At 34.7% G+C, this 57,671-nt stretch carries 52 protein-coding genes (2 of these 52 cut by a window edge); 21 read left to right on the plus strand and 31 right to left on the minus strand.

The window, feature by feature from the left end; genetic code table 11:
• Both FNJ88_RS01920 and FNJ88_RS01925 read left to right on the plus strand, forming a co-directional pair.
• Positions 1–123: the end of a DsbA family protein gene (locus FNJ88_RS01920; protein WP_143851479.1), read on the plus strand. The gene continues 582 nt to the left of window position 1, outside the view; only the last 123 of its 705 coding nucleotides appear in the window; its start codon lies beyond the left edge, outside the window; the stop codon is at positions 121–123.
• 119 nt (positions 124–242) lie between these two features.
• Positions 243–743, plus strand: coding sequence for a GreA/GreB family elongation factor (locus FNJ88_RS01925; RefSeq protein WP_143851480.1), 501 nt, complete (start codon positions 243–245; stop codon positions 741–743).
• A 133-nt stretch (positions 744–876) separates the two neighbouring features.
• Here the strand turns inward: FNJ88_RS01925 and FNJ88_RS01930 are convergent, their stop codons facing one another.
• Together FNJ88_RS01930 and FNJ88_RS01935 are read right to left on the minus strand one after the other, a co-directional pair.
• Positions 877–2,040, minus strand: a complete 1,164-nt coding sequence (locus FNJ88_RS01930; RefSeq protein WP_143851481.1) for an MFS transporter — start codon at positions 2,038–2,040, stop codon at positions 877–879.
• 134 nt (positions 2,041–2,174) lie between these two features.
• The gene (locus FNJ88_RS01935) at positions 2,175–2,942 is read right to left on the minus strand and encodes a DUF4846 domain-containing protein (RefSeq protein ID WP_228414550.1); all 768 of its coding nucleotides are present in this window, start codon (positions 2,940–2,942) and stop codon (positions 2,175–2,177) included.
• Positions 2,943–3,125: 183 nt separating this feature from the next.
• Between FNJ88_RS01935 and FNJ88_RS01940 the strand changes: the two genes are divergently transcribed.
• On the plus strand, positions 3,126–5,945 hold the full coding sequence (locus FNJ88_RS01940) for a M1 family metallopeptidase (protein ID WP_143851483.1): 2,820 nt from the start codon (positions 3,126–3,128) through the stop codon (positions 5,943–5,945).
• Positions 5,946–6,095: 150 nt separating this feature from the next.
• On the opposite strand, the gene FNJ88_RS01945 is transcribed toward FNJ88_RS01940, so the two are convergent.
• Both FNJ88_RS01945 and FNJ88_RS01950 read right to left on the minus strand, forming a co-directional pair.
• Positions 6,096–6,935 carry a T9SS type A sorting domain-containing protein gene (locus tag FNJ88_RS01945; protein WP_143851484.1) on the minus strand — a complete coding sequence of 280 codons (840 nt, stop codon included), beginning with the start codon at positions 6,933–6,935 and terminating at the stop codon, positions 6,096–6,098.
• A 149-nt stretch (positions 6,936–7,084) separates the two neighbouring features.
• Positions 7,085–7,837, minus strand: coding sequence for a T9SS type A sorting domain-containing protein (locus FNJ88_RS01950; RefSeq protein WP_143851485.1), 753 nt, complete (start codon positions 7,835–7,837; stop codon positions 7,085–7,087).
• Positions 7,838–8,015: 178 nt separating this feature from the next.
• Here FNJ88_RS01950 and FNJ88_RS01955 point away from each other — a divergent pair, with 178 nt between their 5' ends.
• Entirely contained in the window at positions 8,016–11,219 is a 3,204-nt protein-coding gene (locus FNJ88_RS01955) for a hypothetical protein (protein ID WP_228414551.1), read from the plus strand.
• A gap of 103 nt (positions 11,220–11,322) precedes the next feature.
• Here FNJ88_RS01955 and FNJ88_RS01960 read toward each other — a convergent pair whose 3' ends face one another.
• Positions 11,323–12,519, minus strand: a complete 1,197-nt coding sequence (locus FNJ88_RS01960) for an exo-beta-N-acetylmuramidase NamZ domain-containing protein (protein WP_143851486.1) — start codon at positions 12,517–12,519, stop codon at positions 11,323–11,325.
• 3 nt (positions 12,520–12,522) lie between these two features.
• On the opposite strand from FNJ88_RS01960, the gene FNJ88_RS01965 reads away from it, so the two are divergent.
• Positions 12,523–13,752, plus strand: a complete 1,230-nt coding sequence (locus tag FNJ88_RS01965) for an ABC transporter permease (protein WP_143851487.1) — start codon at positions 12,523–12,525, stop codon at positions 13,750–13,752.
• A gap of 74 nt (positions 13,753–13,826) precedes the next feature.
• A complete protein-coding gene (locus FNJ88_RS01970; protein ID WP_143851488.1) occupies positions 13,827–14,807 on the plus strand; it encodes a PLP-dependent cysteine synthase family protein in 981 nt (326 codons plus the stop codon).
• A gap of 168 nt (positions 14,808–14,975) precedes the next feature.
• Here FNJ88_RS01970 and FNJ88_RS01975 read toward each other — a convergent pair whose 3' ends face one another.
• The 4 genes from FNJ88_RS01975 to FNJ88_RS01990 form a co-directional block, all read right to left on the minus strand.
• Positions 14,976–16,262 (minus strand): glycosyltransferase family 4 protein, encoded by a 1,287-nt coding sequence (locus FNJ88_RS01975; RefSeq protein ID WP_143851489.1) that lies wholly within the window; start codon positions 16,260–16,262, stop codon positions 14,976–14,978.
• A gap of 227 nt (positions 16,263–16,489) precedes the next feature.
• Positions 16,490–19,051 (minus strand): YfhO family protein, encoded by a 2,562-nt coding sequence (locus FNJ88_RS01980; RefSeq protein WP_143851490.1) that lies wholly within the window; start codon positions 19,049–19,051, stop codon positions 16,490–16,492.
• Between the two features lie 42 nt (positions 19,052–19,093).
• The gene (locus FNJ88_RS01985) at positions 19,094–19,315 is read right to left on the minus strand and encodes a hypothetical protein (protein ID WP_143851491.1); all 222 of its coding nucleotides are present in this window, start codon (positions 19,313–19,315) and stop codon (positions 19,094–19,096) included.
• Between the two features lie 78 nt (positions 19,316–19,393).
• On the minus strand, positions 19,394–20,458 hold the full coding sequence (locus FNJ88_RS01990; RefSeq protein WP_143851492.1) for a DUF6263 family protein: 1,065 nt from the start codon (positions 20,456–20,458) through the stop codon (positions 19,394–19,396).
• 460 nt (positions 20,459–20,918) lie between these two features.
• On the opposite strand from FNJ88_RS01990, the gene FNJ88_RS01995 reads away from it, so the two are divergent.
• Together FNJ88_RS01995 and FNJ88_RS02000 are read left to right on the plus strand one after the other, a co-directional pair.
• On the plus strand, positions 20,919–22,934 hold the full coding sequence (locus FNJ88_RS01995; protein ID WP_143851493.1) for a M3 family metallopeptidase: 2,016 nt from the start codon (positions 20,919–20,921) through the stop codon (positions 22,932–22,934).
• 1 nt (position 22,935) lies between these two features.
• Positions 22,936–23,313, plus strand: a complete 378-nt coding sequence (locus FNJ88_RS02000) for a hypothetical protein (protein WP_143851494.1) — start codon at positions 22,936–22,938, stop codon at positions 23,311–23,313.
• Positions 23,314–23,384: 71 nt separating this feature from the next.
• Here FNJ88_RS02000 and FNJ88_RS02005 read toward each other — a convergent pair whose 3' ends face one another.
• The gene (locus FNJ88_RS02005) at positions 23,385–24,428 is read right to left on the minus strand and encodes a lysylphosphatidylglycerol synthase transmembrane domain-containing protein (RefSeq protein WP_143851495.1); all 1,044 of its coding nucleotides are present in this window, start codon (positions 24,426–24,428) and stop codon (positions 23,385–23,387) included.
• Positions 24,429–24,444: 16 nt separating this feature from the next.
• Positions 24,445–24,795 carry an aspartate 1-decarboxylase gene (gene panD / locus FNJ88_RS02010; protein ID WP_143851496.1) on the minus strand — a complete coding sequence of 117 codons (351 nt, stop codon included), beginning with the start codon at positions 24,793–24,795 and terminating at the stop codon, positions 24,445–24,447.
• A gap of 396 nt (positions 24,796–25,191) precedes the next feature.
• Here panD and FNJ88_RS02015 point away from each other — a divergent pair, with 396 nt between their 5' ends.
• Positions 25,192–25,491, plus strand: a complete 300-nt coding sequence (locus tag FNJ88_RS02015) for an HU family DNA-binding protein (RefSeq protein ID WP_143851497.1) — start codon at positions 25,192–25,194, stop codon at positions 25,489–25,491.
• A gap of 47 nt (positions 25,492–25,538) precedes the next feature.
• Here the strand turns inward: FNJ88_RS02015 and pdxH are convergent, their stop codons facing one another.
• On the minus strand, positions 25,539–26,183 hold the full coding sequence (gene pdxH, locus FNJ88_RS02020; RefSeq protein ID WP_143851498.1) for a pyridoxamine 5'-phosphate oxidase: 645 nt from the start codon (positions 26,181–26,183) through the stop codon (positions 25,539–25,541).
• A 53-nt stretch (positions 26,184–26,236) separates the two neighbouring features.
• Here pdxH and FNJ88_RS02025 point away from each other — a divergent pair, with 53 nt between their 5' ends.
• Together FNJ88_RS02025 and FNJ88_RS02030 are read left to right on the plus strand one after the other, a co-directional pair.
• Positions 26,237–26,785 carry a YqgE/AlgH family protein gene (locus FNJ88_RS02025; RefSeq protein ID WP_143851499.1) on the plus strand — a complete coding sequence of 183 codons (549 nt, stop codon included), beginning with the start codon at positions 26,237–26,239 and terminating at the stop codon, positions 26,783–26,785.
• A gap of 197 nt (positions 26,786–26,982) precedes the next feature.
• Positions 26,983–27,555, plus strand: coding sequence for an N-acetylmuramoyl-L-alanine amidase (locus FNJ88_RS02030; RefSeq protein ID WP_228414552.1), 573 nt, complete (start codon positions 26,983–26,985; stop codon positions 27,553–27,555).
• Between the two features lie 68 nt (positions 27,556–27,623).
• Here the strand turns inward: FNJ88_RS02030 and FNJ88_RS02035 are convergent, their stop codons facing one another.
• The 10 genes from FNJ88_RS02035 to FNJ88_RS02080 form a co-directional block, all read right to left on the minus strand.
• Positions 27,624–28,427, minus strand: coding sequence for an aminotransferase class IV (locus tag FNJ88_RS02035; protein WP_143853855.1), 804 nt, complete (start codon positions 28,425–28,427; stop codon positions 27,624–27,626).
• A 71-nt stretch (positions 28,428–28,498) separates the two neighbouring features.
• Positions 28,499–28,885 carry an START-like domain-containing protein gene (locus FNJ88_RS02040; protein WP_143851500.1) on the minus strand — a complete coding sequence of 129 codons (387 nt, stop codon included), beginning with the start codon at positions 28,883–28,885 and terminating at the stop codon, positions 28,499–28,501.
• Between the two features lie 353 nt (positions 28,886–29,238).
• On the minus strand, positions 29,239–30,414 hold the full coding sequence (locus FNJ88_RS02045; protein ID WP_143851501.1) for an aspartate aminotransferase family protein: 1,176 nt from the start codon (positions 30,412–30,414) through the stop codon (positions 29,239–29,241).
• 6 nt (positions 30,415–30,420) lie between these two features.
• Positions 30,421–30,963 (minus strand): DinB family protein, encoded by a 543-nt coding sequence (locus tag FNJ88_RS02050; RefSeq protein WP_143851502.1) that lies wholly within the window; start codon positions 30,961–30,963, stop codon positions 30,421–30,423.
• A gap of 43 nt (positions 30,964–31,006) precedes the next feature.
• Complete coding sequence (locus tag FNJ88_RS02055; RefSeq protein WP_143851503.1) at positions 31,007–32,743, minus strand: OstA-like protein; 1,737 nt, start codon at positions 32,741–32,743, stop codon at positions 31,007–31,009.
• On the minus strand, positions 32,743–33,216 hold the full coding sequence (locus FNJ88_RS02060; protein ID WP_143851504.1) for a Fur family transcriptional regulator: 474 nt from the start codon (positions 33,214–33,216) through the stop codon (positions 32,743–32,745). Before FNJ88_RS02060 ends, FNJ88_RS02055 begins: the two co-directional genes overlap by 1 nt.
• Positions 33,217–33,291: 75 nt before the next feature.
• On the minus strand, positions 33,292–35,277 hold the full coding sequence (locus tag FNJ88_RS02065; RefSeq protein ID WP_143851505.1) for a KUP/HAK/KT family potassium transporter: 1,986 nt from the start codon (positions 35,275–35,277) through the stop codon (positions 33,292–33,294).
• 95 nt (positions 35,278–35,372) lie between these two features.
• A complete protein-coding gene (locus tag FNJ88_RS02070) occupies positions 35,373–36,356 on the minus strand; it encodes a pyruvate dehydrogenase complex E1 component subunit beta (protein WP_143851506.1) in 984 nt (327 codons plus the stop codon).
• Positions 36,357–36,471: 115 nt separating this feature from the next.
• Positions 36,472–36,891, minus strand: coding sequence for a DUF2147 domain-containing protein (locus tag FNJ88_RS02075; RefSeq protein ID WP_143851507.1), 420 nt, complete (start codon positions 36,889–36,891; stop codon positions 36,472–36,474).
• 132 nt (positions 36,892–37,023) lie between these two features.
• On the minus strand, positions 37,024–38,949 hold the full coding sequence (locus FNJ88_RS02080) for an LTA synthase family protein (RefSeq protein ID WP_143851508.1): 1,926 nt from the start codon (positions 38,947–38,949) through the stop codon (positions 37,024–37,026).
• Between the two features lie 191 nt (positions 38,950–39,140).
• Between FNJ88_RS02080 and FNJ88_RS02085 the strand changes: the two genes are divergently transcribed.
• The 4 genes from FNJ88_RS02085 to FNJ88_RS02100 all read left to right on the plus strand — a co-directional run bounded on the left by FNJ88_RS02085 (position 39,141) and on the right by FNJ88_RS02100 (position 41,842).
• Positions 39,141–39,857, plus strand: a complete 717-nt coding sequence (locus FNJ88_RS02085) for a CDP-alcohol phosphatidyltransferase family protein (protein ID WP_143851509.1) — start codon at positions 39,141–39,143, stop codon at positions 39,855–39,857.
• 46 nt (positions 39,858–39,903) lie between these two features.
• Positions 39,904–40,668, plus strand: coding sequence for a 3'-5' exonuclease (locus tag FNJ88_RS02090; RefSeq protein ID WP_143851510.1), 765 nt, complete (start codon positions 39,904–39,906; stop codon positions 40,666–40,668).
• A 72-nt stretch (positions 40,669–40,740) separates the two neighbouring features.
• Positions 40,741–41,349, plus strand: a complete 609-nt coding sequence (locus tag FNJ88_RS02095) for a fumarylacetoacetate hydrolase family protein (protein WP_143851511.1) — start codon at positions 40,741–40,743, stop codon at positions 41,347–41,349.
• Between the two features lie 58 nt (positions 41,350–41,407).
• On the plus strand, positions 41,408–41,842 hold the full coding sequence (locus FNJ88_RS02100; protein ID WP_143851512.1) for a universal stress protein: 435 nt from the start codon (positions 41,408–41,410) through the stop codon (positions 41,840–41,842).
• A gap of 78 nt (positions 41,843–41,920) precedes the next feature.
• Here the strand turns inward: FNJ88_RS02100 and FNJ88_RS02105 are convergent, their stop codons facing one another.
• Entirely contained in the window at positions 41,921–42,154 is a 234-nt protein-coding gene (locus tag FNJ88_RS02105; RefSeq protein ID WP_143851513.1) for a hypothetical protein, read from the minus strand.
• A gap of 42 nt (positions 42,155–42,196) precedes the next feature.
• Between FNJ88_RS02105 and FNJ88_RS02110 the strand changes: the two genes are divergently transcribed.
• From FNJ88_RS02110 to FNJ88_RS02120, 3 genes are read left to right on the plus strand one after another with little or no spacing between them, the layout of a single operon-like run.
• Positions 42,197–43,102 (plus strand): DUF6427 family protein, encoded by a 906-nt coding sequence (locus FNJ88_RS02110; RefSeq protein WP_143851514.1) that lies wholly within the window; start codon positions 42,197–42,199, stop codon positions 43,100–43,102.
• A gap of 5 nt (positions 43,103–43,107) precedes the next feature.
• Positions 43,108–43,692, plus strand: coding sequence for a DUF3109 family protein (locus FNJ88_RS02115; RefSeq protein WP_143851515.1), 585 nt, complete (start codon positions 43,108–43,110; stop codon positions 43,690–43,692).
• Positions 43,693–43,716: 24 nt separating this feature from the next.
• Positions 43,717–44,361 carry an MgtC/SapB family protein gene (locus FNJ88_RS02120; RefSeq protein ID WP_143851516.1) on the plus strand — a complete coding sequence of 215 codons (645 nt, stop codon included), beginning with the start codon at positions 43,717–43,719 and terminating at the stop codon, positions 44,359–44,361.
• 72 nt (positions 44,362–44,433) lie between these two features.
• Here the strand turns inward: FNJ88_RS02120 and FNJ88_RS02125 are convergent, their stop codons facing one another.
• From FNJ88_RS02125 to FNJ88_RS02140, 4 genes are all read right to left on the minus strand, one after another.
• Positions 44,434–45,768 (minus strand): trigger factor, encoded by a 1,335-nt coding sequence (locus FNJ88_RS02125; RefSeq protein ID WP_143851517.1) that lies wholly within the window; start codon positions 45,766–45,768, stop codon positions 44,434–44,436.
• A gap of 106 nt (positions 45,769–45,874) precedes the next feature.
• Entirely contained in the window at positions 45,875–46,432 is a 558-nt protein-coding gene (locus FNJ88_RS02130; protein ID WP_143851518.1) for a hypothetical protein, read from the minus strand.
• 12 nt (positions 46,433–46,444) lie between these two features.
• A complete protein-coding gene (locus tag FNJ88_RS02135) occupies positions 46,445–48,829 on the minus strand; it encodes a TonB-dependent receptor (RefSeq protein ID WP_143851519.1) in 2,385 nt (794 codons plus the stop codon).
• 93 nt (positions 48,830–48,922) lie between these two features.
• Entirely contained in the window at positions 48,923–49,249 is a 327-nt protein-coding gene (locus FNJ88_RS02140; protein WP_143851520.1) for a hypothetical protein, read from the minus strand.
• Positions 49,250–49,436: 187 nt separating this feature from the next.
• On the opposite strand from FNJ88_RS02140, the gene pfkA reads away from it, so the two are divergent.
• From pfkA to FNJ88_RS02155, 3 genes are all read left to right on the plus strand, one after another.
• Entirely contained in the window at positions 49,437–50,423 is a 987-nt protein-coding gene (pfkA, locus tag FNJ88_RS02145) for a 6-phosphofructokinase (RefSeq protein ID WP_143851521.1), read from the plus strand.
• 33 nt (positions 50,424–50,456) lie between these two features.
• Positions 50,457–51,461, plus strand: a complete 1,005-nt coding sequence (gene gap, locus FNJ88_RS02150; protein WP_143851522.1) for a type I glyceraldehyde-3-phosphate dehydrogenase — start codon at positions 50,457–50,459, stop codon at positions 51,459–51,461.
• Positions 51,462–52,271: 810 nt separating this feature from the next.
• The gene (locus FNJ88_RS02155; protein ID WP_410495257.1) at positions 52,272–53,081 is read left to right on the plus strand and encodes an oxygenase MpaB family protein; all 810 of its coding nucleotides are present in this window, start codon (positions 52,272–52,274) and stop codon (positions 53,079–53,081) included.
• A 33-nt stretch (positions 53,082–53,114) separates the two neighbouring features.
• Here FNJ88_RS02155 and FNJ88_RS02160 read toward each other — a convergent pair whose 3' ends face one another.
• The 4 genes from FNJ88_RS02160 to tnpA form a co-directional block, all read right to left on the minus strand.
• Positions 53,115–53,837: a DUF4230 domain-containing protein gene (locus FNJ88_RS02160; protein ID WP_143851524.1), complete on the minus strand. Its 723-nt coding sequence runs from the start codon at positions 53,835–53,837 to the stop codon at positions 53,115–53,117.
• A gap of 114 nt (positions 53,838–53,951) precedes the next feature.
• Positions 53,952–54,482 (minus strand): hypothetical protein, encoded by a 531-nt coding sequence (locus FNJ88_RS02165; protein ID WP_143851525.1) that lies wholly within the window; start codon positions 54,480–54,482, stop codon positions 53,952–53,954.
• Positions 54,483–54,494: 12 nt separating this feature from the next.
• A complete protein-coding gene (locus tag FNJ88_RS02170) occupies positions 54,495–55,538 on the minus strand; it encodes an acyl transferase (protein ID WP_143851526.1) in 1,044 nt (347 codons plus the stop codon).
• A gap of 2,066 nt (positions 55,539–57,604) precedes the next feature.
• Positions 57,605–57,671 carry the end of an IS200/IS605 family transposase gene (gene tnpA, locus FNJ88_RS02175; RefSeq protein WP_143851527.1) on the minus strand. Its footprint extends 413 nt past the window's final position, so 67 of the gene's 480 nt are visible here — the last part of the coding sequence; the start codon falls outside the window, past its right edge; it ends in the stop codon at positions 57,605–57,607.

Here is a 57,671-nt window from a genome sequence, read left to right on the forward strand (position 1 = left end):
CAACCTCCAGCAGCATTTACAGATGTTCTGGAAAGTTCCTGGAAAGAATTTTCTGCGGGTGATAAAGGGTTACAGATTATCTATGGCGGCGAAAGTTGCGATCTGGATGGTAACTGTGATTAAGAATTTACACTATAATGATACCAACTTCCGAAGTCTCTGATTCCGGAAGTTTTTTTTCATAATCACTAAAATTAATCAAGGTCTGAAAATTGTATTAAATCCTGTTTAAAATTTAAATCATGAGCAGAGGTTTTGTAAAAGAAGATGATCAGGAAGAAATCCCTTTACTTCCACCGAGAGCAGATCTACCCGTTGGAAAAGAAAATTTCGTAACTGAAAATGGGTTCAATTATTTATTGGAAGAAAGAGATAGTCTTTTGCAAAAGCAGGAAACATTGGATTCTTCGCAAGAGAAGGAATACCGAATCTCATTTAATCATATTAACGCGAAAGTTCGATTATTAAATGAAAGAATCGCTACTGCGAAAATTGTAGATTCTAAAAAATTACCTCAACAGGAAATTCATTTCGGAGCAAAAGTTACCTTTAAAAATGTAGAAAATAATTCAGAACAGACTTTTCAATTGGTTGGCGTCGATGAGGCGAATATATCCGAAGGTAAAATTTCATTTATAACTCCACTGGCTAAAGCATTAATGAATAAAAAGGTTGGTGAGCAAGCGGTTCTCAATCTGGGTGAGAAGAAAAATGTTTTTGAGATTTTAAAAATTGAATATTAATTTTAATAATCTGGAAGATAGCGGAGATTAAATAAAGTAGTATTCTTTGAAAAGAGTCTGAAACTAAAAGAAAAATTAGTAATTGGTCAAATATTCTTTGGGATATTTAGGATAAGATGAGCTAAATTACTAATCAAATTGTTCTTTTATTCGTCACTAATTGAAGGATTAAAATAATCCCAGAAAAAATCAATCCAACAATCGAAACACCTGTCCATCCGAAATAATTCCAAGCAAGCGAACCGAAACTTGTTCCTGCTGCTCCTCCGATGAAAAATCCAACCATATAAATCGTATTTACTCTATTTCTAGCTTCTGTGTTTTTAGAAAAGACGATGTTTTGATTGGTAATATGCACCCCTTGAACGCCGAGATCGATTAATATAACACCTATAATTAAACCGATTATAGAATGAGGAGAAACCAGAAACATCAACCATGAAACGATTATTAAGATCGCTCCAAAAATAATTAATTTACTTTTTTTAACGCGATTATTTAATTTTCCAACTACCGTTGCACCGAGTGCTCCAGCGATCCCAAATAATCCAAATCCACCCGCAATGGCACTTCCGTAACCAAAAGAATCTTCCATTAAAAAAACAAAAGTCGTCCAAAAAGCACTTAAACTGCCAAAAGCTAACGCACCACGCAAAGTTGCTAATCTCAATGTTGGTTCTGTCTTTAAATAAAACCAGAGAGATTTCATCAATTTCACATAACTTTCTCCAAACTTTGGTTGAATGACGGGCAGTTTTACATTTAACAAAAAGAAAAGTAGCGTCATTAATCCAGCAGCGCCATAAAAAACAGTTCGCCAGCCGAAATATTCACCGACCAAACCACTTAAGACCCGACTTCCCAAAATACCAATCAACAGCCCACTCATCACAATTCCGATAGATCTGCCACGAGTATCATCACTGCTTAAATGCGCTACCATTGGAACAAATAACTGGGGAAGAGTCGAGGTAAAGCCAATAAAAAAACTGGAGATGATTAACAATATCAAAGACTTGGAAAGTGCTGCACCCAATAGTGCCAGAACCAAAATTAGAAAATCAACCCTTATGATTTTCATATTGCTGATCTTATCGCCTAAAGGAATAATAAACAACAGCCCGAGCGCATAACCAATTTGCGTAGAAAGAGCTACATTACTCACCTCAGAATCACTTGCATTAAGACTCAATGCAATATCATGAAGCAGTGGTTGGTTATAATACAAATTCGCAACAACCAAACCTGCAGAAACACTCAGCAGGTAAAGTAAGGAATTTGATAAATTATTTTTCATTTAATTTATTAAGCCGTTGCAAAACTAAACCTTCTAACCAAATAACCATTCAAGGTCTTTATCGTATTGATAAATGAAGAAATATGAGTAAGTCTATTAAGGAAAAATTACAACTACTAAAAACAAAACATAATTTATCTTAATGCGTGAAATCTTTTTATTGAGGTTGGTTTGAATATATATTTCGCTGTCACTGTCTGCGGAGAATTGACATCTAACTGATACCAAGGTGAAATCGCAGGATTTTTATGATTGACCAAAATATGAATGTCTTGGGCTGGCATAAAACTTTCCGCCAATAAATACACTTTATTACCGGCAGAATCCTTTGCAACTCCTACAATAATAACGGTATGACCTGGACTGCCAGGCTTAATAATTAAATCTCCCGCTCTGATGATTTCGTTGTCACTAATAGGTAAGGATTCCCGATCCAGAGAAATAGTCCCTGCGTACGTAAATATCACATTTAAATATTTACGGAAATTTTTATAAGAACCGTCGACTTTTCCTGTGCTTATAAAATTAACCCGTTCTTCAGCTTCCTGTGTTCTAAGTCCATTTTTAAAATCAATCCAGGAAAACATTTGACCACTCGTCAGTTCAAATTTAATCTCATCAAATCTTTTATTTTTCCATAAATACTCGGCGTATAATCTCATCCAAGCATCCGCGCATTGCTGCAAATCAAGATTTCCGACATCGATCCGCAAGACTGAGATATGATGATTTTGCTTCTCGATGGGTACTGCATTGTAATATCTCACCGGGAAATCAGGTGGATGAAGAGGGAATTTAGTTAAATATTCACTGAAACTTCCTGGCTCTCCTTTCACCCAAGCGAAACCACTGGGCGGTATAAATCTTGTTAAAATTTGAGATTTTGATCGGTCATAATTCAAAAATTTGGTCGTTTCGATAACTTGATTGAAATATTTTTGCGAAAAAAAGAATAAAAAAATACATAAAAGGTGTTTTAACGGTCTCATAATTAATAGTTTAGCCAAAATTAGACAATATTTTCAAATAAAGAAAAATAACTTTTCCTTTTAAAAAACATCATTATATTTGAGCAACACTTGAAAATGAAAAGATATTCCTCTGCCTTCTTCCTCTTATTCCTGTTTTTTGAGATTTATGCTCAGCAGGATCACATTTATATCTCTGCGCAGCTAGCCGAAAACAAAAAAACGATTACAGTAAATCAGGAGATAGTTTATCATAATATATCGCAAAAAACTTTAGATAAGATAAAACTTCTTAACTGGATCGCGGCATACAAGACTCGCGACACTCCCCTTTTAAAAAGAAAGCTGGAAGATCGTAATAGTGCGTTATACTTTGCCGAATCTGAGCACTTAGGTTCCCTGGGGGATTTAATGGTTCAGATTGATGGTTCCGATTGGGTGAAAACTCCCTCATCGGAGGAAAACATTTATATTCCTTTAGGGAATCCACTTCCTGCAGGTGACGCATTAAAAATAAATTTGAAATACCAAATCAATTTACCGGACGCTAAGTTCACGGGATACGGAACAGCAGTAAATAAGATCGCTTTAAAATATTTCTTCCTAACTCCAGATTCTTTTGAAACAGAAATACCGTCTTTCCGCTATTATTTGGATATAGAAGAAAATCAAAGTCCTGGAAATTTCTGGAAAATTAACCTTAAAGTCCCGGCAGGATTAGCGGTGGAAAGTAATTTACCAAAAATTAGCGATCATTCTTTCGAAGGCCAACTGAATAAAGATCCCGAGTTTATCATTAGGGAAGCAAACTTTGATCAAATTACAACACAAGTCAACGATCAAAAGATTACTATAGAGTTCAGTTATCTTTTAACCGAGTTAGAACGCCGGAATTTAGAGTTTTTCCTTCCGCTACAGTTACATTTTATAAAAAACAAAATTGGTTTTCTACCTTCTAAAATTTTAATTACAGAGAAATTCAACAAGGATGAAAATTTTATTGGAATCGACGATATCAACTTTTGGAAATTTCACTATAAACTTTTCAAAGATGAGGAGAAAACGGATTTAAACTATTTCAGTATTTTGTCCAAAGCAATAGTTCAACGAGCTGCGATTTTCGAAAAAAGCCAAGATCACTGGTTGACAAATGGGTTAAAAACCTATCTGGAGATTCAGTACATCGACCGATATTATCATGATCGGAAACTGTTAGGTGATTTACCTAATGAACTGAAGATATTTGGTTTAAAGCCTCTTAAATTTTTTCATTTATCAAATTTAAAACTCAGCGAGAGATATGGTCTAGGGTATCAATATATGCTCACACAAAATCTAGATCAAAAAATTAAAATACCTTTTGAAGATTTAAGTAATTTCAATGCAACAGCAATCAGCCATTTCGAAACTGGTAACCTGTTCTCCTTTATTGCAGAGAAAATGGGTTCAGAGAAATTTGATGATTTTCTTAAGAGTTATCTTACTAATCATGAGGGGAAACATATTGATCAAAAAGAATTTTTAGATGAACTGACTTTAGCTTCAGGATATTCAGCAGATTTTCTGGAAGAGTTCATCGCTCAAAAAAACAGGGTTAATTTTAAGTTAAAGAGATTTCAAAAAAGCGGAGATCAATTTCAAGTAAAAATTTCGAAGAATACAACTCAACAAATTCCCTTTAAATTAGAAACTGAAACAAAAACGGGAGAAAAGCAAGTATTTTGGTTTGATACCGAATCTTCTAAAAATACAGTACTTTACAATATTCCCCAAGCAAATGCTGATAAAATCGTCGTAAACAGTGATTACATTTTCCCAGAAGCAAACTTCCGCGATAATTACCTCTACACCAAGGGATTATTTGCAAATACAAAGAAAATAAGATTAAAGGTGTTCAAAGACATTCCAAATCCTGAATATAATGAGATTTACGTAAATCCACGACTTAATTTTAATGCGTACGACAAAGTACTTTTTGGAGTTAACTTTAAAAACTCGTCCCTATTTGACCGGAAATTTGATTATTCAATTACTCCTTATTTTAGTTCAGGAACGGGAACACTGGCGGGTTCTGGAAATGTTTCCTATTCTTTTCAACCAGCCAATAGTTTTTATAGATCTTTGGATTTAGGAATTTCCAGCTCCTACTTTCATTATGATTATGATTTAACTTATAAGAAATTTGCAGCCTCTGCCAACTTGAATTTCGCAAAGAACCCTCGCTCCGACATTCGGCGGAATTTGGTATTCTCTTACAATTTTCTTGAAAAAGAACTCAATGAAATATTAAGAGCTCAGAATGACTACGCGAAATATAATCTTTGGAATTTAGGATATGCTTACTCAGACCGGAGCTTAATTCATGAGAAATATCTAAGCGCAGGACTGCAGTGGATGGAGGATTTCCAAAAATTTTCAACGGAACTCTCCTATCGATGGGAATTTGACAGAAATAAAAAAATAAGTTTCCGCTTTTTCGGAGGTTATTTCTTCTCTAATAAAACAAAGAACAATTTATTTGATTATGGAATTTCAAGAGTTTCAAATTATTCATTTTCTTACGGCCTCATAGGTCAAAGCGCAACTACAGGTTTGCTTTCGCAACAGTTTATTCTAGCTGAAGGAGGATTTAAATCTTATATCGGGACCCCGGCAAACCAATGGATTTCGACGGTTAATGTCGATTCTCATGTTTGGCGTTGGTTTAATGTTTACGCAGATGCAGGAGTTTATAAAAGTAAATTTCAGGATCCTAAGTTCATTTGGGATTCTGGAGTTAAGCTGAAGGTCATTCCTGATTTTCTGGAAGTTTATTTTCCAATCCAAAGTACTTTAGGGTTCGAACCCTCATTTAAAGATTATGGCAAAAGAATCAGATTTACGTTGACTCTAAATTTCTCAGCGATTACCAGTTATTTCCGCAGAGGATATTTTTAAAGATATTAAAAAAAGCGGTTCAGCGCTGAACCGCTTTATAACTATTATGTATGACCATTTTCAATCATGTTGCAAATTTTAAAAGCAAAGTGTGCAAAGAAAATACAATAATGACGATTTTCGGATATACATTTAACTATTTTAAGAAATTTAGTTCTTTAAAATTTTCTGAGAAACTTTTTTCCCATCGACTTCCGCATTTATGAAATAAACACCTTTAGTTAAAGATGATACGTCCAATGCCGAATTTTCAGATACTGTCGCGGATTTTACTACCTGACCATTTAAGTTTATAATTTGTACTTCTGCATTGGCACCAAATACAATAGAGTTTGTAACACTTGTATTTTTTACTAATTTATTTTTTATATTATTAACATCTGAAACAGCCAGAGAAGCTAGTGGTGTTGGAGCACCCGTCTTAAAATCTGCACTATTATTATTTGAATCTACGCCTCCTGTTCTTGCAATGGATACAGTAGCTGACGGGCTTGGTGCAGCGCCAGTTCCTTCAAATTGCGAAGCAGCGCCATATCCTACAAAATCTAATACGTTCGCATCAGTTGGTGCTACAACTTGAGTAGTATTAGATGCAAGCACAATCTTTCCATCCCCAGCTGCCATTATAAATCCAGCTACAGTATTGGTACCACCACCAAAATTTATAGGGATAGGAGCAATAAGGTCAGGAGTTAGATCTACAGTTCCACCAGCTCCAGCCCCTTCCTGAATTAAATAGGTCTGCCCAGGATTTAAAGTAATAGGAGGTAAAGGATGATACTGATTAAATGTTCCGGTTTTTGACGCATACTGTAATGTTGCGTTTGTTAAGGTAGCTGCAGTTGCTCCAGTATTCATTAACTCTATGAAGTCATTTTTATAAGTGGATCCTGAATTCCCACCGCCACCGTAAACTTCATTGATAACAATCTGCGCATTGCTCATTGTAGCAATCGCTGATAGACTTAAAAAGGTAAAGATTTTCTTCATTTTTTTAGAATTTTGTAATTGATGATTAGTTTTGTAAAGTAAAGCTACACAATACTTTTCATTAAAAACCTAAAATAATAATAAATATTTAATAACAAAAGAAGATTATCCTTTCGGATAATCTCTTTAACTGATATTTTTTCGAAAATTTACCTTTTAACAATTTTTTGAGAAACTGGGCGCCCATTTAGCATTCCCGTAACTACATATTGACCTTTGGGCAATACAGCGACATCTAAAGGATTTTTCGCTGAGACTGAGGCAGTTTTTACAATTTGACCATTCATATTAACAACTTTCACGTCGGAGGTAACAGCAAATGAAATCGTGTTTTCTACCAAAGTATTTTTTACAAAAGCTGTTTTTTTAGTATTGGTATTATTGACACCGAGACCAGCTTTATAAACTTCAATATCATCTAAAAAAAATCTATTTTTGGCACTTTGTGACGAAAAAACAATCTTACTATTAGGGGTACCTCCAGTGATTTGCACGGTGTAACCAAAAAAAACACCTTGTGCTAAATTAATAGTTGAAATATTTAAGGATCCACCACCAATGATCGCAATATTCATTTTAAATTTCTCGCCATTACCAGCCCAGGCACCCGCTTTGAAACTTAATATGGCATCACCCGAAAGTGAAGACAATTCTGGTGTAGTGACTGATCCAGGCTGAGTTTCTGTACCAACTCTTATACATTGATCTGCAGCGTAAACATTTGTGAACTCAAATCCCGGCAATGTCGTAGCTTGCAATAATGATACAGAGCTCCCAGTCCATATACCATCATTTCCTCCACTTCCTTGCATGTTGTCGAAATCAGCAGCAAAAACCGATATTTGAGCATTAAAACCAACTGCAACAATTACAGTCGCAACTAAAGAATAGATTTTTTTCATTTTTAATTATTTGAGTATAATATTATAGTTGTAAAAATAGGATTTGTTTTACCAATTTAAAAATTTTATAACCCAATTATTATTAATTATTCAAAAATAATTTTAATGATAGTTTTTCGTTACTTTGAAAAAAATACCTTCGTACGTTTTGATTAAGAAAATAAGTTTAATTTTCTGTGTGTTAATCGCATTATCTCCTGTAAATGCACAGATTTTCACTTGGCAAAATCCTAATTTATCTACCGACTCTATAAAACGCGATTCTATATTGACTGCCAAGATTGAAAAAGATATTTTTTCAAAAGATACCTTAGATTTTATAAGAAGACCTGATCAAAAAATTATTGAAGAGGGTGTTTTAGTGAAAAATAACCGGTCACAAATTTTAACCGATTTAAATTCAAAAGGATCCATCATTCGGGGAATCACTTTCGGGAATAATCAGGGACAAAGCGTCCAAAGTTCCATGGACTTACAAGTTACAGGAAAACTGTCTACTGATGTTTCCATTCTGGCCTCTATCTCTGATCATAATCTTCCTGTACAAGCAGATGGATACACCCAAACGCTGGAAGAATTTGATAAGATCTACCTGCAGCTTAACATAAAAGATCGTTCAATTTTACGCGCTGGTCATTTAGATTTATTTAATAATCAAATTCATTTTGCACGCTTTCAACGACGAAGTATGGGTTTGCAGTTTGAGACGCAAATTGGAAACGAAAATAAAACGTTTGTAGATCTTTCTGCGGGAGTGGCGAGAAGTGAATTCTTCCGGGTGCGATTTGACGGCGTGGAAGGCAATCAGGGTCCATATCGTTTGAATGGAAAAAATGGTGAGCAGTTTATAACCATCATTTCAGGTTCAGAATTAGTCTACATTGATGGTATATTGATGAAAAGAGGTGAAAATCAAGACTATACCATTAACTATAATACGGGCGAAATAACTTTTACAACTTCCAGGCCTATTTTTAAGCAAAATCAAATTTCAATTTCGTACAACTATGCAAATCGAAATTATACTCGATTTCTAGTAACTGGTGGTATTCAACACGAGAGAGAAAAACTAAAGATAGGATTCAACTGGTTTCTAGAGAATGACAATAAGAATGCTCCGTTGGCTTTAAATCTTTCGAAAGAAGATGAGCTGATTCTTGCAAATGCAGGCAACGATACCAATAGCATGTTTGCTCCATCGGGAACCGTCTCAGATTATGATGTGAATAAAATACTGTATCAACTCAAACAAAATGGATCAAATTCCTATTATGAGTTCTCAACTGATCAAAACCAAAGCCTTTATCAAGTAGCATTTACGTATTTTGGTGAAAACTCAGGTGATTATCGTTTAAAACAAACAACAAATAACGGTAGGCTTTTCGAATATGTTGGGACTAACTTAGGTACCTACAGAGCGGTGAGGAAACTTCCTGCTCCACAAAAAGCGCAGGTTTTTTCTACCAATGCAGAATTCCTTTTAGATAATGGGAAAATAGGAGCTGATCTATCTTTGAGTAATTATGATATCAATTTATTTTCTTCCAAAGACAATAATCAAAACCTAGGTTATGCAACCAGAATTTTTGGCAATAAAACTTTCATCAAAAATAACTGGAGAGGGACGCCAAGTATAGAATACCAGCATATCAGTTCCCGATTTCATATTTTAGACAGGATTAACGATGTAGAATTTGCACGGGATTTTAACCTCTCTCAAGAGTTCAATCAAATTGCACAAAACAGATTAATTTTTAGTTTTCTAAATCAATGGAACAACAGTTCTTATATCAACTATCATTTTAATTTCTTAGATGAAAAAAATTTCTATCAAGGTCTGAAAAATGATATTGAATTTGGGTGGAAAGCAAGAAAATTTAATACTCAAGGTGCAATCTCCTATCTGGATACAAAATCGGTATTCCAGGATACCAACTTAACCAAAGCCAAAGTCACGACCGAATACTCGGGAAAGAAAGGAAATTGGTCCATTGGAGCAAGCATGGAACATAATCTTAAAAATTTTAATCAGACCGGCTTACTGGATGTGACAAGTTATCGCTTGAAAGAAATTTTCATTCAAAAGAAAATTGGTGATTCTACCAGAACAAAACTAATGGCTAAAATGTACTTGCGGGACAATGATTCAGTAAAAAACAATATACTGCAAAACAGAAATCAGGTACTTGGTTTTATGGCAGAAAGTCAACTCGTCAAAACGGAAAAAGCAACATTATCAGCATTGGTTCACTACCGAAAATTTTTTGAAAAAGCAGAAGATCAGCAAACATCCTATAATCAGGATTTTATTGTTGGAAATATCACTTACCAACAACAGTTATTTAAAACGGGAATGCGGTTGCAGGCGTCTTATGAACTGGGAAATGGTCAGGAAGCACAACGGGAATTTCAGTACATCAAAGTAACTGATGGTCAGGGAATTTATAAATGGACGGATTATAATGACGATGGAATCCAACAACTTGATGAATTTGAAGTTGCTGAATATGCCGATTTAGCCCAGTACATACGAATTTATACAAATACCGTAAAATACATACCATCTAATAAAAATAAAATACAGGTTGCTTTATTTATCAATCCTTCTATTATTTTTAATTCAGAGAATCAATTTTTAAAACGTTGGAATTTTAATATTTCCGTAAACTCTCAAAATTCTTATTTAAAAAAAGAACAGGCAATCGTTTGGAATCCACTGTCTAAAAACCAGGATCAAATTTTGAAAAATCAAAACATTTTGGCTTCAGCTCAGTTTAATTCTTCTGCGCAATCCGGCTGGAATGGCAATTACCGCTTCATTGCCAACGATAATTTAATTAATGCCAATTTTAGTAATGAAGAACGTAAGCAGACTTCTCATTTCTTAAATATTGGTCATCGGTTTGGACAGGACCTTAGATTACACTGGGAAAATTCTGCTCACGAAGTAAAAAATTCTTCGCAGCTTTTTTCCAGCAGAAATTTTGAGTTAATAAATTTTGAAACAAGACCCAAACTCACCTACCAATTTACAGATGCTCTTCAATCGGAAATATCTTCCGCATTTCGTCAGAAAAAAAGAATCGATGGTAATGAATTTTTAAAATCGTTTGATCTTACCGGAAGTTTACAATGGGATTGGAGAAAAACTTCAATTCGTGGAAATTTTTCTTTCATTAATAATGATTTTACAGGAAATAACTTTTCAATTGTTGGCAATCAAATGCTGGATGGTCTGAAGCCTGGAAAAAACCAGGTATGGTCCGTTTTTCTGCAGCAAGCCATCAATTCTTTTATTCAGCTTGATATGAATTACGAAGGGCGAAATTCTGGCGAACGAACGATTCACATTGGATCCATGCAGGTTAAAGCCAGTTTCTGAGAATTAGGTAACGGGTGTGAGGTCGTAGTCCGCAGATTAAAGTAGAGTGTTTTAAATTAATAACTACTTTGATGAATAAATTAATACATACTCAATTTCTTAATTAATCTTCATAAATGATATACTTCATTCTGATTTTCTCGAAATCATTCAAATCATTTTTCCACGAATCTTTAATTTCTTTTGCAGATTTACCAGCGATGATTTGCTTTCTAAGTTGATCTGTTCCTGCCAGTTTATCGAAGAACAAATTCTTTAGGAAGAAGTCCTGTTTTGGATTTTTATATTCTTTATAGGACTGCAGAAGCCAGTCTAAGTTTAACGCTCGTAAATCATCTGTATGATTTGAAAGGTTTTCACCGTAACACAATTGACCGTTTAAAAAAGGATCGGTTGCACCGGCAGAAGGTTTTGGTGTAAATTGATAAGCGAAATCTTTAGTCCACGGCGAACCGTAAATCTGAAAGGGCAAACCAGTTCCTCTACCCACTGAAACCTGAGTTCCTTCAAAAAAACATAAACTAGGGTACAAATTAATAGATAGGTCGTTAGGCAGATTAGGTGAAGGTTGCTCAGAAATCTCATACCTTTGTTTCTTATGATAATTCTGCATAGGAACCACCGTATACTTGGCTTGTATTCCTTTGCTAAGCCATTTTTCACCATTGACCATTTTCCCATATTCCCCAATCGTTAAACCGTACACCACGGGAATATTGTGCATCCCAACAAAACTCTTCCACTGATTTTGTAAAACCGGACCATCAATGTATCCATCATGTGGATTTGGGCGGTCCAGCACGATCACTTCTACATTATTTTCAGCGGCGGCCTCCATTACATAAGTTAAAGTAGAAATATAGGTATAGAATCGAACACCAACGTCCTGAATATCAAAAAGTATGACATCAATTCCTTTTAATTGTTCCGGTTTCGGTTTTTTGTTAGTTCCATAAAGGGAAATAATAGGAATACCAGTTTTGCTATCTACTCCGTTTTTAACATGTTGTCCCGCATCTGCATCGCCCCGAAAGCCATGCTCAGGCGCAAAAATAGTTCTGATGTTGATATTATTTTTCACTAAATAGTCCACCAAAAAAGTCTTGTCTTTCAGTAATCCCGTTTGATTAGTCACAATCGCCAGCGATTTATTTTTAAGTAAAGGGAGATACAATTCTGGGCGGTCTGCACCCGTTTTAAAACAGTTCTTATCGATATTCTGTGCAAAATTCATTTGGTAAAAACCAAAATAAATTAGCACAATCAGAAGTAAATCTTTATTTTTGGCTCTTAAACTCATCTCTTGAAATTTCCGTTATATTTTTCTAAAAAAATTGCTTTTTCCAAAGATAATAAAAATAATCTGTCACGGGTTATAGTCTTTATTGGTCGACTTTCCGTTGCATTGGGAGTGATTGTTTCACTTTTGACAATTTCTATCGGATTTGGCTCCAAAAAAGCCATCAAGGAAAGAATGGCAGATTTCTCGGGCCACATTTCCATTAAATCCAAACAATCCAATAATTCCTACAATTCTTCAATTTTAAGCACAGAAGGCCTTAAGGTAGATAAAATAAAAGCACTTCCGGATGTTGCATCAACTCAAAAATACGTAGCGGTAAGCGGCATTCTCCGGAACGAACATAACTTTGCAGGGATTATATTTAAAGGTGTCGGAAAAGATTTTGATTCTGCAAGATTCCGAAAGTTTTTAGTTGAAGGACATCTACCGGCTGTTACGGAGAAAGGCTATAATAACGGCATCTGTATTTCGAAAAAGATTGCAAATGACCTCCATCTTAATGTGAAAGACAGTATTGTTGCAATTTTTTCTAAAGAAAGTCAGAAACCACTTTATCGTAAATTTGAAATTGTAGGTATTTACAAAACCGACATCAAAATGATTGATGATTTGTTCGTAATCGGAGGAATTAACCATGCCCGAAAAATTCAGGGTATGCAAAGTAATGATGTGGGCGGAATTGATGTTTTTCTAAAAAATATTAATGATATTGACGAAGACGCTCCGAAAATTGATAAGTTGGCCGGCTACAAAAATTACACCGTAAAAGCTACAGATCAATATCCACAGATCATGGATTTCATTGCTATTTTTGATATGAATATTGCTCTAATTATCATTATTATGTTGGTGGTAGTTATCATCAATATTATCATGGTTCTCCTCATACTAATTATTGAAAGAACCAAGTCTATAGGCATGCTGAAAACTTTGGGAGCCACAAATGGTCAAATCCGATGGATCTTTATTAACTATACTTTACTCATTATGATCCCAGGTTTAATATTTGGTAATTTAATTGGTTTGCTTCTTTTATTTATTCAAAAATATTTTGGTATTATTCAGTTAAATCCAGAAAACTACTATTTGAGTGTAGTTCCCGTGGAAATCAATGTATTACACATCATCCTAATTTCTGTCGGCATCTTGATTATTTCGGGTATTTCTTTGGTCTTGCCAAGCTATCTGATCAGTAAGATTTCGCCCGTTAAAGCAATCAACTACAATTAATATATAAAATTATATCTTTGCAAATTCATAATTATTGTTACAATATTTATCGAATTAACAATTCAAAAAAAGCTATGAAATACGCACAAAATATTCTTGAAACTATTGGAAATACACCGCTTGTAAAACTGAACAAGGTTTTGGGTGAGGATTTTCCAGCTTTGGTTTTAGCAAAAGTAGAAACCTTTAATCCCGGGAATTCTGTGAAAGACAGAATGGCTTTGAAAATGATTGAAGACGCTGAAAAAGACGGACGTCTAAAACCAGGTGGTACCATTATCGAAGGAACTTCTGGGAATACAGGAATGGGCCTGGCTTTAGCCGCAATCGTGAAAGGTTATAAATGTATTTTTGTAACAAATGCTAAACAGTCCAAAGAAAAAAATGATATTTTAAGAGCTGTTGGCGCAGAAGTAATCGTTTGCCCGACAGACGTAACGCCAGATGATCCACGCTCTTATTATTCTGTTTCCAAGAGATTGGGCGAAGAAACTGAAAATGGTTGGTACGTGAATCAATATGATAATTTATCGAACAGATTAGCACATTATGAATCTACCGCACCAGAAATTTGGGAGCAAACGGAAGGTAAATTAACACATTTCATGGCAGGTGCAGGAACAGGGGGAACGGTAACTGGCTGTGGAACGTTCTTCAAAGAAAAAAATCTCAATATTCAAGTAATTGGTGTTGATACTTATGGTTCTATCCTAAAAGAATTCCACGAAACCGGGGAATATCATCCAGACCATGCTCATTCCTACATCACCGAAGGAATTGGCGAAGATATCATTCCAGAGAACTTTGATATGACTGTAATTGATCACTTTGAAAAAGTAACTGATAAAGACGGTGCTGTTTATGCTCGAAAACTTGCAAAAGAAGAAGGTATTTTCTGCGGTTATTCTGCAGGAAGTGCAATTGCCGCTTTAAGTCAGATGAAAGATCAATTCACCAAAGATGACGTAATTGTAGTTTTATTACATGATCACGGATCCAGATATGTGGGAAAAATCTACAATGATGAGTGGATGAAAGAAATGGGCTGGTTGTAAAATTTTGTGGGCGTGTCCTTTATAAAAACAGCCGTAAAAGTTTACTTTTACGGCTGCTTTTATAAACGTCGGTATCCAGTTCCCAATCTTTTTTCATGTAGTTCCCTCCTTTGGAGAAGGTTAGGGTGAAGAAAAAAGGATTTCCACCTTCTCCCTCACGCAAAGTGGTTACAAAAGTTCCGTTAGTTTTTTAGTCAAATTTTTTCGTGAGAATTGTTCTATATTTTGAGTTTCAGAAATTGTATTTCCTGACTTCCATTCTTCAAATTTCTGTAATAAAAACACTTTCAATTCTGATTCATCATCATAAGAAAAATGTTTTCCAGCATTGGTTTCTTGTAAGATTTTCTTTACATCACTCTCTTTTGGGCCAAAAGAAATAATCTGTTTTCCAATTGCTAAATATTCAAAAATCTTTCCGGGAATAATTCCTTTTGAGCTTTCATCAGGGAAATTAGTGAGTAAAAGTAAATCAGAATTCGCCATTTCTATATTCGCTTCTGAATGTGAAACATACCCTAAATTACGCACCAAATTTTTAAGTTCTGATTTTTCAATTTCAGTCATAATTTTATCATCGATTCTTCCAACAAACTTTAATTGAAAATCATTTTTAAAATCCTCGTTCTCGGAAATCAGTTCGTTTAAAACTGTCCATAAAACTTCAGGATTTCGCAACTGTTCCAAAACTCCGGTATAACTTAATGTAAATTTTGAATTCTTTGTTTTAATATTTTTCGCAACTTCATGTCTATCATAACCATTGGTAATACAAAAAGAATTCGCTCCTTTCTTTCTGAAATTTTCAGCATCAGAAAAACTGGTGGCTAAAGTAATATCTGCAGTTCTAAAAACTTTCTGTTCCAGATCTCTGTGTTTTTGATCTGCAGCCTTGGTCAATTTCAAATGTTTATAATAAGAGATTTCTGTCCATGGATCACGAAAATCGGCAATCCATTTTAAATCAGGAAACTCCTTCTTTAATCCCAAGCCAATCAGATGCATCGAATGCGGTGGACCGGTCGTAATAAAAGCGTCAAACTGATTCTCTTTCAAATATTTCTTTAAAAAGTTCACAGACGGTTTCACCCAGAAAACACGTGCATCAGGAATGAAAAAATTACCACGTACCCAAATCGAAAGCCTGGATTTCCAGGATTGATTTTTTCCAACATCAAATTGCCCGGCTTTGAATTTTTTATTGTCTTTTCCAAAAAACTCAGCAAGTTGATAAGGTTCCCAAATCTTGGTTTTAATGATTTCTAAATCGTTAGAAATTTCTTTTTCTAAAGTCTCATCAACAATCGGATAACTCGGGTTTTCAGGAATAAAAACAAAAGGTTTCCAACCGAAATCGGGTAAATATTTTACAAATTTCAACCAACGTTGAACTCCTGGTCCACCCGCTGGAGGCCAATAATAGGTAATGATTAATATTTTTTTCGCTGGTTTCATTTAATATTTGACAGGAATTAACAACCGTGAAGTTACTTTCAGAAATTATAAAATAAAATTATTTAAATGCATAATATAAAGTCAAACCATTAAGAGATTAAGAACAATTAAGACTTCATCTCCTTAATTTCTTAACGGTTTATTTTAAAGAATAATTGATTGCTTCTTTTGCGGTAAAAATCAAAATTAGGAAGATCCCGCAAATCTTTTGCAACGATTTAAGATCCTTACACAGCCAAATTTTCTCTGTCTTTGTTCCGGTATAAAAAATAAATTCCCAAGCCACTCAACAATAAAAATAATCCAAATGCAATCATCGAAATAACTTTTCCTTTTGCAATAACATCAGGTGCAAAAATCATTTTAATGGAGTGCTTTCCAGCTGGAACATATACAGCTCTTAACAAATAATCTGCTTTGATGTAAGGCACTTCTTTGTCGTCAACAAACATCTTCCAGCCTTTTGGATAATAGATTTCCGAGAATACCGCTAACTGTGGCGTTTTCGATTGAGAGGTGAATTCCAGTTCGTTGGCTTCGTATTTCTTTAAATCTAAAAAGGCCGTAGAATCTTGCTGCAATGGTTTTCCGTCAAAATACTTTTTATCATCTTTAGAGATAACAGCAATTTTCTTAGTATCAATATCGCCAATTTGCTGAATCTCCTCATTCGATGAATTCGCTATTTTAATTTGCGAAACAAACCAGGCATTACCGTTGGCATCAGCATTACTAAGCGCTTCTGGTTTCTCTAAATTCCCAAAAATAAAATATCTTGTATTCAGCATATTAAGGATTCGCGGGGTTTTAACCGTATCCATTTTACTGAAATATTCATTTATTAAATCATCATATCTTCTCAACTTTACAGCATGATATCCACCGACTGATGATTTAAAATAAGAAGTATTCGTTTCGCCGAACGCTCCTAAAACTTGATTATAAATTCGATAATGACCTTTATCTTTTTCTGCAATAGTTTCTAAAGTTTTATTAACGTTTACCTGATCTAGAAGAGATTTCAAATTAGGATTTTCACCCACTTTCTGCATCAGCAAATCAGAGTTCTCAGTTTGAAAAGGATTTTCAGTAAAAGCTTTATCAATGAAATTTTCATTATTGAGGTATCTCTTATTTACACTCCACAAATCAAAAAAACTGACCAATCCTAAAATGATCAGGACAATATTCGGACTTATTTTCTTCTTTAAACTTAAAAATAAAGCGCCTGCTGTAATTGCAACAAAAACAATGGCTTTCATAGCATCGATTCTAAACATAGTAAAACGCTCGTCCACCAAAAATTCTAAAACGAAGGCAGGTAGATAAGTTTTTTCCTGTCCGGTATAAAAACCTAAAATAGACTTTCCGAAGAGTAACAACAGGAAGGTAATCCCTAAAACAATGGAACTTGTGTAGATTAATATTTTCTTTTTATACTCTTCAGTTAAAATATTTTCTTGAGAGGTCTCGGTCTTTTCATTGGAATTAAAAAAACGATAAAGCCCCACAATTGCAATTAACGGGAACAGTAATTCTACCACAACCAAAATAGAACTTGGAGCACGGAATTTATTATAAAAAGGCACATAATCAATAAAGAAATCTGAAAGAGGCATAAAATTGCTTCCCCATGCTAAAAGAATGGTCAAAATGGATGCCCCAAGAATCCAGTATCGGTATTTCTTCCATGCAAAGAAAAACCCTAACAACGCCAAGAAGCACACCACGGCACCTTGATACGCCGGCCCAGATGTTCCTGGTTGGTCACCCCAGTAGGTAAGAGAGCTAAACCCCCGAGAAACCTGATCCATTTCCTGCTGAGAACTCACATTTTCGTTAATCAAACCCTGTAGTCTACCCATCATTTCTTCGGAGCCTGCCTCGTTACTTGCCCCTCCCATTAATCGGGGAATAAACAAATTTAAAGTTTCCAGCTTACCATAACTCCACATCAACATGCTTTCTTTATCCATCCCGGATTTATCAGCAGAATGACGGTCGTTATCCAGAATCTGCTTACCTCTCACTGTTTCTGTAATATATTCGGCATTGGCCATGATCCGTTGTGAATTCATGCCAACTCCAAGTACAAAAGCTAAAGCTAAAATTCCTGTTGAAATCCCAAAATGCCTCCAGTTTGTTTTTCCCTGAATCGCCCTAATAAGCTCCGAAAGGAATAGAAAACCTAGTGCAACAAAAAGATAATAAGTCATCTGTGGATGATTTGCAGCAATCTGCAAACCCATAAAAAGTGCAGTGACTATGAATCCGATCACATATTTCTTACGGATATAAACAAGGAGGATTCCGGCTAGAAGTGGAGCAAAATACGCAACTGTATGGATTTTACCATTGTGCCCTGCGGCAAGTGCAATATAGAAATAAGTAGAAAGCCCGAAAAATGTAGCTCCTAAAAGTGCATATTTCCAATTTTTGACAACGACTAAACCCAAAAGAAAGAATCCTGAGAAAAGTAGAAAAATATAATTTGCCGGCTTCGGAAGAAAGTTCAAAAGATCATCAATACTTTTTATAACATCACCTCTGAACTGCGATCCCATTTGGTAAGTTGGCATTCCACCGAACATAGAATCGCTCCAGTACGTTTCTTTACTATTTTGGGCTCTGTAATCCAAAAGCTCCTTTGCACCGCCTTTGTATTGCACAATATCGTGCTGAAAAAGCTGTTTGCCGGTAAGAACAGGATTAGCGTAAATAACTGCCAATAAAACGAAAACCACAAGGCTTCCGATTATGAAAATTAAATTTTTATTTTTTGTCATCATTAGTTTTATATTCAGAAAAACCCTTTGGCAATGCCAAAGGATTTACTTGTTTTTCGTTTCTTCTACTTCTTCGTAATCTACGGTTTCCGCATCCCATTTTATATTGGAATTAAGGTTTTTTTTATTTGTCTGTTGTTGGTTTACCGTTTCGTTATTCCGCGGTTTTGGAAATTTAAATAAACTGGTAAAAAATATTCTTTTCAAAAAATTCCAGACAAAGAAGATGATTACGGTCGTTAGAATTAATTCTAAAATATATTTCATTTATTATTTTTAGTAATGGATGAAGGTTTCTTTAAAATCAAGGTTAGATTTTGCGATCTTATTTCTATTTGTAAATGTTTATTTTGAAGGATTAACAACAACAGTAGAATTAGAAGTCGACTTCATCGTTTGAGTTTGTTTCCCGTCTGACAAAGTTTCCATCTGAGTGGTTTTCACTGCAATATTTTGATTCTTCACCCAACCTGTATTCTGATCCAATGTGATGGTTCCATTTTGCTCCAATTGTGAGCTCATACTTCTGGTAATTCCCTCTTGTGTTTTCTTATCCGATTTTTTAGGAATACCCCCCGAAACTGCAATTTGTGCGGTTCCATTTCCAACACTTTTTAAGGTGTAAGTGGTTGTTAATTTAATTTTCCCGTCTGGGGTAGCATTTTCACTTTGGGTCCATTTCTCTCCTATTTTCACTCCTTTTGCTGGAATTAAAACTAAGTTTTTGTCAAACTGTTCTTTCAAAGTCTTTTCATTAAAACTCTTTTTAAAACTGCTGACGAATGCTGTTTTATCTTTCGCGTCTTTAATCGCAGTCCCAACTGATGCAGAAATTTTATTGTAAATCGCATCAAAACCAGTGATTGAATTAACTTTTCCGGTTTCGGTCATTTTTAAGTTTAATTTATTTCCTACCAGGGCTTTGTTCACTTTCCACATCATCTTCAACTGCTCGTCTTTTGGTTCAGGTTGTTTGGTATCAACTACCACATTTTTCCCGTTCGCAGTTTGTGCATTTCTTTTTCCGGTAAGATTAATACTGATATCATAAACTCCATCTTTAAGATCATTTACTGTAAACGACATTTCATCAGTCATTTCGCTAGTTCCACTTTGCGATTTACCATCTGGCGCAGTCATAGTCTGTACATCTTTCTGGTAGGTAACCAGTGGATAAGTTTGCCCTTTTTCCAATTTAAAGGTTTGTTTATAAACACCTAAAGAATCACGAATTGCTGGTTGAGCAGCTGCATTTTGATCAACAGCACTTGAATCAGCAGTGTTTACTACAGGTACTTCTACACTAACCGTTTTTCCAGTTTCAGGATCAATCTTAGTTATTGTTTTGGTTTCTTTTTTACAAGCAATTAATGTTATGGAAAGAAGCGCAATGGCTGTGAATTTTTTCATTTATTGATTTTACGGAATTTTACTTACAATTAATTTCTAAAGATGTTCATTTTTAGAAACAATTGACAAATTTAAGGTAATTATTTCTGATGGTTTCAAAGATTATATATTTTTAACATCCTTTCCCTAAGTAGAAAAAGTGACTAAATTTATTTTATCTTTTCACAAATAAGTTGGATTAAAAAAAACGATTACATTTTATATTTAAAATTTATTTCTCAGGTCTTACTTTCAAATCAATCAAGCCTCCACCAGGCGATTTATGCATTTGTCCATCCATAAATAATTTCATCAAATTTATAAGGTAATCCAGGTCGCAATCCTATGCCAAGTTTCTTTTTTAAAGTTTCCTTGAGGAGTCAGGATGATTTCAGAAGTTGCATCACTTTCAAAAAGTTAATTTTCAGTAAATTTGCTGTTCAATCTTAAAAGATAAAATTTAATTATACTTAAATTACAAATGCAAAATCCCCTACTACAAACATTTACAACAAAATACAATTCGGCGCCTTTTAATGAAATTAAAGAAGAACATTTTCTTCCGGCATTTCAAGAATTAATTAGACTTTCGGAAAAAGAAATTGATGCAATCGTTGACAATAAAGAAGAACCTGCTTTTGAAAACGTTATCGAAGCCCTGGCCTACTCTGGCGAGCAGTTAGATATAATTTCAAGTATTTTCTTTAATCTAAACTCCGCGGAGACCAATGATGAAATTCAGAAAATAGCTCAGGAAGTCTCACCACTTTTAACAGAATTCTCCGCAAAAATATCTCAAAATACCGCCCTCTTTAAGAAGATTAAAAAAGTATTTGACGAAAAAGAAAAATACCACCTTAGTGAGGAACAGCAAATGCTTCTAAATGAAACTTATAAAGGTTTCGTAAGAAGTGGTGCCCTCTTGAATGAGGCCGATCAAGAAAAATTTAAAAATATCAGCGTTGAACTTTCAAAGAAATCGCTACAATTTGGGCAAAATGTATTAGCAGAAACTAATAACTATTTCAAACATATTACGAACGAAAAAGAGATGCAAGGAATTCCGGAAGCAATTCTGCAACAATATCGTGAAGAAGCAAAAAATAGAAATTTAGAAGGGTTCGTAATTACTTTGCAATACCCAAGTTATTCACCCTTCATGACCTATGCTGAAAATCGAGAATTAAGAAAAGAATTAGCGCTGGCAAATGGTAAAAAGTCATTTCAAAATAATGAGTTTGACAATCAAAATTTAATTAAAGAGATCATTTCTTTAAAACAGGAAAAAGCAAAACTATTAGGCTACGAAAATTATGCAGATTACGTTTTAGAAGAAAGAATGGCGAAATCTCCCGTACAGGTGAAATCATTTTTAAATGAATTATTAGAAAAAGCAAAACCTTACGCAGAAAAGGAAATTGAGGAATTGAAAACACTTGCCAAAGCAGACGGAATCGAAGAAATGGAAAGTTACGACCATACTTTCTACGCTGAGAAACTGCGCAAGCATAAATTTGATATTGATGATGAAGAATTGAAACCTTTCTTCCAATTAGAGAAAGTTCAGGACGCAGTTTTCGGCTTAGCTCATCAATTATTTGGTTTAGAGTTTAAGGAGACTAATGAAGTTCAGGTTTACCACGATGAAGTAAAGACGTATGAAATTTTCGAAGAAGGAGATTTTAAAGCGCTACTCTACGCTGATTATTTCCCGAGAAAAGGAAAAAGAGCTGGTGCCTGGATGACAAGTTTTAAAAATCAGTTTATCAAAAATGGTAAAAATCATCGGCCGCATATTTCTGTGGTTTGTAATTTCTCAAAACCGTCGGGTGATACTCCAAGCTTATTGACTTTTCAGGAAGTTACTACTCTTTTTCACGAATTTGGGCACGCTTTACATGGTGTGATGGCAGACACTATTTATCCTAATCTTTCCGGAACTTCGGTTAAATGGGATTTTGTAGAACTTCCCTCTCAGTTTTTAGAAAACTATTGTTATGAGCCAGAGTTCTTAAAGACCTTCGCAAAACATTATCAGACTGGAGAAATTCTGTCAGATGAAAAGATCCAGAAAATCTCAGACTCCAAAAATTTCATGGAAGGATATCAGACATTAAGACAAGTCGGTTTTGGAATTTTGGATATGAGTTATCATACTACATTTGATAAAGCTGGAGATATAAAAACCTTCGAAGTACAAGAAACTAAGGCAACCAACCTTTACCCAAGCAATCCAGAAACGGTTATGAGTACAAGTTTTTCGCATATCTTCCAAGGAGGTTATTCAGCAGGATATTATTCTTATAAATGGGCAGAAGTTTTGGATGCAGATGCTTTTCAATATTTTAAAGAAAATGGGATTTTCAATCCTGAAATCGCTGCAAAATATAAGATTCTACTTTCTTCGGGCGGAACAAAAGATCCGATGGAATTGTATAAAAACTTCCGAGGCAGTGAACCACAAGTAGAAAGTCTATTGAAAAGAGCGTTTGGATAATATGGACGAAAACAACAATCACATACGCGCTATTCGGCTGATGCGGGATGCAAAAGGGGAAAGTTATTTTGATAAAGGAACAATATGCACCAATGTAAAAATTAATTCTAAAGAATTTTGGTTTGCCAATGAGATTGACACTTGGCAATTAGGCACTCACACGGCGCCACGGAAACAGATTGTTGTAACGTTAAGCGGTAAGTTAAAATTCAAAACAAGTGATGAGAAGTCTTTCGTTTTGGAGCCAGGAATTATCCTATTAGCAGAAGATACTGAGGGAGAGGGTCACGTATGGAAAATGAGCGCTGGTTATGAAAACTGGCAGCGAATTTACATCCCATTAATCGATGAATCTGACACCTTTTTCATCAAAGATTAACTTTCATCCGATTACAAATCGAAAAGGGCTAACTTAACAGTAAACCCTTTTTTAATATTTTTATTCTCTACTTACAAATTCCTCCCTGAAGCTCTACTTCTGGATTTAGCCAAAACAGGAATGGAAATCGCACCCATAACCAACATGATCACCAGTTGCATGGTGTGGGAAATGAACGCATACGACAAGCCTACTTCTCCACCTTCCTCTGGATTTTTACCCATGGAAAGAAACAAGGCCATAATTCCAAATTTTAATGCTAAATGAAAAGCACCGATTCCGCCAGATGCGGGAACCATCATTCCTAAAGTTCCTACCACAATAATAAAAAACCCATCAGTAAAAGTAAATTGTGAAGTTTCCGGTAAAGCAAAACAAACCAAATAAGCGGCCATATAGTAACTCATCCAGATTCCTACGGTATATGCAAGAAATTTACCCTTTTGCTTCATTTTAAAAATTGAAGTTAGCCCATGGAAGAGTCCTTTTCCAAAATTAACAACTTTTTGATAAATTGTTAGATGTTCTAATTTTTTTCTAAGTAGGATAAGAACTATTGCAATAATAACAAAGGCACCTAAAACGATAAATAGGGTATTGTTAGAAGAAGATTCAGCAGCTTTACCCTTTTCCTCTGTTATATAGTGGTAAAATGCAAAAATTGCTTTGTATTTAAAGAGAAGTGTTAATCCTAAGAAAACCATCATGCATAATAAATCCACAACTCTTTCTAAAATTATTGTTCCAAATGACTTCTCTACAGGAACGTTCTCCACACTGAAAAGAGCGGTTGACCGGGCCAATTCACCACTTCGTGGAATAGTTAAATTCATTAAATAACCAAAGGAGATGGTCCACAACGAATTGGAGTTAGATATCTTGTAACCCATGGGTTCCAGTAACAGGTTCCAACGCACAGCCCGAAACCAATAAGCTAAGATCCCAAATAGTGCAGCGGCGAAAACCCACAGATAATTGGCTTTTGCGAAGTAGCCTGCAATTTTTTTAAATTCCATTCCCTTCAACGCCCACCACATAAATAAGGCAGCAATTGAAAGAGAAACTGCAATCGTTAAAAACGTTTTTAAAGGATTTGCTTTCTTGTTTTGATCCAAAATGATAATTCAAAAATTAAGTAAGTAAATTTGTTTTTTCGTTTGGAAATATAATTTTAGGCTGAAAAGTCTTTGCTTCTTCGGGAGTCATCTGTGCATAAGCGATGATGATAATAACATCATCTTTTTGTACACGCCTTGCAGCAGGACCATTTAAGCAAATCTCACCAGATTTTCTTTTTCCTTTAATAGTGTAGGTATCAAACCTTTCCCCATTATTTACATTTACAATATACACTCTCTCCCCAACAATAATTCCGGATGCCTCGAGTAAATCTTCATCAATTGTGATGCTTCCGATATAATTAAGGTCCGACTCAGTAACTCTGACCCGGTGAATTTTGGACTTAAATACTTCAATTAACATGGCGCAAATTTAATTATTTTAAATGAAAAAATTATCATAATATTTGATCTTCATAAACGCTTTTCATTTAACATTACAAATAGCCTAACAAAAAAAGAAAATATAGGAGACCGATGTCATAATATGTAGCTAGTAATTAACTTTCAACTTTCAATTCCATAATTCGCAATCAGTGTTAAAATTTACCATCATAAAACTAAAGCTTATCAGCATTGAGTTTAATTTAAAACGGTCTCTCGGTAACCCTCATGAAATAATAAATGGTCAATTATAGTTTTCTTTTGAAAAGATTAAAATAATTATATTTTGATTAATTAATTCCAAAAAATTTGCTCAATATGAAAATTGTTTTATATTTGCTTGTATAATCGAACTAACCTTAACTAATTTAATATTATGAACAAGTCTGAATTAATCGACGCTATTGCTAAAGACGCGAACATCACAAAAGTAGCAGCTAAAGCTGCCCTTGAATCTTTTATTTCTAACGTTACAGAAACTTTGAAACAAAAAGACGGTAAAGTTTCTCTAGTAGGATTCGGTACTTTCTCTGTTGCTGAAAGAGCTGCAAGACAAGGTATCAACCCTGCAACTAAGAAACCAATCAGCATTGCTGCTAAAACTGTTGCTAAATTCAAAGCGGGAGCTGATCTGTCTGCTTCTGTAATGGAAGGAATGGCAAAGAAGAAAAAATAATCGTAGATTATAGTAAAAATTTAAGTCCCGACTACTCGGGACTTTTTTTATGGAGCTAAACGCGAGATCTTCCAGCTAAAATCTGGTTGTAACTCATAAATGATCCGATCATGCAGCCGATTCGGGCGACCTTGCCAAAACTCAATTTCATAAGGTTTCGCTAAATATCCACCCCAATTTTCAGGTCGGGGAACTTCTTTACTTTCAAATTCTTTTTCTAACGCTTTTAATTGATCTTCTAAATAAGTGCGATCCGGAATAATTTGGCTTTGAGGAGAAACCACAGCTCCCAACTGACTACCTTTTGGTCGCGAGTGAAAGTAACCATCGCTTAAATTTTCAGGTAATCTTTCTAAATCAGCTTTAATGATAATTTGGCGTTCTAAACTTGGCCAAAAAAAATGCAGACATGCTTTATGATTTTCTTCAATTGCTTTACCTTTTCTACTATCATAATTGGTATAGAATACAAAACCCTCCCAAGTATACGCTTTTAATAAAACCATTCTGGTTCGCGGGCAACCGTCTTCTTCCAAGGTAGAGATCGCCATGGCGTTGGATTCTGCTACCTGTGCATTTTGCTCGGCATCTAGAAACCAGTTCCGAAATTGCTCCATCGGGTTTTCTTTAATCTCACTTTCTAAAAGTTCAGAACGGTCATAAACTTTTCTTTTGTCATGCAGGTTTTCCATTTAATTTTTATTACTTTTGGTCAAAGGTCCTTTTATATAACCCGACTTATCAGATGAATTATTCTTACAAAGGTAAAATTTTAATTTCCACTCCGGATATATCCGGTGATATATTCTCCCGTTCTGTGGTCTTAATTATCGATCATAATGAGCAGGGTGCTTTCGGCTTGATTCTTAACAAGCGCAACGAGAAAATGAGCTCTAAACTACTTGAGATATTTGGATTTCAGGTAACCGTTTATGACGGTGGTCCTGTAGAAAATGATAAAATATTTTTCATTTGCAAAGGTGAAAAATTCACTGAAGAATTCTCCGAGCTTAATGCTGAATTTTATTTAACAGAAGATATTGAAAATATGGTTGCGGCAATCCTGGATCATCGATTATCCATCACCGATGTAAAAGTTTTTTCAGGTTATTCCGGCTGGGGAGCATTGCAATTGGATCGTGAAATTCAACTCAAAATGTGGACTCCAGTGGAGGTATTTAACTTAGATTACACCTCCCCAAACGACCAAAGTCTGTGGAAGAACATCATGGAAAACTTAGGTGGCGAGTTTCTTTTATGGGCAAATTCGCCAGAAGACGTGTCGATGAATTAGCAGTTGAGATTTCTATTTCTTATCAATTTCCATTAACTACTTGGATCACGCTATTCTTCAATCCAGATCAATAAGAGACCTTTAATTTGCTTTAATCAACCGCCAACATTTTAACAAAACTTTAAAAATATTTAAGTATTCATTAAGAAATTATCTGAGAATTCTTTCGTTATTTCGTTATGTTGTAAATAACAAAAATGATGAATAAAATTTTTAAATTATTTGGTGTATGTTTTTTGATTTGTTTCTTCTCATTCACCTCGATTGACGGTAAAAAAGTTATTGTAATTGATGCTGGCCACGGTGGAAACGACTCAGGAGCGAATATTAACGAAATCAAAGAAAAAGATATCGTTCTTAGTATTGCAAACAAAATCAAAGAATTGAATACGAACAAGAATATCGAAATAATTCTTACAAGAGATTCCGACACTTATAAATCCCTTTCATACAGGACGGATTTTATAAAAAAATTAAATCCAGACCTTGTTATTTCGCTTCACATCAATAACAGTTCAAATACTCAAAAAAAAGGGCAAGAAATATATACTAAAACTGAAAATGGAGACCTTGCCAAAAAATTAGCCTTAAAATTTGGAGATTGTAAAATATTTTCACCCAATCTACATCTACTAAAAAATTCTACAACACCTACCATTTATTTGGAATTAGGTTTTATGTCTAATATTGAAGACCGATATTTCCTTAGCAGCTCCACCGGGTTAGAGGAAAACTCAAAAAAAATTATCGCGTTTATTAACGAATTATAAGAAAGCTTAAACTTTCGTAAAACCCGGTCACTGACTTTACTTAAGGTTGCTGACTGGGTTTGTCAATTTTACACGAAGTTGCTCTTCCACTTCATGATAAGCTCTGCAAATTTGCTATTTCCAAAATTCTTGTTCCGGATTTTGGTTACTGCAAAAATCCCTTTCAGATCAGAAATAATCAAAACCTCTTCCGCTTTCTGAGATTCGAAAGCAATCAACTCTGATTCTTCAATTTTTGCAAGATTTTGCTTGTGTACAAAGGTCACAAAGTTTTCTAAAAGTGGCGAAATATAAGCGCCTTCTGTTTGTTTTGGGATCTTAATGGTATTGCCATCCAAAAAAAGAAAATTCCCGAAAATTGACCTCGCAATTCTCTTGCTTGGATTAAGAAAAATCACATCATCCAGATCATTCTCTAACGCGTAAATTTCCGCATAGATATTTTCAGGACAATGTACATGAATATTGCTTAGAACGTTGGTATTCACGTTTACTTCCTTGATTAAGTCAATTTCAATATCTCTTTGAATACTTAAAACATCATCAACCTCCTGCACTTCACAATAAAACGAAATTGACCTTTTTGATAAGGCGTTTTCCGCTTCATCTCTGTATACAAAAAAATGAATGATCGCATCTTTCACTTCTTTTTGTAACACCTCTTCTGCAAATAAATCCTGAAAAAACTCCAGTGTGTAAGATAAAGGAATAGACATCCTCATTTTACGCATGGAAGCCATGAGGAAAAAATAGCATTCTTCTGCCATGATGAGTTGAGAACTGCGCACAAAGAAAGAAACACGAACGGAATCACCATATAAAAATGCACGATTTTTGGCTAGAAATTGCTCTGAAGCAAATGATACTTTCATCATATAGACGTTTTTAGTTACAAAAAATGAACGAAAATTCGTTCATCATTGTTTATTCTTAGAATTTAAAATTAGGATGCACCCAATTTCAATTTTAAATTTTCAATTAAATTTTCCCAGTAAAGACGGTTTTCTTCTTCGTCACCAGCATCACAAAAATCGGTAATATTTAAAGCTAAATCTTCCGTAATATCATCGATAACGATGGTCATTTCAAAATAATTTTTTGTTCCCTCGTCCTCTTCCCAACGATACCGTACAAAGTTTTCTGGTTTATAACGAATCAGCGTAGCTTTCTCTTCAGGACCATCGCCCCAACTGAAGAAAAAATCATCCCCTTTTTCCACAACATCATCTGCAAACCACTCAGAAAGTCCTTCTGCGCTTGCCATATATTCGTATAAAATCTCTGACTGACAGTGCATTGGAAATTCATATTGCACCTTCGTTTTCGCCATATTGCTACTTATTTTTTATGAGTCGCAATATATAAATTAATTTCTAATATCTATCATTTATTTCAGCGAAAGAGTTAAATTATCGGAAGGCACATAATTCTATATTTTTTATAAACCTGTCTCACTCTCCGCTATATCAGCAATTAGGGCAATACGGGGTAATTATCATGATATATATCATCACGCGACACTACTTCCATGGGGCAAAAACAAATTCTATTTTTTATTTAGAAAACTCAACTGGAAAGGTATCGGCAATCAATTTTTTACATAAAGTTAAACCTGTGCATTTTACCGAATGTAAGAAATACTTCGAATCAATCTACTTAAATGAGGTTTGGCATATTACGATATCAAATTTCATTTAAAACATCGATAATAATTCCACAACCTTCTCTAATTTCTTCTAAAGAAATGGTCAGCGGTGGAGAAATTCGCAAATATTCATTTCGGTATAATTGCCAGAAAACGATTAATCCTTTATCCATGCAACTTTTTGCAACTTCCAAAGTGAAATCTGGTGAACCCAAATTTACGGCCAACATCAACCCTTTTCCGTTGACATTTTTAATCTTCGGATGAACCAACAATTCTCGGAATAGATTTTCCTTATCTTGAATTTCGTTCATCAAATTACTTTCTACCACTTCATGCAAGGTTGCATAACTCGCGGCAGCAATTAATGGATTTCCACCAAAAGTTGTGATATGTCCTAATTTTGGGGAATGCGAAAGGGAGTGCATAATTTCTTTGGAACTCATAAACGCACCAACGGGTACTCCACCGCCCATTCCTTTTCCCATCACCAAAATATCTGGAACCATATCGAAATGTTCAAAGGCAAAAAGTTTTCCTGTTCTGCCAAATCCAGGTTGGATCTCATCGAGAATTAATAAGGCACCAACTTCTTCGCACCGCTTTTTAAGATTTTTAAAATAATCGGAATCTGGAACTAAAAATCCAGCTGCACCTTGAATCGTTTCCGCTAAAACACAGGCTGTCTTTTCGGTGATCTTAGAAAAATCCTTTTGATTATTAAACTCAATAAAACTAATCATTGGCAAGAGCGGACGAAACTCCCGTTTGTGGTATTCATTTCCCGACACGGACAAAGCACCATGCGTATTTCCATGGTATGAATTGGTCATGGAAATGATTTCTTCTCTTCCGGTATAGCGTTTTGCCAACTTCAAAGCACCATCGATGGATTCTGCTCCAGAATTCACGAGATAGGTAACTTCCAAGGGTTCTGGTGTGGAATCTGCTAAAAGCTTGCATAACTGCACCGGCATTTCCTGAGCATATTCGCCGTAAACCATGACATGCAAATATTTCTCTGCCTGCGTTTTAATAGCTTCTACGATTTTCGGATGCGAATGACCCAAAGTATTTGCAGAAACTCCCGCTACAAAATCGAGATATTTCTTACCATTTTTTCCATAAATGTAAGAACCTGCGGCTTTTTCTACTTCAAAACCAGCCGCGAATTGGGTGGTTTGGGCTTGGTATTTAAAGAAATCGTGTTGCATTTTAGATTAGTGATTTATCAAGATTCTTTCGATCTGCATTAAATGTCTTAGGGTGTGATTATTTAAAAACATCAGCGTATCACCTAATTTAATTTTAATGAGTCTGGTAATAGAAATCTTAGTTTTAACCTTATTAAGGTCTATATTTTTTGAAGATTCCAATAAGCTTAAAAATTTATATTGATTCGAAATGAATCTATCAATAGCGGATTTGTCAATTTTACTATTGATTGGATTTTTATCCTTTGAAGTTTTCATTTTATTAAGTTGTTCCCTTGGCGACATACTTTTCACAAAATATCCACCAATTAAGCCACTTTTAAATTTACGATTAAAGGTAGAATTCGATCCAGAAATTACTTTAGCAATTTCTGGAAGGTAAAAATCTGAGTATAAATTGAGATGTTCTAAGCATTCTAAAACACTCCAACATTCTGCATTATGTTTTCTATTTAACTCAAGGTTAGATTTTTTTCTCAAATCTTCTGCGGTCAAAATATTAGAATGAGTTGACCTGATAATTTCTTCTAATAAAAATGTACTGTCCATTTATTAAACGTCTCTTATATTTGATAAAATGAGTCGCCGAAACTTATTTTCTAACCCTTTTAGGCTTCTGAGCTTCTTCCTTAACTTTCGCATCGTCGATTTTTTTCTGTGCTGCATTGTAGAGCACATCGTCCGATTGGTATTTAATTTCTTCATAATCGGGCGAATCAACAAATATATCGCGCCAGGTTCGCAGTCGGTCTTTGGTATTCCAGTTAAAATCGGGGAAAAATCTTTGTTTAGAAGAAATCAAGCTCATTGGATAGGTGTCTACATTGGCTCCAATAGTACAGGAAATAATCTGTACTTTTCGGTCTTCAAATTCGGCCTCTATGGTGCCACATGTTGAAAGGGAAACGCCAATACGTTCCACTTCTTTTGTTTTCTCATTCTGGTCATCAGCGTAGGTAATGGCTTGTCCGTTCCCGATTACTTTGGCTAGTTTAACATCGTTTTTTTCGTAGTAAACCGTCATGAGCTTTCCTTTTACCTGATTGAATTCGTCTTTCATATTCAGCGAATCTGCCTTGCTGATGGCAAAGGCATTCCCAATCACGCGGAGAGAATCGATGAACTCATTTTCAGTATCGAAATAAGCTTCAATTTTGTCACCAGTTATTTGTTTCTCCCCACTCCATGCAATCGGACTACCATCCAAATGCATGATTCCATCCGTTTCATTGAAACTTAATGAATCTGCCCTTACTTGGATGTTAGATTTGAACATTCGCGCTTTTTTGTAAGCACGTAGGAAACTTTTTTTCTTTAACGGATTTTTATCATCCAATTTTTGATATGCCAGAATTCGATCCGCAGAGAAATACATGGAATCCTTTTCGAGAATCTTTACTGCGTACGGTTTCTCCGTCATCATTGCAGAATCTTTCTTCTCATAAATTTCCCCGTAACCGCCTTTCATATAGCGCTTCTCCAAAGGATCGCGTAGGGTTACATTTCCTTTTCCGGTACCGAAACCTGTGATTTGATTGAAATAAAGATCATCTCCCGTCAGAATTTTTCCATTATAATGAATTCTGGAATTTTTCTTAAGAAATACCTCTTTGGAATTCATGTTATAGGTCCCTTTCTCAGTATAAATAAGATTGCTGGGATTCTTTTTATTGGTAATAGTGGTTGCCCCGTTAAAAGTGGCTGTGTTGGTGTTTTGATTCTGAACAATATTTACGCCTTCAACGGTATATTCGGGATTATCAATCTTTACATTCCCTGTAAAATCGATTAATCTGCTGTTTAAATCATACGTCGCAACTTTGGTATACATCACATTTCCATCTTTAGTAATTGTACCTCCAGTATTGAAGTAAGCTTTATTGGAAAGTCGGTCGTAGTAAAGCGTCTCTGTCTTAATGGTTTGTCCGGGATCTGTTAATAAAACATTTTTTCGAGCAATACCCTTTTGTGTATTTCCGTCGTATTCCATTTCGCCAGAAGTAATTACAGAACCATCTGCATTTTGAAGTTTCACGTTTCCGATTGCTTTTACGAAATTCTGTTCTCTGTAGAAGATGACCTCGTCAGCCGTAAGAATAGAACCTTGATGCGAAAACTCAACATTTCCTGAAAAGAAAGGATTATCATCATATTTTCCTTTTACGACTCCAAATTCATCAGAATGAATCAATTTCACTTTCTCCCCTTGCGAATTTTTTTTCGGATCTGTAAAAAATGGATCTTTCGTCGCAGGATCTTTCGGTTGCGTAGGGATTTGCGCAAAAATATTGATACTTAGAAAGAGAAAAAAAATAAGAAACCCTTTCATTAATCCTTTTTAGTTCCGTAAAAATAAAGTGAGTGCGAATCAATATTGACCCCAAAAGTCTGTTCAATTGATTCTTTAATTCCTTGAATTCTTGGATCACAAAATTCAATAATTTCCTGAATCTCCTTATCTGAATCCTTTTTATAGATCACTAAATGATCGTGTTGCTTATCAAAATAGGATTTTTCGTAAGAAGAAGAAGTCATGGTTTTTTCTCCAAACTGATGCTTTCTAATCAATCCGGCATCCAGAAAAATCTCTATGGTATTGTAAATGGTCGCTTTGGAAACATGGTATTTCTTCTGCATCATCAAGAGATACAAATCATCAACATTAAAATGATGTTCCATGTTGTAGATTTCTTCTAAAATAGTATAGCGTTCGGGCGTGTTTCTAAAACCTTTCTGCTGAAGGTATTGTCGTAGAACTTCCTTTATAGTTGCGATATTGAGATCCTTCTGTTTAACGTCCATTTAAAATAATTATCTACAAATTTATCGAATTTTTAATTAACGAAGTATTCTAAAACCGTGCTAAGATTTTACTGCTTAAGAATCATATCGACGGAATTCTACCTGCTGAATCTTTTTGCTGAGTACCTTTTGATCAAGCAAAGGCGCCGATTCTACCACAACATTATGTGAGGAAATCCCCCATGCTTTGAAATCATCACTTCCGATATATTTTACAAAGTTGTAAATATTAAGGGTGATCTTCTCTTTTACATTAAGTAAAGTATCATTAATGTAGGTATTATCAATAATCACATATTTCAAATCCGGTGGAACATTATAATGTCGTAATGAAGGGTGACTGCTTCGTGAAGGAATACTTCCCTCTTCCATCATGTCCTCTAAAACCTGGTCAAAATAATCATTGATTCTACGATCTACTTTAAATCCAAGCATAAAATTAATACGGTAAATAGTTCCGGGCATAATTTCATCAATGGTATATTTAAAGCTGTAAGGATCTTCCTGATTGGTAATTTTGAGAATGAAATAATGATCTGCTCTTTTGGGTTGTTTGCGTAAAATGGAGTAAATAATTTTTGCTTCTACCTCATCCTGTCTTTTTGCACGACTCAAAAAAGCAAGATTTGTCGCATATTTCGGAATGGTCTCATCCAGTTTAAGCTCTTTAATTACCGGAACATATTTATCTAACTTCACAAATTTCAAGAACTTTGCTTTGATGAGTCTCCCATTGTACCAAGCGTACATACAAACTGCTATAAACCCTCCCAATACCATTGTTAACCAACCTCCGTCGAAAAATTTAATAACATTTGCATAGAAAAAGCCCAATTCAATAAAAAGATAAACTGCAATAAATCCAAATGCAAAAACTCGAGTTGCTTTATTTCTACTGAGCCAGAAAAAGAGAAGTACCGTCGTCATTAACATCGTGATCGTTATGGTTAAACCATACGCAGCTTCCATTGCTTCCGATTTCTGAAAATAGATCACCACGATAAAACACAAAAACATCAAACCCCAATTGATTCTTGGAATATACATTTGACCTTTAATCCCTGATGGATAATCAATTTGTTGATTGGGCCAAAAGGTAGTAGACATCGCTTCCGAAAACATGGTAAATGAACCTGTAATAACCGACTGACTTGCAATAATCGCTGCAGCAGTTGCTAATATAACTCCTGGCAAAATAGCCCATTCCGGCATGATGCCAAAAATTGGATTGATACCTTCTGAAACCTTTAATGGATTGTCCAAAAGCCAGGCACCCTGACCTAAATAATTCAGAATCAACATGGTTTTTACAAAAATCCAGCTCATCTGTATATTCCTTTTTCCGCAATGCCCCAAGTCAGAATAAAGTGCCTCTGCTCCAGTAGTACAAAGGAATACCGCCCCCATTATGACAATGGCACTAGGCGAGTGAGTTATTAAATTATAAGCGTAATAGGGATTAAATGCTTTTAAAATTTCGACATGATCAACAATATGTATCGATCCAAATATTCCTAACGTTAAAAACCAAACCACCATGACCGGTCCAAAAAGTTTCCCAATAGAGGCTGTCCCAAATTGTTGAACGATAAAAACGATTGCTAAAATAATAAGAGTTATGCCTACAACTGGAGTATGGGGTGAGAATATTTTTAAGCCTTCTACAGCAGACATTACGGTTAAAGAGGGGGTAATAATGCTATCTGCAACTAAAGTTGAAGCTCCAATAATGGCAATCACATAGAGCCACTTCTTCTTTAATTTTTTTACGAGCGAGTACAAAGAAAGAATTCCACCTTCTCCGTTATTATCAGCTCGCAAAGCGATAATTACATACTTTACGGTAGTTTGCAAAGTTAGTGTCCAGATGATGCAGGATAGTGCTCCTTCTATATATTCATCAAACGGTAAATTTCCCGTTCCATGTCGTGCATTCACAATTGCCTTCATGACATAAAGCGGTGAAGTTCCAATATCTCCAAAGACAATTCCCAAGGAGACCAAAACCCCAATTGCGGTGAGCTTTTTCGTATCGAAATGTGATGAAACAGTTTGTGACATGAATTGTAAAAAATTTCGTCAAAGATATATTATTATGCTCGTGTTCTTATAACTATTTATAAATGAAAAAACTCTCTTTCGAGAGTTTTTATCTATTAAGCTTTAATGTAAAGTGCTTTTTTGATTTCTTCTTTTACGTTCTCTAATTTTGGAAACCAGTCTGCAAAAAGTGGTGCAGAATAAGGTGCTGGAGCATCTGGAGTGGTAATTCTTTTAATTGGAGCATCTAAAAAATCAAACGCTTTTTGTTGAACCATATATGCAATCTCAGTTGCGATTGAACCAAGTGGCCAAGCTTCTTCTAAAATAACAAGTCTATTGGTTTTCTTTACTGATGCCAAGATCGTATCATAATCCAAAGGACGAACCGTTCTTAAATCAATAACTTCTACAGAAATTCCTTCTTTTTCCAAATCTTCTGCTGCCTGGATCGCCAATTTCATAATTTTACCGAAAGAAACCAAAGTAACGTCCTTACCTTCTTTTTTAATATCGGCTTTTCCTATTGGAAGGTAATATTCTTCTTCTGGAATTTCCATTTTGTCACCATACATTTGTTCAGACTCCATGAATATTACAGGATCGTTATCTTGAATTGCTGATTTTAATAATCCTTTTGCATCATATGGATTTGATGGGACCACTACTTTTAAACCAGGGATATTTGCAAACCACGACTCTAAAGCCTGTGAATGCGTAGCTCCTAACTGACCTGCAGAGGCTGTTGGGCCACGGAAAACAATAGGGCAATTCCATTGCCCACCACTCATTTGGCGAATTTTTGCTGCATTATTAATAATCTGGTCGATTCCAACCATACAGAAATTAAAAGTCATATACTCTACAATCGGACGATTACCATTCATAGCTGATCCTACTGCAATTCCGGTAAATCCCAGTTCTGCAATGGGAGTATCAATAACTCTTTTAGCACCGAATTCATCAAGCATTCCTTTAGAAGCTTTATAAGCACCATTATATTCTGCAACTTCTTCACCCATTAAATAAATGGCTTGATCTTTTCGCATTTCTTCGCTCATTGCTTGCGCAATCACTTCTCTAAAAGTATATTCCTTCATAATCTGTTAAAAAATTAAAGTACAAAAGTAAAGATTTTTTCGCAAATCACAGTAATTTGGTCCAGTAAAAAAGCACCTCAATTAAGGTGCTTTCTGTTTATATTTATGTAAAATATTATTTTACGGCATTCCAAGTTTGCGTTCTTCCAATTAAAGAAAATCCAACATAACCTCTTACATTCAGTTTATCACCATCACGGGTGATGTTACATTTGTAAGTTTTTCCAGTTTTAGGATCTGTAATCGTTCCACCTGTAAATTCAGAACCTTCTTTTTTCATGCCTCGGATCACTTCCATTCCTAAGATCGGCTTATTTTTACGATCATCTTTACAATCTGTGCAATTAGCATTGGCAGGTTTAATCAAAAGCTGAACGACTTTACCGTAGTACTTACCATCTGATTTTTTGCTAATTTCTACAATTGATTTTGCCTGTCCAGTTTCGTCGTCAATGGTTTTCCATTTTCCTTCGATTTGAGCATTAGACAAAGTTGCCATAAGTAAAGCAGCGAAAGAGAAAAGTATTTTTTTCATTTTATAATATTTTTTAATTATTGATTGGATAAAAGTAATTAAAAAAAGTTAAATCACAATTATTTAACTATTCATGTCATAATTCATACCACTTTCGCATTTTTGCAAAAACAGTCTAAAGGATGGAGATCTCTAATTAAGCATTCTATTGATGACCCGGTTCATATAATCCTGATACCAAGCTTTGCATTTCAGCATCCCTTTTTCTACTTCTGAACTATTCAGTTTGCCAATAAGATTCTTCTCTAATGATTTATCTAAAATATCGTAAATCCCAGTAATGTCTTTTCCATTAAATAGATAAATATAATTTCCAATAATAAACTGTTCATTGATAGAATCAGAATTAACGATCATGTAATCTTCCTTTTTATCAGAAACCAAACTCCTACCCCAACTTCTAATTTTTTTATTGTACCCCATTAAATCTGCTAAAGTGGGATAAATATCCATTTGTTGAGCAGGTTCTTTAATTTCTCCCTTCAACTGATATTTAGGATTAGCCGAATAAAACATAATTGGAATTGCAGCTCTATTGATCGCCTTTTCATATTCCGGATAGGCTGTTTGATTGGTGTGATCAGCTACGAAAACAAATATTGTATTATTAAACCACGGCATTTTTTTAGCAGTTTCAAAAAATTCTTTCAAAGCAAAATCTGTATAACCGATTGGTTCATGAATTTCCAGCGGACCTTTTTTAAATTTCCCTTGGTATTTTTCAGGAATTTTAAAAGGATGGTGTGATGAGACTGAAAACAAAGTAGCCATAAATGGACTTTTTTTCTTGTTTAAAGTATTTGCAAAATACTGAAAGAAAGGTTCATCCCAAATGCCCCACATCCCATCGAAATCCGCATCGTTGTTATATTCCGTCTTTCCGTAATAATTTTTGAAGCCAAGGATATTTCCAAATCCTAAAAAGCCCATTGATCCATTTGGTGCACCATGAAAAAACGATGTATCATAACCCATGTCATTCGATACTGAAACGATTGACTGAATGTTCTGATTAGAAAAAGGAGAACTTGTAAAGGCATCTTTTAAACTCGGTATTCCTGCTAAAACAGAGCTCATCCCATGAATCGATTGTCTTCCATTGGCAAAGGCATTGGTTGCTATTAAACTATGAGCGGCCAAACTATCAAAGAATGGCGTGTAGGAAACAAAGTTTTTAATATTGGTTTCTTTATTAAAAGCACCCGAATATTCTTTACTAAAACTTTCAAGAATAAAAATCACAACATTGGGTTTCGGTTTAACTTCTTCACGAATATATAATTTGTACGGATGAATATTTTCATCAATAAATTTTTCATCTACAAAATGAACTTCCTCAAAATTATTGGTATTAATGGTTCTAAAAAAAGAGAAAACGCTGTTGAGTACAACATTAGCTTGTACCGGTTTTGTAATATGGCGGTTGGCATCCACCAAATTAATCGGGCGCGTTGAATGTTTAAAATCACCACGAATTCCACCCACAACAAGTAAAGCCGTTAAGCATAACGTTACCACCGAAAAGATAAAATAAGGAACTAATTTTATGGGTTTATGAATTTTTACCTTAACTTTTTTATACAGAAAAATCCACAGTATCATCAATGCAATAAACCAAACGATGACGAGCGGATGTTCTATTACTGAAACGGTAAAAACTTTACCTATATTACTTTCATGCTGGGCAACATTAATAGCAGCACTTGTTAAACGTGCTTGCGAAAATCTAAAGTACACGAAATCCCCGAAATTCATCGCGTAGGCAACTCCATTGGTAATAAAATAGATAAAAAATAAAATCTTTTGATAGATCTTCTTTGTATTAATAATTACCGGAATAATACTTAGCAATATAAACAAGGCATTTACATATAGAATTGCAGTGGTATCAAAAGCAAATCCACGATAGGCCAAATTCAGATATTCACTAATGCCATCAACCGGAATCAAATTTTTATTAAAAAACCAAAAGAGCAGTCGGGCGATCTGGTAAAAAATGTACGCCAAAAATAAACGATAAATTAAAACGAAAATTTCTTGAAATCTAAATTCTTTCATCAAAGGTTCTGTAAAATGATGATGCAAATTTACATTATTTTACTTTTTTAACGAGAAAGTAACTTTAACTCCAAAAAAGGAAATGCAAATTTTAATAAAAACCTTACTTTTGTTTTTGTTAAACATCAAAATGAAAGTTTTCCATTACAATATGGATTTTTGATGCTTCACAGGAAATTTAAAATGTAGAAATGAATTTTATTAAATACAATTTGGCCAATGCCTTTACGCTGGCGAATTTATTTTCGGGGAGCATAGGTGTTATTCATTTAATAACAGGTAATTATCGAATTACCGCCTTCTGTATCATTCTGTCGCTGATTCTAGATTTTTTCGATGGTTTTGTTGCACGTGCCATGAAATCAAATTCTGAACTAGGCACTCAATTAGATTCTCTCGCAGATATGGTAAGTTTCGGCCTTATACCTGGATTGGCGCTATTCAAGGCTTTGGAGCCGTTTGGCAACCAACTCTTTTCATTAGAACTACCGTTTGAAATTAAATATATAGGACTTTTCGTGACATTATTCTCTTGTCTTCGTCTAGCCATATTTAATCTAGATGAAGAGCAAACCTATTATTTTAAAGGATTAAATACACCAGCAAACACCATTTTAATCTTTGGCATGTATTATTCTTTTATGGAGACCGAATTTTTTAAAGTGTTGTTTGAAAATCCAGTACTTTTAATTTTGGTGACCATTATTTCCTCCTGGTTACTGGTAAGTCCCATAAAAATGATTTCATTAAAATTCAAGTCGATGACCATTTCAGATAATTATCCGAAAATCATTTTAGCAGTAGGTGTGATCCTGCTTGTAATTTTACTTAAAACAGTTGGTATTCCTTTGGCAATACTATATTACATATTGGTATCATTGATTTTTCAAAAACATTTATCAAAATAAAAACAAATGGACTAAGAAACTACCTGTCCTCAACAAAAAATAAAAAATGAATTTAAAACTCCATAAACCGCTTTGCGTATTTGATTTAGAAACAACAGGAATTCAGGTCGCAAAGGATCGGATTGTTGAAATCTCTATACTAAAAGTAAACCCCGACTCTTCACGGGAAAGTAAAACATGGCTTGTTAACCCAGAAATGCCTATTCCCGCTGAATCATCTGCAATCCACGGAATTACTGACGAACGAGTAAAGAATGCCCCTAAGTTTAAAGATATTGCTGGAAAAGTACTTGATATGATCGCTGGTTGCGACTTAGGCGGATTTAATTCTAATCGCTTTGATGTTCCTCTTTTAGCAGAAGAACTTCTACGGGCCGGACTTGACTTCGATTTAAGCAAATTCAAATTAGTCGATGCACAGACTATTTTTCACAAAATGGAACCTAGAAACCTTACTGCTGCATATCAATTCTATTGCAAAAAAAACTTAGAAAACGCACACTCCGCAGAAGCAGATGTTCTGGCCACCTTCGAAGTCTTGGATGCACAGGTTGGTCATTATCAAGATTTACCAAACGATATCGCGGGATTAAGTGAAATATCTTCTCATCATAAATTCGCAGACTTGGCAGGGTTTATTGCATATGATAAAGAAGAAAAAGAGATTTTTACTTTCGGGAAATACAAAGGTCAGAAAGTGAAAGAGGTTTTCCAAAAAGATTTAGGTTATTACGGCTGGATCCAAAATGCTGATTTCCCTTTGTACACCAAGAAAGTTTTGACCGGAATTCAGCTGAGAAGTAAATTCTAGAAATGCGCACAATCGCAAAATAAAACCTAACTCTATGCCTGACCTCAAATAGTATAATATAATTCCATTAGAATGAAGATAATTTGTATCGGTAGAAATTACGTACAACATGCTCAAGAACTGGGAAATGAAATCCCTTCTAGTCCGGTCATTTTTATGAAACCAGATACTGCAGTTCTAAAAAAAGGAAGTGATTTCTACATTCCAGAATTTTCCAATGATGTTCATTATGAATTAGAAGTAGTCCTGAAAATTTCTAAAGGGGGAAAATATATCCAGGAAGAAAATGCCAGTAAACATTTTGATGAAATTGGACTGGGAATTGATTTTACCGCGAGGGATTTACAAAGTGAACTTAAATCCAAAGGATTACCCTGGGAACTATCAAAAGCTTTTGACGGAAGCGCAGTAATCTCTGAATTTTACAGTAAAGATGAATTTGATATTAAAAATATGAATTTCTCTTTACTAAAAAATAAAGAGGAGGCTCAAAATGGAAATACCTCACTGATGATTTTCTCACCTGAAAAGATTATTGCTTTTGTTTCTCAATACTTTACCTTACGAGTTGGTGATCTTATTTTTACAGGGACACCTAAAGGGGTTGGCAAAGTAACTGAAAATGATCAACTCGATGCGTTTTTAGAAGACAAAAAGCTCTTTTCACTTAGAATTCAATAAATATTGTATACTATGTTATGAGAATATATTCGTAACTTTAATAACAAATAAAAAAATCATGATAAACATTATTTTACCAGTAGATTTTTCAGAAGCAACGGATAAGTTGCTTGATGGAGCAATTAAATTTGCAAACCAAACAAATGGAAAAATTTGCCTTATTCACGTAGCTCCCACAGATATTGGTTTTGCAATTGGAGATATGGGTTTTCAATATTTTCCAGAAATAGAACAAAATGAAATCAAGCAGGAATTGGTAGAACTCAACACCCTGGAACAGAGAATTATTGCCCAAGGCGTTGATTGCGAACATTTGTTAAAACAAGGGATTGCTGGAGATGTAATTTTGGAGTATGCAAAAGAAAAAGCGGCGGAATATATTGTCATGGGTTCCCACGGCAGAAGTAATATGTACGATGTATTTGTAGGCAGCTTAACTAAAGAATTAACTCGAAAATCTCACGTTCCTGTTTTAGTGATTCCAATTCATTAAATTTCACCAAGCTAAAATAATAAATCCCGAAATTAAATAAATTTCGGGATTTTTATAGTAAAAACGGGTATCAATTATTTACTTCTCTTTCTTGTAAATTCTAGGATCGTAATAAGGATGATGACCTTCTGTAGGAGAGAAATACTCTTTATCCTTATTCCCACTTAATGTTGCAAATAGTACATAGCACCAATAGCAGAATAGAGCTGTTGCAACAAAGAATAAAATCCAATTTAAAAAATTCCCTGCGAAATCAAATAAACCGAAAGACCATTTAAACAGGCCGCTTAAGAATAACCAGAAAGACGTCATTATTTTCCTTTTTTAAATTAACTTTGCACAAATTTATAAAAAATGTTTCGATTACTTTCTAAAGAAAGCAATATTTTTTCAATTCCTGTTTACATTGGCATTCTTCTTTTAATTGTAATAAGCTTTAACTTTCTAGAATACAATACTTTAGATTTAATTTCAGCTGCTATTACTTTTGCAGGAGTAGCCCTTGGATATTTCTGTTTTCATGCAATTGCTCTCACTTATCAAACTCATCTACCATTATTTTTATACACCGTGTTCGTTTTTGCACTTTATCCTGGTGATCTGGATATTGGCATCGCTGTATCACTTTTCACCAATTCGATCATACTTCTTTTGTTAACTAATGATGATGTATCGGTACGCAATACATCTTACATTTTAGTAGGTTCAATTTTGGCTTTTAATTTTATCTTTCTACCAACCACCTGGCCCATGGCTATATTCGTAATTTTTCACATCATAGGGACTTCGGATAAGATTGGGCTTCATATTTTCAGATTATTTTTTGGAATATCCCTCATTGCACTCTCTTACTTTACGCTTGCATTTTTTTTCCACCTTGAGTCGTGGAATCCCGCATATTTTCCATTCTCAGGTTTTAATAAAATTTCCCATATCGATAATATTCTTTGGCTAATTCCTATTATTTTACTTTTAATACTTTCCTTATACGATCATTTCGTCAACTTTACAAAGAAGAGCCCGACCAGCAGATTTAAGTATACGTTCCTACTGGTTTTTTCATTGGCACAATTGATCACTATTGTAATGTACATGGGAAAGAATTATGAGTATCTGTTACTATTAGCTTTACCCTCCTCTATTATTTTGAGCAGAATGCTGAAATTTTCTAGAAAATACTGGTTCAAGGAAATAGGTTTGTGGGCAATTATTATATTTCTTATTATTTTCAAACTTTCTACCTATTTTAAATTTTATTAAAAGACATGATTCAAATTGACGATAAATTAATTTCAGAAGAGATTTTCTCTGAAGAATTTGTATGTAATCTAAGCAAATGCAAAGGCGCTTGCTGTGTAGCAGGTGATGTAGGCGCACCACTTGACAAAGAAGAAACAGTGATCTTAGACCGTATTTTTGAGCAAGTAAAACCTTACCTGCGGCCAGAAGGTGTGAAAGCACTAGAAGAGCAAGGAACGTGGGCTATTGACCCCAATGATGGCGATTATGTCACACCAATGGTGGAAGGTAAAGAATGTGCCTATGTAATTTTTGATGAGAAAGGAATTACCAAATGCGGTATAGAAAAAGCGTACGAAGATGGTGCTGTGGATTGGCAAAAACCAATTTCATGCCACCTATACCCTATCCGAATTGATGAATATAGAACATTTACCGCTTTCAATTACCACCGTTGGGAAATATGCAGCGATGCCTGTACATTAGGAAGAGAATTGAAAGTTCCCATTTACAAATTCGTAAAAACGCCCCTCATCAGAAAATATGGTGAAGAATTTTACAAGACTCTGTGTGATGCTGCAGATGAGTGGAAAATAGAATATGGTTCCTAAATTATTTTTACCTTTAAATAAAAAATGTCAGAGCATTTCGAACTTTTAGATATTTACAAAGCCATCATTTCCCTGATTGCCGGCCTAATACTTGGTTTTGAAAGAGAAATGAAGGATAAATCTGCGGGTTTAAAAACCATTACGATTATTTGTCTAGGTTCTACCCTTTTTTCCATTTTATCTTACAAATTAGCAGGAACTGGAGATCCGACCAGAATTGCGTCTTATATCGTAAGCGGCATAGGTTTTCTGGGCGCTGGAGTCATCTTCAAAGAAGGATTTAATGTTTATGGATTAACGACAGCCGGAATTATATGGATCGCAGCAGCAATTGGGATGTCCATTGGATTTGGTGAAATCTATATTGCCTTTACTTTCCTTATTGCAGCCCTGATCATCATTTACATTGCCAAACTACTTACCAAAAACATTCTCGCCTACCATCACAATAAGATCTTAAAATTTAAAATTTCCGCCGATAATTTTGCGAAAAAAAATGGAATTGTGCGTGACATCCAGAAAATATCAAAAGTAGCTTATCAAATTGCGCTTGAGAAAAGGGAGGATTTCATTCTCATTACCCTCGATCTTCATGTTACAAACAAACAGATTGAAGAACTTGAAACATATCTTATTGAAAATACAAATATTGATTCTTTTAGTTATTAGAAAATTAAGAATTTGATCAAAATAGAAAAACCGCCTCATTTCTGAAGCGGATTTTTTATGGTTTATCGAAAATTACTTTTTCAATTCTTCCAAAAACTCATCATGAGAGATTTTGGTTTCTTTTTTAGTTGCTTTTTCTAGGATAACGTCTTTCAATTTTGCCATTCCAACTTCAGAAGAGATCTGACGAACCTGATCTTGATCTTTCAACATTTCTGCTGCATACTTCTGTACCTCTTCATCTGGTAAATGGTGAATACCGTACATTGCCAATTGATTACGAACCATTTGCTCTGCCTGTCCTAAAACATCAGCATAATCTAATTTGATCTCGTTGTCATTCATCAATTTTCCTTCAAGGATTTGATATTTCAACTGATTTTTCTCTGCTTCCAGGATCTCTTTTGCCTGTTCTTCACTATTAACCTGCTCATTACTGAACATTAACCATTTAATCAAAAACGTTTCCGGAAGTTTTACTTCTTCTTTCTCGTTGATTTGTTGTAAAATCTTATTTACAAAATGAACATCTGCATTTTGTTGGAAATATTCATCCAATTCAGCTTTCACCTTATCTTTTAATTCTTCTTCCGTTTTAATGGTTCCTTCACCATAAACTTTATCGAATAATTCAGAATTCAATTCAGCTAAATTCAATCCGAAGAAATCTTTTACTTTTACCTCGATTTGATCATGGTGTAAATGCTCAAATTCTTTTTTACTAAAGCTTAATTCTTTCGCTAATTCTTCATTTTTTTCTAAATCTGCTTTAGAAACCTTTACCGACTCATCTTTTTTCAAAGCTTTAACCAATTTGAAAGCTTCTTTTTTAGTTGCCTCAATAGTGATATTCTTTGGTGCATGATTATGCTCACCTTCTGCACCTTCTTCAATCACCTGACTAATTTCTAAAGCGATATGCGTGTCATCACCAATTGCATCCTGTGGAACTTGCTCAGCAAAACGCTTCTGCATGTTTTCGATACTTTGGTTGATTTCTTTTTCAGACGCTTCTACTTTATAATGAGGCGCTTCATATTTTGCTAAATCAATTGTAAATTCTGGTTCGTATCCAACTTCAAAACCAACTGAAAGTTGTTCTGCGTTGTGATCCATTGAATCAACTGGTTGTGGAACCGGCTGACCTACCAATCTCAGTTTATTATCAGTCACATAGTTATTCAATGCTTCTGAAACTTGTTTGTTGATTTCTTCAAAAGCGATTCCCGCTTCATATTGTTTTTTCACCATGCTCAATGGCACTTTTCCTTTTCTAAAACCAGGAACTTGTGCATTTTTTGCATAGTTGATCAATTGTTTTTCAACTTTATCTTTATAATCTGACTTATCTAATGTAACTGTAAGTAACGCACTTACTTCATCATGGTTGGTCGCTGTAACGTTCATTGTAATGTATTGAAAATTTAGGTTGCAAAAATAGGAATTTTTTTTTGATTTTTTTTAAAGGATCAAAAAGTTAACTATCCTTAACTTTATTTGTATTGAATGGATATTAATTAGAAATACTATAAGTGGCCATCGCATCAGTTTCGCCACCGATTATACTGCCAAACTCACTTCCGTTTTGTACTTCACTAACCGACACTGGATCGTGGATTACCGTTAAAACCAATTGTGAGTTTGCTCCGTCTTTTGCTTTGGCAACGGTCCATTTTGTTATTAATCCGACTTTGTTCCCATCACTTCGAGTCGAAGATTCATCGTCCATTCTTTCCAAATTAATACTGGAGTTTTGAAAATCGAACAATATAAAATGTTCATCTTTTGCTTCTTTGATACTTTCAGTTTCATCTTCGTTTCCATTTAAGAAAACTGCATTTACAGTATAGGTTTTTCCGTCGGTCAATATAATTTCTGGATTTGCTGTAGAATTAACCGTGTAATTGTAAGTTCTCACAATTCCGGTGGCGTCGTCTTTTACATTTAAAATTATATTTGAAATATCTTCTTGCGAAAGAACGTCATCATCTTCGTCAGCGCGGCTGCAGCTCACTGCAAAGACAACTATTAATAAAAAGACGATATATTTTAGTTTAATTAAAGATTTCATTTTTAAAGAATTTTAGAAGTTATATTTAATATTAAAAATAATATTTCTGCCCATTTCATACGAGAAAAAGCGCATTCTGTTCAGGTAATCTTTATAATTGGTATCAAAAAGATTGGTCACATTTAAGCCTACCTTAAAATGTTTATTAAAGTCGAAACCAGTCTGTACGCTCCACAAAGTATAAGTCGGCGGCGGCGTAGAAAGATCTAAAGTTTTCTCCACGTCTATTCCATTTTCAAAAATATTAATGGTTGGATTAAATATGGGAAATCTACTTTGATGCAAAAACGTTTGTTGCTGAACTTTGAAATAGAAACTTTTCCATTTTTCATTTTTGAATTGCAGACTATTGGTGAAATTCGTTGGAACCATCATTATTAAAGGTTGATTGTTGGTTTCATCCTGTCCGTTGATATAAGAGAAATTTCCCTGATATTCAAAATGATCATTTAGTTTCAACTGTGCGTCAACATCTAAACCATACATTCGCGCATTAATTTGTTTATAAGACCAAACCGGAAAAACACCACGAATCGTGTTTTGGATTCCAGTCGGAACTTCAGTGATAAAATTCTTGGTAATGAATAAATATGGATTTACGGTAACTCTTAAACCATCAAGAATATCCAGTTTTCCATCGATATTTAAATTGAATTGGTTTCCATCTTCATTTTTCATTCCCATATTTCCAACTTCGATGATCGCGGCCGAATGATGCAATCCATCGGCAAAAAGTTCTGCGATATTTGGCGTTCTTCCAACTTTAGCATAATTCAGTTTCACATCAAAATTTTTCGAAGGCTGATAATCTAATCCAGCATTAAATGAAAAATTCTTGAAGGTTAAATTTGGTTTGGTAAAAACACGATTTCCATCGGTCTTCACATAAAACTGAGAAAACTGGTCGGCGTAAAGATTTTCCCAATCGCTTAGGTCATACCATTTTTTAACTTCATATTTTGCAACATCATATCTTAATCCTGCTTCTGCATTTAATTCTGGTGTCAACTTATATTTAAAAACAGAATAGACACCACCTGAATACTGATCATAATTCGGAACTAATCTTCTCGCCTGGGTTTCTGGCGTGGAATAATTAAACTGATATTTCAGATCAATTCCGGTTTCTAAACTCCAGTATTGACGCTCGATAAAATCATTGATATTGATTTGATTCGTGAACAATTCCAAATCTAAAGACGGAATTTCAGCAAGTTCACCTCTTCTCACATCATATTCTTTTCTATGATTGTATTGAAAGTTATAATCAACAGAAACTTTCCCAAGATTTTCGAATCTTTTAAAAGCCGAGATCTTTGCAATATGATGCTGAACATCCTGTTTCGGATTATTAATCGAGTAGGAAAAATCTCTGTCGTAAATCGGAATATCTGAATTTAAAGCTTTGTAAAAATCTTCTAAATTCCCCAAATCAGATCCTCTATAAATTCCGATCTCAGAGTCAGTCACGCTGTAATCAAAAGAAATTCCCTGTAAGAAAGTATTATTTTGAACAGTGAATCCAAACGAATTATTCTGCAAACCAGTATTCATTAAGTTGTAATTCGGTGTTTTCAAATCACCAAGTTTTTTAAATCCACCTACCGCTTTTATCGCCCAACCATTTTCCCAGGTTTTTAATAAATTAACTCCAAGTCCAACTCCTTGACCATTTGAAATTCCGGCAAGATTGACACTTCCCTGGATGGTATCTTTTCTTTTAAAAATTTGAGATTCCAAAACCACAACGCCTCCAATCGCATCACTTCCGTACTTTAAAGCAGATGCTCCTTTAATGACATCGACATGATCAAATTGATTAACGTCAATATTCGGTGCATGTTCAACGCCCCATTCCTGTTCGGCCATTTTTACGCCATTGTTGATAATAGGAACTCTACTTCCATACAACCCGTGGATGATTGGTTTCGCAATATTATTTCCACTTTTCAAAGCTCCAACACCCGAAATACTGGATAAGATATTACCTAAATTCTCGGTAGAATTTCGGTCGATATCTCCTCTGTCTAATGTTTTTACGATGAGAGAATTCGCATTTTTATGCTTTCCATGGAGCGTAATTGTTTCTATATCAGCAATATGATGCTCGAGATGTATGGTGATTTCCAAATCCTTATCGACAATTAATTCTTCTGTAAAAGCATCGCAATCGGGATGATTTGCGATGAGCGTATATTTTCCTTTTTGTAAAGATTTAAAGCTAAATTTTCCCTCTGCATTGGATTTCTGAGTTGTCTTACCAATAGTAATTGTCGCGTTTTTAATGGGAACTTTATCATGGTAGTCGATTATTTTTCCTTTGATCACAAAGGCATTTTGGGCATTAGCGAATAGCAATCCAAAAAAGATTGCAATGATATTTATAATAAATTTCATTTATAATTATTTTAAGAGTGAAAAATAAGAAATAGTTAAAAATCAGATAATCAGATTTTTAACAACAATTCTCCAAAATAGTAATGGATATTTTTAAATGAAATAGTGTGGTGGTCCCCGAAGAAAAAAATGGGTAATGGTGCTTGCAAAAGATTTGCTTTTCGGACTGAAAGTCTTATCAACATTTACGTGAAAAGAATAAGTAGAAAATTCAAAAGGCTTAAAATTAAGATGTTTACCATCATGCAAAACATGACAGGACAAACAATTACTATAATTATAGACCTGAGAAGATTTAAATGTTTTTTCCTTTTGGGAAAAATGAAAATCCTTAAGAACTTCACCACTTCCATGGTCGTGGAAATTTTGAGAAAATAAAGCAACGAAAAGATAAACGATCGCAAAAAGCGTCGCTATCATTTTCTTACTCTCTACCTTCCTCAACATTTTACAAAACTATAGATTTTTCAAAGAATAAAAAAATAAGGTGTCAGCCTTTTAATATTTAATTAACGATATTTATATATAAGGTTGCTGATAAATGTTCTGTGCTAAACACTTACATAATTGATAGAGATTTCGTAATTTTGTGCTGAAATTTTTATTTATGAAAGAAAGTGCAGTAAAAAAGATTGTCGTTCTTACTTCTGGGGGAGATGCCCCGGGGATGAACGCAGCCGTGAGAGCGGTAGTTCGTACTGCAAGTCATTATAAAATAGAATGTTACGGAGTTCGTGAGGGTTTTAATGGATTAATTAACAATGATTTCACCAAAATGGGGCCTCGATCTGTAAAAAACATTATTACAGAAGGAGGTACAATACTGAAATCCGCCCGTTCTTTAGAATTTAAAACTGCAGCAGGAAGAAAAAAAGCCTTTGAAAATTGCCAAAAATATGGCATCGACGGTATTGTATGTATTGGTGGAGATGGAACTTTCCGAGGAGCTAAAGTTTTTAATGAAGAGTTTGGCATTAAAGTAATCGGGGTTCCCGGAACGATCGATAACGATATTTTCGGTACTGATAACACCATCGGCTACGATACGGCACTGAATACCGCCATGGAAGCGATTGATAAAATCCGCGATACAGCAACATCACATAACAGAATATTTTTTGTAGAAGTAATGGGGCGCGATGCAGGATTCATTGCCTTAAACAGTGGTTTGGCTACTGGTGCAATTGGTATTTTGATCCCAGAAAGAAAAGACAGTATCGAAGAATTATTCGCCACATTTGAGCGTGCAGAAAAAGCTGGAAAAGCTTCCAGTATCGTCGTAGTCGCGGAAGGTGAAAAATTAGGAAGTATATATGATATTGCAAAAGCAACTCAAGCCGGTTTTCCAGATTATGATATTCGAGTGGCCATACTAGGGCATATTCAGCGAGGTGGATCACCAAGTTGTGCAGATCGTGTCTTGGCAAGCCGTTTAGGATATGGTGCAGTTGTGGGATTAATGGATGGCAAAACCAATATGATGGCAGGATTACAATCGAACAGACTAACTTTCACGTCTATAGAAGAAGCCATTAAAAAACACAATGAACTGGACCAGGATTTATTGAAAATTTCAGAAATACTGGCCATTTAATAATAGAATAAATTTAATTTTAAAATAGAAATTATGTCAACAATCAAAGTAGGAATCAACGGATTCGGTAGAATTGGCCGTCTCGTTTTCAGAGCAATGGCTGAAAGAGAAAACATCGAGGTAGTAGGAATCAACGACCTTATCGATGCCGAATACATGGCTTATATGCTAAAGTATGATTCTGTACACGGCACCTTTAAAGGAGAAGTTTCTGTATCTGGAAACGACTTAGTAGTGAACGGAAAAAAAATCCGAGTAACCGCAGAAAGAGATCCTAACAACTTGAAATGGAACGAAGTTGGTGCAGAATATATCGTAGAATCTACAGGTTTATTCCTTTCTAAAGATGCTGCTCAAGCTCACATTAACGCAGGTGCGAAGAAAGTAATTCTTTCTGCGCCATCGAAAGATGATACACCAATGTTTGTAATGGGTGTGAACCACAAAGAGTTGACAGACGATATTAAAATTTTCTCAAACGCTTCTTGTACAACCAACTGTTTAGCACCAATTGCTAAAGTTATGCATGACAACTTCGGAATTGTAGAAGGTTTAATGACTACAGTTCACGCAACTACTGCAACTCAAAAAACTGTTGACGGACCTTCAGTGAAAGACTGGAGAGGTGGACGTTCTGCTTTGAACAACATCATCCCTTCTTCTACAGGTGCTGCAAAAGCTGTAGGAAAAGTAATTCCTTCATTAAACGGAAAACTAACCGGAATGTCTTTCAGAGTACCAACAGCGGATGTTTCTGTAGTTGACTTAACGGTTAGATTAGAGAAACCAACTTCTTACGAAGAAATCTGTAAAGCGATGAAAGCTGCTTCAGAAGGTGAACTAAAAGGAATTTTAGGTTACACAGAAGATGCGGTAGTTTCTCAGGATTTCGTTGGTGAAAAAAGAACTTCAGTATTCGATAAAGATGCTGGGATCATGTTGTCGCCACAATTCGTGAAAATTGTTTCTTGGTATGACAACGAAATGGGATACTCTAACAAATTAGCTGATTTGTTGGTACATTCTGCTTCTTTGTAGTCAGAAAATTTCAATTGAACTCATCTCATATAAACCTCTCGGAAACGGGAGGTTTTTTTGTACGGTAATTTGGGCAATTCCCTCGCTTCCTCTCCCTAAGTCCCTCTCCAAAAGAGAGGGGACTTACAGCATCACCACTCGGGTCGGGCTATCCGTTGCAATCTTTTTTTCTCAGTCCAGATCTCTCCAAAGGAGAGGAAGCCAACCAAAAAAAAAGGATTTCCACTGCTATCCCTATTGCGGGGCAGTTATAACAAAAACAATCGGCTTAAAATTTGTAGAAAGAAAACGGTAATTAACGCACAGGAATCAGCAAACTACTACAGGGTCAAATGAATTTCCCTTTGCGTTATATTTAAGATTAAAACTTTGTTTTCATTGCGTTAAATAAAATCCACCTTTTACCGAGATTAATAAACTATGACACCAAAATTCCAAAACGCCGTACATTTTAAAAACTACTGGGAAAGAGGTAATGGGAAAGAATTATTAGATTGGGCTCAGATAAAACCAGACATTCAAATTTTTGAAAAATACGCACCGCTTTATCATCAAGTAGATCAACTTGGAGACGAGGCCGTAAAAGACACTTATCTAAAACTTCCTTACAAAGAAGCGAGTGCCATCATCCATAAATACTCAGAAAACAATCTTACTTCGAATGATAACGCACCGCAAAGCGTACATAATCTATTCTTACAACTCCAGAAGGTTCCGGATTGGTTTCATGAAAACTTAGCCAACAAAGGTGCGAGATTTTGTATGCGAACAGGAGCAAACGGTTTAATGATTTTACGAGACTTCACTTTAATGGGTGGTTATGATTTCGCTTACATTAGCAAACCTTTGATCTTGACAGAAGCTTTAAAGAAAGGCGCTGTAAAACGCTTAAAAGACACTTTAGAGTTTTGGATACATGTTACTCGAGAAAATGCTTTACACCCTAATTCTAAAGCATATCAGTTAATCGTTCGCACAAGATTAATGCATTCTTATGCTCGTTTGAAAATTAAAGATAAAAAACACCAATGGAATCACGAAAATTGGGGAGAACCCATCAATTCCTGGGATATGATTGCAACTTATACTGGTTTTTCATTGGTCTTTATGCAAGGACTAAAAAAATTAGGAATCAAAATTTCTGATCAGGAAGAAAAAGGTGTATTTCATCTTTGGAAATATATTGGCTATTTACTCGGAATACCAGAAAATTTTCTGCCAGAAAACCGACAGCAAGCTGTGGAACAATTCTACTGGTGGACTACTTTACAAAACACCGGCGACGATGATTCAACCCAACTCGCTCAGGCTTTACTTCAGGAAAATTTAGACAACACTATTTATAGATATCCTTTTCAACGCACATTGTTGAAAAATTTGCATCAGAGCATGAACTGGTTTCTACTGGACAAAGAAGTCAACGAAAGACTTCAGATTCCAAAACCATCTAAGGCTTATGCTGCTTTTCCTAAAATAGTGGTTCGCGGAAATAAGATTTTTCAAAAAATATACCTGCGAAATGCAGCTCAATATCAAAAATTAGTGATGATGGGTGATATTCAGCAAAGAGAAGTTTTATCTGATTATATCAAACATACCCCGAAAGATTTCCATTACTAAACATCTTGCGGGTATTTCACTTTAAGGAATTAATTATTGAGTAGCCGCAAATTCAATTGCTAAATTCTTACTTTCCGAAATAGCACTCGCATTTTCTAAGAAAAAGTTTTTACCTGCCAGAAGCTCTGTTAGTAAAGTGCGCATTTGTTCTGCTGCAACTTCCGGAAGATGGGATTTTTTCGCTGCTTCTATAACCTGTCGTTTTCCATTCTGCTGAATTTTAGCTAAATCATCTTTACTAAAAAGATTGAAAAACTGTTCTTCAATATTGTAATATTTATAATCAGTTTCGGTGGAAAGGATTTGTGGTGCGGGAAAGTTCAACAATTTTACTTTTCTGTTGACTTCATCAATTTCCCACTGAAATTTCTCAAAATCATAACCTACCAAAACTTTAGCCTGAACGATAACCAATGCTTTCTTTTTTGATGGAATAAAATTAAAAATTTTAGTCGTTTCTTCGTAATTGTAAATTTCATTAAAGTGACCTTCTGCAGAAACTACTTTGAAAACCTTTCTCATGCTTTCCGCAATGGTGTGCGAACTTTCGGTAATTACCACAGGCGCGGCGCTCATCTTATTGGAAGCCAAGTAAGCAATAATGCCACCAAGAAGCAATCCTAAAACCAGCATCACCAAAGTCATCATGGAATTAATCGATTGGCTCTGCGTCATTTGATATAGAAAAAATCCTAGGAAAGCGACGATTAATATTCCTACAGCCCAGAATATAATTTTATATTTTTTAAAGTTCATTTTGTTGTATTTAAGTAAAGATAAGAATTTTCAAAAAAGTATTTTTAAAACTCTTCAAGAGAATATACCTAACCAGTGTTGGTTTAAAATTAAACGCTAATAACTTTATTTCTTCTAAAGAAATTTTGGCGGTAAAATGAGTTCTTCAAATTTACCTTTTACCTCCAATTTTTTATAAAATAGATTTCGCGCCATGATCTTCAGCATCAAATCCTTGTCAAATAATTTCCAGAAAGATTCATTGTGAACTCTTTTTGGTTTTCTAATTTCATCAAAACTCGTTTTCCAGGAATCCGGATTATGATAAAATTCAATAATTCCACAATGCAATGGAATTTCGTCTCGCTCGATCATTCCTTGCGGCAATAGAAAACTAAACTGGTTACAAGGATAATCGCCACAGGAAATCTTATCGTGTTTCAGAAATTTCTCTTTGGTTTTCTGATTTTGATATTGTTTTTTGAAATCATTTTTAAAGTCCGCTTTCGAAAATTTAATTTCTAATTCATGACTGAAACCGTCTTCATTGATAATTAAAATATCAGCTTCCCAATCAGAATGAAAGTGATTCGTCAAAACCAGATCCTTTTCAAAATCACAAAATTTGGAAATATAATTATAGGTTAGTTCTTCTACTTTCAGCATCTTATTTAAAGTTTAAGAAACCAATAAACTACAACCTCGAATATCAGAATGGTCAATTCTTCCTAAGACTTGAAACTGATTTGAATTTATTTCGTCCATAGTTTTGTCATTCTGAGCTTGTCGAAGAATCTCAGAATCCACCAGAATTTTACCCAAATCTTGTGTCGCAATAAAACTACAGGAATGGAGATTTGCTAAATCAATAATGTTGATGGCGCCATTTCTTCCATCATTCACGTAAGAAAAAGGATCTTCGATATTTCTAATGAGAATGCGCATCCAGTTTGGACTTTCATAAATATTTTGACCTAAAGAATAAGCTTGAGAAAGCAATTCAGTCATAGAATATTCTGAGTAAATCTTGTCGGTTCCGAAACCTTTATGAAAAATCGCCAACAACTCATCTTTCGTCATTTCTTGCTTGCGACCTTTCATACCTCCTGTTTCAATAATGATGAGTTCATCTGATGATGTGACGATGTGATGATTGGTTTCTGCGAAATCAAGAAAATCTAAAAGAGCAAAAGAAACCCCGAAAAGAATTACTTTTTTATTCTCCTTTGAAAGTTGATTGAGTAACTCGAATAATTCTTGGTGATTGTAAAGAAAATATCCATTCTCAGGTTTTCCCGATTTCTTCATTAGAAAATCTACCATATATATTAAGGACGAATTTTGTTTTTCAAGATAACTTGGCAACAATCCGAGGAAAATATAGTCTTCTGGATTCCCAATGAATTGCATGAAACTCTTTTCAATACTATCATGATACAATGATTCATCAGCAATCCAATGTTTCGAAAGATTCATCTGAGTTGTTCCAGAACTTTGGAAAAACAAATCTGTCTTTTTATTTTTATCTAAAAGAGTGTGATTTTTAAACATTTCAATCGGTAAAAAAGGAATTTTTTCCACTTCCTGAATTTCGTTTGGACTGATATTTAAATAGTCTACAAACTTTCTGTAAACTTCGATGTTATTATATTGATATTGAAAAGTTTCCAGACATTTCTGCTGGAATTCTGCTTCGGTTTTGATTTGAAAAATACTCTTCATAATAGGTTGCAAAAATACTGATAAATAAGATGAAGAGAAAATGAAAACAGCAAGAATAATAAATCTTGAAGTTGAGAAAATCTTAAAATAGATGTTAGAAAATGTCACTCCTTATCTGTTTAAATGATAATATATGGTGCTGAAAACAATTTCACACCTTCGGTGTTCAGCTGCGGTTATTGATGATATTAGAATAATAACATTCCTTCGGAATTAAGCAAAGGAAGCCTTACAGTATCCAATAAAATTATTTAGTCAGAAATATTTAAACGCCGAATGCATGACATCATTGTAAAACAAAACTCAATTGACATTTGAAACCGTAAAGCAGAAATGATTCTAAAAACCACCTAAAAACACACAAACGTTGAAGCTGTGACATCATTGTAAAACAAAGCTCAAATGACAATCTGGAACCGTAAAGCAGTGAAATGATTCTAAAAACTACCTAAAAAATACAAAAAGCTGAAGGCGTGACATCATTGCAAAACAAAACTCAAGTGTCAATCTGGAACCGTAAAGCAGTGAAATGATTCTAAAAACTATCTAAAAAACACACAAACACCGAAGGTGTGACATCATTGTAAAACAAAACTCAAGCGACATCTGAACCGCGAAGCGGTGAAATAATTATAAAAACTACCTAAAAACACACAACCGTTGAAGGCGTGACATCATTTTAAATCAAAACTCAAGTGACAATCTGGAACCATAAAGCGGTGAAATGATTCTAAAAACAGAACCTAAGGAAACCTAAACCGCGAAGCGGTGAAATAATTCTAAAGAAGTGTCAAATAAAAAAACTTCTCAATACTAAACGTGTGACATGATTTTAAAAAGCAAAACCGAAAGAAAATTGAACCGCAAAGCTATGAAATAAATGTAACCGAAATTTCTGCCAATAATATCTGAACACCGAAGGTGTGAAATGATTATAAGAAAGTTTCAAATAAAAACTCGTCAACGCCGAAGGCGTGACATCATTGTAAAACAAAACTTAAGTGACATCTGAACCGCGAAGCGGTGAAATAATTATAAAAACTACCTAGAAACACACAACCGTCGAAGGCGTGACATCATTATAAAACAAAACTCAAGTGACAATCTGGAACCTTAAAGCGGTGAATTAATTATAAAAACTACCTAAAAACACACAACCGTTGAAGGCGTGACATCATTATAAAACAAAACTCAAATGACAATCTGGAACCGTAAAGCAGTGAAATGATTCTAAAAACTACCTAAAAAATACACAAACGCCGAAGGCGTGACATTATTTTAAAATAGAACCAAATTTAACCGAAACGCGAAGCAGTGAATTGATTCTAGAAACTACTTAAGAAACACCCAAACACCAAAAGCTTAAAATAATTCTAAAAACTACCTAAAAAATACACAAAGGCTGAAGGCGTGACATCATTGCAAAACAAAACTCAAGTGACAATCTGGAACCGTAAAGCAGTGAAATGATTCTAAAAACTATCTAAAAAACACACAAACACCGAAGGTGTGACATCATTGTAAAACAAAACTCAAGTGACAATCTGGAACCTTAAAGCGGTGAATTAATTATAAAAACTACCTAAAAACACACAACCGTTGAAGGCGTGACATCATTATAAAACAAAACTCAAGTGACAATCTGGAACAGTAAAGCAGTGAAATGATTCTAAAAACTACCTAAAACACACAAACGCCGAAGGCGTGACATTATTCTAAAATAGAACCAAAGTTAACCTAAACACGAAGCGGTGAATAAATTCTAAAACAAAACCTAAGGAAACTTAAACCGCAAATCGGTGAAATAACCACAAAAACTACCTAAAAATACACAAACGCCGAAGGCGTGACATCATTGTAAAACAAAACTCAAGCGACATCTGAACCGCAAAGCGGTGAAATGATCCTAAAAACAGAACCTAAGGAAACCTAAACCACGAAGCGGTGAAATAATTATAACATACATTGTATAAGAAAAACACCTCAACGCCGAAGGCGTGAAAGAATTCTTAAACAAGAACGAAAGAAATCTAAATCGTGAAGCGGCTTAATCATTAAAAGCAGGCCTATTCTATTCCTTCTTCATCATAAAACTCAAACAAAAATTCTTCTTTATAATCGATCTTAAACTTC

The organism is Chryseobacterium sp. SNU WT5 (assembly GCF_007362475.1).
Taxonomy (GTDB): Bacteria; Bacteroidota; Bacteroidia; order Flavobacteriales; family Weeksellaceae; genus Kaistella.

Coding starts and splice junctions, on each gene's coding strand:
- FNJ88_RS02075 (WP_143851507.1), bottom strand. CDS start 36,891: ATGAAAAAAATACTTTTCTCTTTCGCTGCTTTACTTATGGCAACTTTG.
- FNJ88_RS01930 (WP_143851481.1), bottom strand. CDS start 2,040: ATGAAAAATAATTTATCAAATTCCTTACTTTACCTGCTGAGTGTTTCT.
- FNJ88_RS02080 (WP_143851508.1), bottom strand. CDS start 38,949: ATGAAAGAATTTAGATTTCAAGAAATTTTCGTTTTAATTTATCGTTTA.
- FNJ88_RS02160 (WP_143851524.1), bottom strand. CDS start 53,837: ATGAACTTTAAAAAATATAAAATTATATTCTGGGCTGTAGGAATATTA.
- FNJ88_RS02095 (WP_143851511.1), top strand. CDS start 40,741: ATGAAGATAATTTGTATCGGTAGAAATTACGTACAACATGCTCAAGAA.
- FNJ88_RS02045 (WP_143851501.1), bottom strand. CDS start 30,414: ATGCAACACGATTTCTTTAAATACCAAGCCCAAACCACCCAATTCGCG.
- gap (WP_143851522.1), top strand. CDS start 50,457: ATGTCAACAATCAAAGTAGGAATCAACGGATTCGGTAGAATTGGCCGT.
- FNJ88_RS02165 (WP_143851525.1), bottom strand. CDS start 54,482: ATGCTGAAAGTAGAAGAACTAACCTATAATTATATTTCCAAATTTTGT.
- FNJ88_RS02070 (WP_143851506.1), bottom strand. CDS start 36,356: ATGAAGGAATATACTTTTAGAGAAGTGATTGCGCAAGCAATGAGCGAA.
- FNJ88_RS02040 (WP_143851500.1), bottom strand. CDS start 28,885: ATGGCGAAAACGAAGGTGCAATATGAATTTCCAATGCACTGTCAGTCA.
- FNJ88_RS01950 (WP_143851485.1), bottom strand. CDS start 7,837: ATGAAAAAAATCTATTCTTTAGTTGCGACTGTAATTGTTGCAGTTGGT.
- FNJ88_RS02115 (WP_143851515.1), top strand. CDS start 43,108: ATGATTCAAATTGACGATAAATTAATTTCAGAAGAGATTTTCTCTGAA.
- pdxH (WP_143851498.1), bottom strand. CDS start 26,183: ATGGAAAACCTGCATGACAAAAGAAAAGTTTATGACCGTTCTGAACTT.
- FNJ88_RS02030 (WP_228414552.1), top strand. CDS start 26,983: ATGATGAATAAAATTTTTAAATTATTTGGTGTATGTTTTTTGATTTGT.
- FNJ88_RS01975 (WP_143851489.1), bottom strand. CDS start 16,262: ATGAAACCAGCGAAAAAAATATTAATCATTACCTATTATTGGCCTCCA.
- FNJ88_RS01985 (WP_143851491.1), bottom strand. CDS start 19,315: ATGAAATATATTTTAGAATTAATTCTAACGACCGTAATCATCTTCTTT.
- FNJ88_RS01995 (WP_143851493.1), top strand. CDS start 20,919: ATGCAAAATCCCCTACTACAAACATTTACAACAAAATACAATTCGGCG.
- FNJ88_RS01925 (WP_143851480.1), top strand. CDS start 243: ATGAGCAGAGGTTTTGTAAAAGAAGATGATCAGGAAGAAATCCCTTTA.
- FNJ88_RS01945 (WP_143851484.1), bottom strand. CDS start 6,935: ATGAAGAAAATCTTTACCTTTTTAAGTCTATCAGCGATTGCTACAATG.
- FNJ88_RS02110 (WP_143851514.1), top strand. CDS start 42,197: ATGTTTCGATTACTTTCTAAAGAAAGCAATATTTTTTCAATTCCTGTT.
- FNJ88_RS02085 (WP_143851509.1), top strand. CDS start 39,141: ATGAATTTTATTAAATACAATTTGGCCAATGCCTTTACGCTGGCGAAT.
- FNJ88_RS02120 (WP_143851516.1), top strand. CDS start 43,717: ATGTCAGAGCATTTCGAACTTTTAGATATTTACAAAGCCATCATTTCC.
- FNJ88_RS02060 (WP_143851504.1), bottom strand. CDS start 33,216: ATGGACGTTAAACAGAAGGATCTCAATATCGCAACTATAAAGGAAGTT.
- panD (WP_143851496.1), bottom strand. CDS start 24,795: ATGTTAATTGAAGTATTTAAGTCCAAAATTCACCGGGTCAGAGTTACT.
- FNJ88_RS02055 (WP_143851503.1), bottom strand. CDS start 32,743: ATGAAAGGGTTTCTTATTTTTTTTCTCTTTCTAAGTATCAATATTTTT.
- FNJ88_RS02140 (WP_143851520.1), bottom strand. CDS start 49,249: ATGATAGCGACGCTTTTTGCGATCGTTTATCTTTTCGTTGCTTTATTT.
- FNJ88_RS02135 (WP_143851519.1), bottom strand. CDS start 48,829: ATGAAATTTATTATAAATATCATTGCAATCTTTTTTGGATTGCTATTC.
- FNJ88_RS02130 (WP_143851518.1), bottom strand. CDS start 46,432: ATGAAATCTTTAATTAAACTAAAATATATCGTCTTTTTATTAATAGTT.
- FNJ88_RS02170 (WP_143851526.1), bottom strand. CDS start 55,538: ATGAAGAGTATTTTTCAAATCAAAACCGAAGCAGAATTCCAGCAGAAA.
- FNJ88_RS02105 (WP_143851513.1), bottom strand. CDS start 42,154: ATGACGTCTTTCTGGTTATTCTTAAGCGGCCTGTTTAAATGGTCTTTC.
- FNJ88_RS01980 (WP_143851490.1), bottom strand. CDS start 19,051: ATGATGACAAAAAATAAAAATTTAATTTTCATAATCGGAAGCCTTGTG.
- FNJ88_RS02100 (WP_143851512.1), top strand. CDS start 41,408: ATGATAAACATTATTTTACCAGTAGATTTTTCAGAAGCAACGGATAAG.
- FNJ88_RS02000 (WP_143851494.1), top strand. CDS start 22,936: ATGGACGAAAACAACAATCACATACGCGCTATTCGGCTGATGCGGGAT.
- FNJ88_RS02050 (WP_143851502.1), bottom strand. CDS start 30,963: ATGGACAGTACATTTTTATTAGAAGAAATTATCAGGTCAACTCATTCT.
- FNJ88_RS02025 (WP_143851499.1), top strand. CDS start 26,237: ATGAATTATTCTTACAAAGGTAAAATTTTAATTTCCACTCCGGATATA.
- FNJ88_RS02065 (WP_143851505.1), bottom strand. CDS start 35,277: ATGTCACAAACTGTTTCATCACATTTCGATACGAAAAAGCTCACCGCA.
- FNJ88_RS02035 (WP_143853855.1), bottom strand. CDS start 28,427: ATGAAAGTATCATTTGCTTCAGAGCAATTTCTAGCCAAAAATCGTGCA.
- FNJ88_RS02155 (WP_410495257.1), top strand. CDS start 52,272: ATGGGTGGTTATGATTTCGCTTACATTAGCAAACCTTTGATCTTGACA.
- FNJ88_RS01970 (WP_143851488.1), top strand. CDS start 13,827: ATGAAATACGCACAAAATATTCTTGAAACTATTGGAAATACACCGCTT.
- pfkA (WP_143851521.1), top strand. CDS start 49,437: ATGAAAGAAAGTGCAGTAAAAAAGATTGTCGTTCTTACTTCTGGGGGA.
- FNJ88_RS02090 (WP_143851510.1), top strand. CDS start 39,904: ATGAATTTAAAACTCCATAAACCGCTTTGCGTATTTGATTTAGAAACA.
- FNJ88_RS02015 (WP_143851497.1), top strand. CDS start 25,192: ATGAACAAGTCTGAATTAATCGACGCTATTGCTAAAGACGCGAACATC.
- FNJ88_RS02125 (WP_143851517.1), bottom strand. CDS start 45,768: ATGAACGTTACAGCGACCAACCATGATGAAGTAAGTGCGTTACTTACA.
- FNJ88_RS01940 (WP_143851483.1), top strand. CDS start 3,126: ATGAAAAGATATTCCTCTGCCTTCTTCCTCTTATTCCTGTTTTTTGAG.
- FNJ88_RS01960 (WP_143851486.1), bottom strand. CDS start 12,519: ATGAGTTTAAGAGCCAAAAATAAAGATTTACTTCTGATTGTGCTAATT.
- FNJ88_RS01990 (WP_143851492.1), bottom strand. CDS start 20,458: ATGAAAAAATTCACAGCCATTGCGCTTCTTTCCATAACATTAATTGCT.